The organism is Hyphomonas sp. UBA3195 (genome assembly GCF_002366485.1).
In the GTDB taxonomy this organism is placed as follows: Bacteria; Pseudomonadota; Alphaproteobacteria; order Caulobacterales; family Hyphomonadaceae; genus Hyphomonas.
Genome location: NZ_DEXB01000014.1, coordinates 41449 through 99119 on the forward strand (window position 1 = coordinate 41449; position 57671 = coordinate 99119).

At 58.0% G+C, this 57671-nt stretch carries 51 protein-coding genes (1 of these 51 running past the window's edge); 16 read left to right on the plus strand and 35 right to left on the minus strand.

Translation table 11 applies throughout. The annotated features are described in order from the left end of the window. Positions 1 to 216: MarR family winged helix-turn-helix transcriptional regulator (locus B2344_RS04145; RefSeq protein ID WP_414651727.1), on the plus strand; the 216-nt coding region annotated here is incomplete at its 5' end. Positions 217 to 219: 3 nt separating this feature from the next. Here B2344_RS04145 and B2344_RS04150 read toward each other — a convergent pair. From B2344_RS04150 to B2344_RS04160, 3 genes are all read right to left on the minus strand, one after another. Further along, entirely contained in the window at positions 220 to 2034 is a 1815-nt protein-coding gene (locus tag B2344_RS04150) for an SLC13 family permease (RefSeq protein WP_290484720.1), read from the minus strand. A 91-nt stretch (positions 2035 to 2125) separates the two neighbouring features. Further along, a complete protein-coding gene (locus B2344_RS04155; protein WP_290478681.1) occupies positions 2126 to 3106 on the minus strand; it encodes an alpha/beta fold hydrolase in 981 nt (326 codons plus the stop codon). Then, positions 3106 to 3846 (minus strand): DUF4197 domain-containing protein, encoded by a 741-nt coding sequence (locus B2344_RS04160; RefSeq protein WP_034815961.1) that lies wholly within the window; start codon positions 3844 to 3846, stop codon positions 3106 to 3108. Before B2344_RS04160 ends, B2344_RS04155 begins: the two co-directional genes overlap by 1 nt. 181 nt (positions 3847 to 4027) lie before the next feature. On the opposite strand from B2344_RS04160, the gene B2344_RS04165 reads away from it, so the two are divergent. The 5 genes from B2344_RS04165 (at position 4028) to B2344_RS04185 (ending at position 8402) form a co-directional block, all read left to right on the plus strand. Then, positions 4028 to 4390 (plus strand): BlaI/MecI/CopY family transcriptional regulator, encoded by a 363-nt coding sequence (locus B2344_RS04165; protein ID WP_034815959.1) that lies wholly within the window; start codon positions 4028 to 4030, stop codon positions 4388 to 4390. Beyond that, entirely contained in the window at positions 4387 to 6369 is a 1983-nt protein-coding gene (locus B2344_RS04170; protein WP_290484721.1) for a M56 family metallopeptidase, read from the plus strand. Before B2344_RS04165 ends, B2344_RS04170 begins: the two co-directional genes overlap by 4 nt. A gap of 156 nt (positions 6370 to 6525) precedes the next feature. Then, the gene (locus tag B2344_RS04175; protein ID WP_290484722.1) at positions 6526 to 6972 is read left to right on the plus strand and encodes a hypothetical protein; all 447 of its coding nucleotides are present in this window, start codon (positions 6526 to 6528) and stop codon (positions 6970 to 6972) included. A 10-nt stretch (positions 6973 to 6982) separates the two neighbouring features. Beyond that, on the plus strand, positions 6983 to 7792 hold the full coding sequence (kdsB, locus tag B2344_RS04180; RefSeq protein WP_290483109.1) for a 3-deoxy-manno-octulosonate cytidylyltransferase: 810 nt from the start codon (positions 6983 to 6985) through the stop codon (positions 7790 to 7792). Between the two features lie 7 nt (positions 7793 to 7799). Continuing rightward, positions 7800 to 8402: a histidine phosphatase family protein gene (locus B2344_RS04185; RefSeq protein ID WP_290484723.1), complete on the plus strand. Its 603-nt coding sequence runs from the start codon at positions 7800 to 7802 to the stop codon at positions 8400 to 8402. Here B2344_RS04185 and B2344_RS04190 read toward each other — a convergent pair. Together B2344_RS04190 and pepN are read right to left on the minus strand one after the other, a co-directional pair. Next, entirely contained in the window at positions 8399 to 10783 is a 2385-nt protein-coding gene (locus B2344_RS04190; protein ID WP_290484724.1) for an ATP-binding protein, read from the minus strand. The two genes, B2344_RS04185 and B2344_RS04190, sit on opposite strands and share 4 nt — an antisense overlap. A gap of 121 nt (positions 10784 to 10904) precedes the next feature. After that, on the minus strand, positions 10905 to 13481 hold the full coding sequence (pepN, locus tag B2344_RS04195) for an aminopeptidase N (RefSeq protein WP_290483527.1): 2577 nt from the start codon (positions 13479 to 13481) through the stop codon (positions 10905 to 10907). A gap of 109 nt (positions 13482 to 13590) precedes the next feature. On the opposite strand from pepN, the gene B2344_RS04200 reads away from it, so the two are divergent. After that, positions 13591 to 13983 (plus strand): VanZ family protein, encoded by a 393-nt coding sequence (locus tag B2344_RS04200; RefSeq protein WP_206992310.1) that lies wholly within the window; start codon positions 13591 to 13593, stop codon positions 13981 to 13983. Here the strand turns inward: B2344_RS04200 and B2344_RS04205 are convergent. Next, positions 13960 to 14553, minus strand: a complete 594-nt coding sequence (locus B2344_RS04205) for a hypothetical protein (RefSeq protein WP_206992309.1) — start codon at positions 14551 to 14553, stop codon at positions 13960 to 13962. The genes B2344_RS04200 and B2344_RS04205 overlap by 24 nt on opposite strands. A 218-nt stretch (positions 14554 to 14771) precedes the next feature. On the opposite strand from B2344_RS04205, the gene B2344_RS04210 reads away from it, so the two are divergent. Next, on the plus strand, positions 14772 to 15887 hold the full coding sequence (locus B2344_RS04210; protein ID WP_290484725.1) for an acyl-CoA dehydrogenase family protein: 1116 nt from the start codon (positions 14772 to 14774) through the stop codon (positions 15885 to 15887). A gap of 13 nt (positions 15888 to 15900) precedes the next feature. Beyond that, on the plus strand, positions 15901 to 17106 hold the full coding sequence (locus B2344_RS04215) for an acyl-CoA dehydrogenase family protein (protein ID WP_034815938.1): 1206 nt from the start codon (positions 15901 to 15903) through the stop codon (positions 17104 to 17106). 1 nt (position 17107) lies between these two features. Here the strand turns inward: B2344_RS04215 and B2344_RS04220 are convergent, their stop codons facing one another. Genes B2344_RS04220 through B2344_RS04235 form a run of 4 tightly spaced genes read right to left on the minus strand, consistent with a single transcriptional unit; the run spans position 17108 to position 20570 of the window. Continuing rightward, the gene (locus B2344_RS04220) at positions 17108 to 17704 is read right to left on the minus strand and encodes an ABC-type transport auxiliary lipoprotein family protein (protein WP_206992307.1); all 597 of its coding nucleotides are present in this window, start codon (positions 17702 to 17704) and stop codon (positions 17108 to 17110) included. Further along, on the minus strand, positions 17705 to 18664 hold the full coding sequence (locus B2344_RS04225) for an MlaD family protein (RefSeq protein WP_206992306.1): 960 nt from the start codon (positions 18662 to 18664) through the stop codon (positions 17705 to 17707). A gap of 17 nt (positions 18665 to 18681) precedes the next feature. Beyond that, complete coding sequence (locus B2344_RS04230; RefSeq protein WP_206992305.1) at positions 18682 to 19446, minus strand: ABC transporter ATP-binding protein; 765 nt, start codon at positions 19444 to 19446, stop codon at positions 18682 to 18684. Continuing rightward, positions 19443 to 20570, minus strand: a complete 1128-nt coding sequence (locus B2344_RS04235) for an ABC transporter permease (protein WP_206992304.1) — start codon at positions 20568 to 20570, stop codon at positions 19443 to 19445. Before B2344_RS04235 ends, B2344_RS04230 begins: the two co-directional genes overlap by 4 nt. A gap of 89 nt (positions 20571 to 20659) precedes the next feature. Between B2344_RS04235 and dgcA the strand changes: the two genes are divergently transcribed. Next, the gene (dgcA, locus tag B2344_RS04240; RefSeq protein ID WP_290501301.1) at positions 20660 to 21643 is read left to right on the plus strand and encodes an N-acetyl-D-Glu racemase DgcA; all 984 of its coding nucleotides are present in this window, start codon (positions 20660 to 20662) and stop codon (positions 21641 to 21643) included. Here the strand turns inward: dgcA and B2344_RS04245 are convergent. Then, on the minus strand, positions 21640 to 22752 hold the full coding sequence (locus B2344_RS04245; RefSeq protein WP_290484727.1) for a hypothetical protein: 1113 nt from the start codon (positions 22750 to 22752) through the stop codon (positions 21640 to 21642). The two genes, dgcA and B2344_RS04245, sit on opposite strands and share 4 nt — an antisense overlap. Positions 22753 to 22859: 107 nt before the next feature. Between B2344_RS04245 and B2344_RS04250 the strand changes: the two genes are divergently transcribed. Continuing rightward, positions 22860 to 23288, plus strand: a complete 429-nt coding sequence (locus tag B2344_RS04250) for a PaaI family thioesterase (protein ID WP_290483524.1) — start codon at positions 22860 to 22862, stop codon at positions 23286 to 23288. Then, the gene (locus B2344_RS04255) at positions 23285 to 23632 is read left to right on the plus strand and encodes a DUF423 domain-containing protein (RefSeq protein ID WP_290484728.1); all 348 of its coding nucleotides are present in this window, start codon (positions 23285 to 23287) and stop codon (positions 23630 to 23632) included. The genes B2344_RS04250 and B2344_RS04255 overlap by 4 nt, the downstream gene beginning before the upstream one ends. On the opposite strand, the gene B2344_RS04260 is transcribed toward B2344_RS04255, so the two are convergent. Beyond that, positions 23629 to 24246 (minus strand): hypothetical protein, encoded by a 618-nt coding sequence (locus tag B2344_RS04260; protein ID WP_206992300.1) that lies wholly within the window; start codon positions 24244 to 24246, stop codon positions 23629 to 23631. The two genes, B2344_RS04255 and B2344_RS04260, sit on opposite strands and share 4 nt — an antisense overlap. Before the next feature lie 113 nt (positions 24247 to 24359). Here B2344_RS04260 and pip point away from each other — a divergent pair, with 113 nt between their 5' ends. Then, positions 24360 to 25349, plus strand: coding sequence for a prolyl aminopeptidase (pip, locus tag B2344_RS04265; RefSeq protein ID WP_034815912.1), 990 nt, complete (start codon positions 24360 to 24362; stop codon positions 25347 to 25349). 314 nt (positions 25350 to 25663) lie between these two features. On the opposite strand, the gene B2344_RS04270 is transcribed toward pip, so the two are convergent. The 7 genes from B2344_RS04270 to B2344_RS04300 all read right to left on the minus strand — a co-directional run bounded on the left by B2344_RS04270 (position 25664) and on the right by B2344_RS04300 (position 34815). Next, entirely contained in the window at positions 25664 to 27049 is a 1386-nt protein-coding gene (locus B2344_RS04270) for a sodium-dependent transporter (protein WP_206992299.1), read from the minus strand. Between the two features lie 78 nt (positions 27050 to 27127). After that, positions 27128 to 28336, minus strand: coding sequence for a rod shape-determining protein RodA (gene rodA, locus B2344_RS04275; RefSeq protein WP_242517474.1), 1209 nt, complete (start codon positions 28334 to 28336; stop codon positions 27128 to 27130). After that, positions 28333 to 30273 carry a penicillin-binding protein 2 gene (mrdA, locus tag B2344_RS04280; protein WP_290484729.1) on the minus strand — a complete coding sequence of 647 codons (1941 nt, stop codon included), beginning with the start codon at positions 30271 to 30273 and terminating at the stop codon, positions 28333 to 28335. The genes rodA and mrdA overlap by 4 nt, the downstream gene beginning before the upstream one ends. Next, complete coding sequence (locus tag B2344_RS04285; RefSeq protein ID WP_290483523.1) at positions 30270 to 30818, minus strand: hypothetical protein; 549 nt, start codon at positions 30816 to 30818, stop codon at positions 30270 to 30272. The genes mrdA and B2344_RS04285 overlap by 4 nt, the downstream gene beginning before the upstream one ends. A 1-nt stretch (position 30819) precedes the next feature. Beyond that, positions 30820 to 31689 (minus strand): rod shape-determining protein MreC, encoded by an 870-nt coding sequence (gene mreC, locus B2344_RS04290; protein WP_290478668.1) that lies wholly within the window; start codon positions 31687 to 31689, stop codon positions 30820 to 30822. 43 nt (positions 31690 to 31732) lie between these two features. Next, positions 31733 to 32773: a rod shape-determining protein gene (locus B2344_RS04295; protein WP_206992296.1), complete on the minus strand. Its 1041-nt coding sequence runs from the start codon at positions 32771 to 32773 to the stop codon at positions 31733 to 31735. Between the two features lie 254 nt (positions 32774 to 33027). Next, positions 33028 to 34815 (minus strand): hypothetical protein, encoded by a 1788-nt coding sequence (locus tag B2344_RS04300; protein ID WP_290484730.1) that lies wholly within the window; start codon positions 34813 to 34815, stop codon positions 33028 to 33030. Between the two features lie 105 nt (positions 34816 to 34920). Between B2344_RS04300 and B2344_RS04305 the strand changes: the two genes are divergently transcribed. After that, positions 34921 to 35952 (plus strand): glycosyltransferase, encoded by a 1032-nt coding sequence (locus B2344_RS04305; protein ID WP_206992294.1) that lies wholly within the window; start codon positions 34921 to 34923, stop codon positions 35950 to 35952. Positions 35953 to 36111: 159 nt separating this feature from the next. Here the strand turns inward: B2344_RS04305 and B2344_RS04310 are convergent, their stop codons facing one another. Further along, entirely contained in the window at positions 36112 to 37827 is a 1716-nt protein-coding gene (locus B2344_RS04310; protein ID WP_290478665.1) for a sensor histidine kinase, read from the minus strand. A gap of 176 nt (positions 37828 to 38003) precedes the next feature. Here B2344_RS04310 and B2344_RS04315 point away from each other — a divergent pair, with 176 nt between their 5' ends. Continuing rightward, a complete protein-coding gene (locus tag B2344_RS04315) occupies positions 38004 to 39323 on the plus strand; it encodes an FAD-dependent oxidoreductase (RefSeq protein ID WP_290484731.1) in 1320 nt (439 codons plus the stop codon). Here the strand turns inward: B2344_RS04315 and B2344_RS04320 are convergent. The 4 genes from B2344_RS04320 to B2344_RS04335 all read right to left on the minus strand — a co-directional run bounded on the left by B2344_RS04320 (position 39320) and on the right by B2344_RS04335 (position 45883). Continuing rightward, complete coding sequence (locus B2344_RS04320; protein WP_206992291.1) at positions 39320 to 40819, minus strand: tryptophan halogenase family protein; 1500 nt, start codon at positions 40817 to 40819, stop codon at positions 39320 to 39322. The two genes, B2344_RS04315 and B2344_RS04320, sit on opposite strands and share 4 nt — an antisense overlap. 27 nt (positions 40820 to 40846) lie before the next feature. Further along, positions 40847 to 41884, minus strand: coding sequence for a cupin-like domain-containing protein (locus B2344_RS04325; protein WP_290484732.1), 1038 nt, complete (start codon positions 41882 to 41884; stop codon positions 40847 to 40849). A gap of 17 nt (positions 41885 to 41901) precedes the next feature. After that, the gene (locus tag B2344_RS04330) at positions 41902 to 42690 is read right to left on the minus strand and encodes a SapC family protein (protein WP_290484733.1); all 789 of its coding nucleotides are present in this window, start codon (positions 42688 to 42690) and stop codon (positions 41902 to 41904) included. A 100-nt stretch (positions 42691 to 42790) separates the two neighbouring features. Next, the gene (locus B2344_RS04335; RefSeq protein ID WP_290478660.1) at positions 42791 to 45883 is read right to left on the minus strand and encodes a TonB-dependent receptor; all 3093 of its coding nucleotides are present in this window, start codon (positions 45881 to 45883) and stop codon (positions 42791 to 42793) included. A gap of 543 nt (positions 45884 to 46426) precedes the next feature. Here B2344_RS04335 and B2344_RS04340 point away from each other — a divergent pair. Further along, a complete protein-coding gene (locus tag B2344_RS04340) occupies positions 46427 to 47824 on the plus strand; it encodes an amidohydrolase family protein (RefSeq protein ID WP_206992288.1) in 1398 nt (465 codons plus the stop codon). An 813-nt stretch (positions 47825 to 48637) separates the two neighbouring features. On the opposite strand, the gene B2344_RS04345 is transcribed toward B2344_RS04340, so the two are convergent. The 11 genes from B2344_RS04345 to B2344_RS04395 all read right to left on the minus strand — a co-directional run. After that, entirely contained in the window at positions 48638 to 49153 is a 516-nt protein-coding gene (locus tag B2344_RS04345) for a hypothetical protein (protein WP_290482626.1), read from the minus strand. A gap of 169 nt (positions 49154 to 49322) precedes the next feature. Continuing rightward, the gene (locus B2344_RS04350) at positions 49323 to 49616 is read right to left on the minus strand and encodes a hypothetical protein (protein ID WP_112073758.1); all 294 of its coding nucleotides are present in this window, start codon (positions 49614 to 49616) and stop codon (positions 49323 to 49325) included. A 103-nt stretch (positions 49617 to 49719) separates the two neighbouring features. Next, positions 49720 to 50574 (minus strand): alpha/beta fold hydrolase, encoded by an 855-nt coding sequence (locus B2344_RS04355; protein WP_290484734.1) that lies wholly within the window; start codon positions 50572 to 50574, stop codon positions 49720 to 49722. A gap of 66 nt (positions 50575 to 50640) precedes the next feature. Further along, positions 50641 to 51519 (minus strand): biphenyl-2,3-diol 1,2-dioxygenase, encoded by an 879-nt coding sequence (gene bphC / locus B2344_RS04360; RefSeq protein WP_112073756.1) that lies wholly within the window; start codon positions 51517 to 51519, stop codon positions 50641 to 50643. A gap of 52 nt (positions 51520 to 51571) precedes the next feature. Further along, complete coding sequence (locus tag B2344_RS04365) at positions 51572 to 52801, minus strand: NAD(P)/FAD-dependent oxidoreductase (RefSeq protein WP_290482628.1); 1230 nt, start codon at positions 52799 to 52801, stop codon at positions 51572 to 51574. Continuing rightward, on the minus strand, positions 52801 to 53127 hold the full coding sequence (locus B2344_RS04370) for a bifunctional 3-phenylpropionate/cinnamic acid dioxygenase ferredoxin subunit (protein WP_034738357.1): 327 nt from the start codon (positions 53125 to 53127) through the stop codon (positions 52801 to 52803). The genes B2344_RS04365 and B2344_RS04370 overlap by 1 nt, the downstream gene beginning before the upstream one ends. Before the next feature lie 8 nt (positions 53128 to 53135). Further along, complete coding sequence (locus B2344_RS04375) at positions 53136 to 53699, minus strand: aromatic-ring-hydroxylating dioxygenase subunit beta (protein ID WP_045699447.1); 564 nt, start codon at positions 53697 to 53699, stop codon at positions 53136 to 53138. Between the two features lie 114 nt (positions 53700 to 53813). Further along, positions 53814 to 55193 (minus strand): aromatic ring-hydroxylating dioxygenase subunit alpha, encoded by a 1380-nt coding sequence (locus B2344_RS04380; protein ID WP_084146479.1) that lies wholly within the window; start codon positions 55191 to 55193, stop codon positions 53814 to 53816. Positions 55194 to 55262: 69 nt separating this feature from the next. After that, complete coding sequence (locus B2344_RS04385) at positions 55263 to 56000, minus strand: GntR family transcriptional regulator (RefSeq protein ID WP_206741425.1); 738 nt, start codon at positions 55998 to 56000, stop codon at positions 55263 to 55265. 240 nt (positions 56001 to 56240) lie between these two features. Further along, positions 56241 to 57281, minus strand: coding sequence for an alpha/beta fold hydrolase (locus tag B2344_RS04390; protein ID WP_045699445.1), 1041 nt, complete (start codon positions 57279 to 57281; stop codon positions 56241 to 56243). Between the two features lie 134 nt (positions 57282 to 57415). Further along, on the minus strand, positions 57416 to 57671 hold the 3' portion of the coding sequence (locus B2344_RS04395) for an NADPH:quinone reductase (protein ID WP_034738356.1). The gene runs 728 nt beyond the window's last position; the window shows 256 of its 984 coding nt (coding positions 729-984); its start codon lies beyond the right edge, outside the window; the stop codon is at positions 57416 to 57418.

The window sequence follows — 57671 nt, forward strand, 5'->3', positions numbered from 1 at the left end:
GGCTATCTGGAGCGCAAGACGTCAGAGACCGATGGTCGGCGATCCCAGCTCTTCCTGACGCCGGCTGGCCGCGATGTGTACGAACTCATCGTACCGATGGCGCTCGGCGCGGAACAGGAATTGGCCAGCAGCCTGACGGAGGAGGAGCAGAAACAGCTCGAACGCCTAATGGGCAAACTCGCCGATGCCGCCTCCCCTGACCGCCCGCTCTGGTAATGCTCAGGCCAACGGCCAGAACATCGGGATGACGATCATGGACGCCGCGAACATGACGAGGTTCAGCGGCACACCGATCTTCAGGAAGTCGGAGAATTTGTACCCGCCCGCACTGTAGACCAGTGTATTGGTCTGGTAGCCGATGGGGGTGGCAAAGCTCGCGCTGGCGGCAAACATCACGGCGACAACGAATGGGCGTGGATCAATGCCCAGCTGACTTCCCAACCCAATGGCGATGGGCGTCAGCAGGATCGCGGCAGCATTATTGCTCATGATTTCGGTCAGGAAGGATGTGATGAGGTAGAGCACCGCCAACACGGCCAGCGGCCCCATCCCGCCCGTCAGTCCGGCAAGATGCCCGACCAGCAGGCTGGCCGCACCGGTTTTCTCCATTGCCGTGCCAAGTGCCAGCATGCCGAAGATCAGCATCAGGATGTCCCAGCGGATCGCGCGATAGGCTTCCTGATGGTCCAGGCATCCGAGCGCAACGACGGATGTTGCCGCAATCAGCGCGAGCGCCGAGATCGGCAGCACGCCCAGCGCAGCCAGCCCCATCACCGACACCAGCGCGACAATCGCGATGGGTGCCTTGCCCCGTCTCATGGCGCGCTCGGTCGTCTCGGTAAGATTGTTGAGAATGCCATCATCAAACAATTGGCGCATGCCCCGTGCCGGACCCTCCAACAGGACCGTGTCGCCCACGTCGAAGCGGATGTCGTCTGTATTGGTGACATTCTCCCCGCGCCGGTGGATCGCCAGCACGTAGACACCATAGAGGCGCGCCAGGCCGAGCCCATTCAGCGACCGGCCGGTCAACCGCGATTGCGGCCCGATCACGCCTTCCATGATGACGGTCTCGCTGGTCTGGATCGGCTCAAAGGCAGGCCGCGCATCGGAGGCAGATGCACCAATGGCGATGCTGCCCGCCTCCTTCAGTGTCAGGACTTCTGAGACCGGTGTACGCAAGACGATCCGGTCTCCGGCTTGGATCGACAGGTCGCGCAAATCAGCCCGCAGCGACAGCCCCTCCCGGAAGACGTCGATCACCTTGAATCCCTTCTCTGCAGAAAACCCGGTTTCGGAAACCGTCTTTCCGATCAGCGGCGACCCCAAAGGGATCAATATCTGCGCCAGAAATCGCCGGTCCTTCGCATTCGGCAACATGTCCACCAGCGATTCCCGCGTCGGCAACAGGAAGGGCGAAGTCAATGCGAGATAGGCAGCCCCGACCAGCGCGAGGATCACCCCGGCGCCTGTGATCTCGAACACGCCGAACGGGGCCAGCCCCGCCTCCTGCGCGACGCCATCCACAAGGATGTTGGTCGAGGTGCCGATCAGCGTCGTCGTACCGCCAAAGATCGCCGCGAAGGAAAGCGGAATCAGCAGTTTTGACGGCGCCACGCCGATCGTCCGCGCGAGTTGGATCACCACAGGGATCAGCACCACGACGATTGGCGTATTGTTCATGAGGGCGGACAGGATCATCACGCCCAGCATCATGGCCAGCATTGCCACTACTGGCGACGCCCGGCTGGCGAGTCGCGAGACCAGCCGTCCAGCCGCATCAATCACCCCGGTTCGCTCCAGCGCCGCCGACAACACGAACATGGCCGCAATCGTGATCGGCGCGGAATTCGAAAAGACCGAAAGTGCCTCAGGCACCGACAAAATACCCGCGAGCAACAATGCGCCCATCGCCAGCAGCGCGACGACATCCGCCGGCAGGACTTCCCTCACGAAACCGAAAAACACGATCCCCACCAGCAACAGCACGATGGCAATCTCTACCCCCGGCAGGGTCAGAATATCAGCGGGCATGGGGTCAGCTCCAATGGCAACCGCGCATCCTTACACGACCGCGAATTGTTCCACTACTGAGCTTTTCTAAATCCAGCCGATATGACCAGCCCTATCTGGACCCGCGCCGCCGCACTTTCAGCGACCGTTCCACAAAGGCATCTTCCTCAAGCGTGAACCGCTCGACGAGGCGCGCAAGGAAGGCCGACAGTTGGTCGCGCACTTCATAAGGCGCTTCCATCGGCAGGAAGTGGGTCGTGCCGCGCACCGCCTTCATCATCATGGCGGGATAGGACAGGATCAATCGCGCGCGCACCTTGTCGCTGATCACGGAATCCCGGGTCGGCCTCAGAATGGTCATCGGGATATGGTGTTTCTTTACGCGGCGCAGGGCACCCCAAGGCCGGTTGCGCTGGGCGGCAAAGGTCGCTGCTTCCCATTTCGGCTCACACAGCAGACGCCAGGTCTGCTCATCGCTATCAGCAGAATTGTGGTCGGTGCGTTCAATACCATCCAGCAGGTAATCTGCCAGAAAGGGCTCGCGCCATGATTTGAATGCGCCGCGACCTGTATAGGACTCAAGCGCCTCACGGAACGATCCGAACTCGGCGCGACGTTTCTTGGCCTGACGGGCCATGGCATTGCGCCGCAGAAGGAATGAAATAGGCGACAGCATATGCTGCCAGAAATAAACCGATTTCGACATGATTACCGGGTCGGCCAGTACGAGGCCTTTGACGAGATCGGGTCGCTTGCCTGCCACCAACAGGGCCACGCACCCGCCCATGGAGTGCCCGCCCAGGATCACGCCCTGTGGCGCTTCTTTCTCCAACCATTCGATCACATCGTCGCGGTGGCGTTTCCAGGATTTCATGCGGCCGGGTTTGGCCTGCAATGTGGAACGACCATGCCCCCGCATGTCGAGCGCCGCCACACGCTGGCGAAGCCCGAGGGGCGCCAGCAATGACTGATAGGTCATTCCATTGAATCCGGTCGCATGCAGCCATACCGCAGAGAAGGGCTTGATTGGGTCACCGAATTCAATGCCGGCCATCTCTCCGCCGGCTTTGGCCTCATACGTAAATCGACGCATCAGCCCCTCGATCCAAAGACGCGCCGCAACAGATCGGTCGTCCGAGCCACAGGATTCTCACGGATCTTCTTCTCCTCTGCAGCCACGTAGTGGAACATGCCATCCAGTCCCAGTGTGACCGCGTGATTGGTCAAGTCATTTTGCAGGCTGGAGGTGACTCCCCCGACGCCATAGCTATTGGCGACCTGCTCAAGTGACGTGAATGCACCCGCCTGTGCAAGCGACGTTTTGACATAGGGTGTGAATGACGCACGCAGCTGGCTCTCGGTCTTCTCGCGCAGGTAGTCTGTCGCCGCTGTGTCGCCGCCATTCAGGATGCGTACAGCATCCTCAATCGTGATCTGGCGGATCGCTCCTATGACCAGCGTCTTTGCCTCCGGCACAGCTGCCTCCGCCGCCCGGTTCATACGCAATTCCAGGTCATCCAGTGGACCGCTCGCCCCGACGCGCGACAGGCCGGATTGGATATCCCGATAGGTTTTCGGAAGCGGAATACGAATTTCCGAATCTCCGAAATAGCCATTGGTCTGGCCCAGTTGCGCTGCCACGATGTTGGTGCCCACTGTGAGCGCTTCGCGGAGACCGGCATCAATTTCGGCCTGGCTGAGCGCACCGCCCTGCCCTGTTTGCTGGCCAATCACCTCGCCCAGAACCCGCCCCAGATCACCAGAGCTGCCCGTGGTCGCGCAGCCCACCGGCACCGTCAGCAGCGCCATAGCTGCGATCATCATTGGTCTCATGGCCGTCTCCTCCAGTTTTCTCCAGATGACCGTACTCGACGCCGTGACTGAATAGAAGCCACACGAGGATGTATTGCTGCAGCGCCAGCTCACCTTACGAACGTGTCATGGAAAATTTGTTGACCACGTATGTAGTCATGTCATACGACTACGCTTGTAGTCCAGAGAGGGGTTCTACACTATGAAGATTTCCGATGCAGAACTCGACGTGATGAGCGTGCTTTGGGCGCGGCCGGGCCTTGCCGCCTCGGATGTCCACGACGCGCTGGGCACCGAAAAGGACTGGACCAGCCGCACCGTCAAGACCTTGCTGGCCCGCCTTGTGGAGAAGGGCGCGCTAAGCACTGAGGAAGATGGCCGACGTTATCTCTACTATCCCCTCGTCGAGGAAGGCACCTACAAGGCTGGGGCCGCTCGCCAGTTCGTCGACCAGGTCTTTTCCGGTCGCGCAGCCCCCCTCGTGGCGCACCTTGCTGATACGCGCGGTCTTACGGCCGATGACATCGCAGAACTTGAAAAGCTTCTAGGGGAGTTGAAGAAATGATTTTTGACCTGAACAGCCTCAACTTCACCTATGGCGTACAGACCGTGATTGCGGTGTCTGTCCTGATCGCGCTCATTCTGTTTGCGCGCAAGCATGTTGCCCGGCAGTTCGGCGCGGGTGTCGCCTATGCGCTCTGGGCAATTCCGCTGGCCCGGCTTGTCCTGCCTCCCCTTTCCATGCCCACGCCGCTGGCCGGGTTCTTTGAGATGTTCCAGTCTCAATCACCTGCGGCGGCTGGGACGGCAGATGCTGCACCTGCATTCGTTCGCTCACCTGAACCCGTAGGATCCGCAGCCAACGCCGTCTGGGCTCCGCCAGCAACCGGTCCTGAGGCTTCGAGCCCCCTGTTCGAAGTGGCTCATGGTCCTGCGGCCTTCCCGGAACTGTCCGAGCCTGTTTTGGGCGGACTCCTTCTTGGAACCGTGTTGGCCGTGTGGGCTGGCGGAGCCATCTACATGCTTGCCCGCAGTTCGTTTGCACACCACAGTTTCATGCAGACCCTGCGCCGCGAAGAGATGCCTGCCTCGCCCGAGCTCGCCAGCCTTGCCGACGATGTGGCCCGGCAGATCGGCCTGAAGCGCACTCCGCAGTTTTCCACCAGCTTCATTTCATCTGGCCCGCTGGTCTCCGGCCTCTTTCGCCCGACTGTTCTGCTACCGGCCTGGTTCGAGGAAGACTATACCGTGTCCCAGCAACGGGCAGCGTTGGCGCACGAGCTGACGCATATCAAGCGCGGCGACCTCTGGGCCTTGCAGATGTCGGAAATCTTCGTTTCTGCACTCTGGTTCAATCCGCTGGCCTATATTGCACGACGCGCCTTCCGCACCGACCAGGAAGCAGCCTGCGACAGCGATGTGCTGAAATCCGGAGCGTCCTCCCCTCACGCCTATGGTGAGACATTGTTGAAGGCCGTTCAGCTTGCCCTGCCGGAACGCCTGACCGCCGCGGCCAGCCTGCCCCTGACTCACGCCCTGAAGGAAAGAATGATCCGCATGACCACACCCAGCCCCTCCCGCTCGCGGCGTCTGCTCGGCGCAGGTGTTTCCGGACTTCTTGGCAGCGCGGCCCTCATGTCGTCAGCCTTCGTAGCCACCGCCTGTGCCTCTGCCGAAGCCGATGAAAAGGTCGATATGGCCGAACTCGCGGGCGGAGAACCCGACAACATCAACCCAGTTCCCCAGCATCGCAGTTTGCACTTCAAGGATGGCACATTGTTCATCGATGGCGACAAGGTCGAGGACCGGCAGGTCGTCATCATCGGCGATCCTTTCTCGGTCGATGCGATGACGCCGGAACTTGAGCGGGAAATTGAAATCCTGACATCAAAGATCGAAGCTGAAACGGCCGAAATCGAAACTCTGGTGGCCTCCATGCCGCACATCGAACTCGCCTTCGAAGGCTTTGACGAAGAGCTGAACCGGAAGATGGAGATGGCCTTCAGCTTCACCGACGAAACCATGCCGAAATCCGAAGCCGAGTGGGAAGCCTGGGCAGAGAAGGTCGAGGCACAGGCCGAGGAATGGGAAGCCCATGCCGAAGCGATTGCCGAGCGCGCCGAAGCTCATGCAGACGCCTGGGAAACCCGCTTTGAACCCCAGATGGACGCCCTTGAGGCTCGCATCGAAGCCCATGCCGATGCGCTCGAACGCAAGATCGAGATCGCCTATGGCGAGGAGTTTGAGGATGAAATGGAGCATACCCATATCGTACTGACCGATCTGGTCGAGCAATGCCGCGACGCCAATCTGGCAGAGGGCGAGACCCGGATCCTCGAAAAGAGCAGTAGCCAGGACAAGACCAGGGACGTGAAGATCGCCTGCATCAAGGGCGACAAGGACACGCTGAAAGCCAAGGCGACGATCAAATCCGTGATGAAGAGCGACAAGCTCGACGCCGCCGAAAAGAAGGCCTTCAAGAAGCAGGTCAACGGTTCGTCCAGCCACACGATCACGATTGAAACCGACACGACAGACGAATAACGGGTCCCGCTCGCGCATTGCACGGAATGCATAGGCGGAGTCCCCCGGCGCAGGTCCCATTGCGTCGGGGGCTTTTTTTGCGAATGAGTCCCGCGCTTTGCGGTAATGGGATCGGCGTCTAGGGTGGCCCCCTGAATCGCGCTCCGGAGGATTTCCATGATACGCCTGCTCGCCACAATGGCCATTGCCACCTGCCCGCTCGCTGCCTGTGTCACAGCGCCTGAGCCCTGCACGCAGGAATGGGTCGAATACAAGACCGACCGTATCCTCGGCGAGTTCGCTTCCGAAAATCGTGGTCTGATCAACGACCTGCGGCGCATTACTGATAGCGAGGGCGAACTCAACACATTCGCCACGATGCGGCTGATCTCGCGGACAGACGACCTTCAGAACTTTGCTGACAGCTTCCAGAATGTCGTCATCCCTGAACTGGAACTGGCGCTGGTGGAATGTGGGCAGAGCGATCAATTCGCCCCTGCACTGACGGGCTTCCTGCGCGATGAAGGTGTGGACGAAGAGGCCTTGCAGTGGGTCGCGCCGATCATCGGCCTCATGCAACAAATGCGCGAAGATGATGTAGGCAACCCGCCGCGAGCCATGTAAGAGCGCGGCCATGAAAACGCTGATCGTTGTCCCCGCCCGCTATGGATCCACCCGGTTCCCCGGCAAGCCGCTGGTCGAGATCGCCGGCCGCACCATGGTGAGCCGGGTGGCCGCGATGGCTTCGCGTGCCGCCGCTGAACTGGATGATGCTGCAAGTGTCGTGGCCACCGATGACGAGCGCATCGCCAGCCATTGCCGGGACCTCGGCATTGAGGTCGTCATGACCGATCCGAACGTCCCGTCCGGCACGGATCGTGCCCTCGCCGCCGTCGACGCGATGGGGGTCACGCCAAACGTTGTCGTCAACCTGCAGGGCGACTCGCCCTTTACCCCACCCGCACATGTTGTCGCCGTCGCCGAAGCCGCCGCCAGTTCCGGCGCCGATGCCGCCACGCCCTATGTCCGCCTGACCTGGCAGGCGCTCGACGACTTCCGCGCGCACAAGAAAACCACCCCCTTCTCCGGCACAACGCTGGCGCATGACGCCGCTGGGCGCGCGCTCTGGTTTTCCAAGAATTTGATCCCCGCCATCCGCAAGGAAGACGCGCTGCGCCAGCAAGGCGACATGTCTCCGGTCTGCCGCCATATTGGCCTCTATGCCTATCGCCTCCCCGCGCTGCGCAAATATGTCAGCCTGCCGGAAGGCCATTATGAAAAGCTCGAAGGTCTCGAACAGCTGCGCTTCCTCGAGAACGGCATGAGCGTGCAATGTGTCGAAGTCGAGCCGGACACAATCGCCATTCCCGGCATTGATGCACCGGAAGACGTGGCCCTCGCCGAGCGCCTGATCGCAACCCATGGCGACCCACTGAAGGACTGACCGGACCATGGCAAGACTGATCATCGTCCGGCACGGAAACACGTTCGACAAGGGCGACACGGTCACCCGTGTCGGCGGACGCACAGACCTTCCCTTGTCCGCATCCGGACTGGCACAGGCTGATGCGCTCGCTAATCATTTCGCGGACACTCGATTTGTTGCCGCTTTCTGCTCTCCGCTGATGCGTACACGGCAGACCGCACGGGCCATGATCGGCATGCGCACCGGCGCGCCTGCCCTTATCGTCCTGCCTTTCCTGACCGAAGTCGATTACGGCCCGGACGAAAACCAGCCGGAAGACAAGGTTGTGGCACGGATTGGCGAAGCAGCGCTCGAAGCCTGGGAGTGTGATGCCACGCCGCCCGAGGGCTGGCGCGTGGATGCGGACGCGCTCCGCGAGGGCTGGCGCAGCCTGCTGGAGCGCGCAGCCGGGCTCGGCGCAGAAGACACGGCACTGATCGTCACCTCAAACGGCATCGCACGCTTCCTGCCAGATGTCGTGGATGTTCAGCCAGACGATCTCGACCGCAAGCTGAAGACCGGGGCCTGGGGCGTTGTTGAAATAGACGGCGCCACGTCGTGCATCACCAGCTGGAACCTGCGTCCCTAGGCGACGTCCCGCGCATTGGTTTCATCGACGAGTTCGCGTGCGCCGGAGATCGGCAAGGTAAACGCCACCGTCGTGCCCTCCCCTTCGATGGAGGACAGGATCATCCGCCCCCCATGCATTTCCGCAAAGGATTTCGTCAGTGCAAGGCCAAGCCCTGTGCCTTCGTAATTGCGGTCCTTGGTGCCGGAGACTTGCTCGAACGGCGTCGCGAGGCGCGGCAGGTCTTCAGCCGGGATACCAATACCGGTATCGGTCACGCCGACATAGATTTCCGGTCCGCGCTGCTCGACCGCGACCGTGATCTTGCCGCCAGCATCGGTGAACTTGATCGCATTCGATACGAGGTTCAGCACCATTTGGCGGATCGCCCGATGGTCGGCATCAATCTCAGGCATGTTGGGCTGGGCATCCAGCACCATCTCGATTTCCTTGTCCTCTGCCTTGCGACGGATCATGCGCACAGCCGCGTCGACCGGGTCCACAGGATCAATGGGCTGCGGGTCGATTGTCATCTTGCCCGCCTCGATCTTCGCCATGTCGAGAATATCGTTGATCATGTCCAGCAAGTGTTGGCCCGAGGTCAGGATGTCCTGCGCATAGCCCTTGTAACGCTCGTCCCCCATCGGGCCGTAAAGTTCATTCGACAGGATTTCGGAAAAACCATTGATCGCATTCAACGGCGTGCGCAACTCATGGCTCATATTCGCCAGGAAGGCTGATTTGGTGTGCGCCGCATGTTCGGCCTTGGCCTTCTCCTCGGAATATTTCCGAGACAGTTCACGCTCGCGCCCTTCAGACCGTTCAAGGTCCAGGGCGGTCTTGTGCATCTTGGCTTTTTGCTTCCTCAGCTCTTCCTCATTGCGGACATTCTCTGTGACATCCACGCCAACCGAGATTAGGCCACCATCAAGCGTGGGGCGCTCCACCAGTTTGATCCAGCGCTCGGTGTTGAGCTCCAGCAAGGTCGTCTGCGGATCTTCCAAAGAGGGGTGCTCTGAACGCAAGGCCCCTGCCCGTGCAATGTTCACCGTGTGATGCGCCATGCCCGGCCGCAAGGTTTCCTCGAGCTGGAGGTCGGAGGCAAAGGCCCGGTTCCAATAGAGCAGACGCTTGCGATTGTCCCACAGGGCGAAAGGACCATTGAATCCTTCGATAGCCGTACGCAGTCGGCGTTCGGCCGCCTTGATCCGGTCCTCGGCCTGCTTGCGCTCGGTAATATCCAGCAACACGCCGCCATAGACATTCGCCCCGGTCTCGGCATGAGGCGTCACACTGCCACGCAATTCCATCCAGCGGGCCGGTTGGAAACTGGTCACGAAACTGGTCTGCACCCAGCCGTCCTTGTAGCCTTTGCGAAAGGCGTCCTGAACCCGCTTCTGATGCTCAGGGTGTACCTGCGGCAGCATTTCATCAATCGTGATCTCGCCATCGCCCAGCATGCCCATCAACTCGGATGCCGCATCGCTGAGATAAACCGCGCTGGAATCGTCTGACCACTCCCAATAGCCTGCACGCACACCCAGCATGACCGGGCTCATGAACCGGTCGGATTCGATCTCCTGCGCGCGTTCAACGAACGTGACTTCAGGCTCTCGCGAGAGCTGGTTCATCAGTCCGAGAATGACCAGCATGGGCGCTGCCAGCAGCAGACCAAAAATCAGGAGCCGTATAAAATCGTCCAGCGTGAACAGCGGCGTGGCCTGACTGGTGCACACCTGCAAAGCACTGCCGCCCACCGGCGCGCACCCTGTCGCGGCGCGGTCGAGCAAGCCGAGGGCGCGAAACTTCGTGGCAGGTAACATGCCCGCTGTGCCGGGAAGGATCGTCCCGGCACTGAGATGCTTGTCGGTGACGAAGATACCGGTACCTGCCCGGCTTGCCGGCAACCATGTGCCCGCCGGGGCAAGCGCCAAGATGATTTCGCCATCCGGGGCCGTGGTAGCCACGACAATGTCACCCTGCCCCGACAGACCGATCCGATGCCCTCCGGCCAGCATGGCTTCTGCAACCGGCACAGCCGCCAGCAGACGGCTGCCCTCTGGTGCCAGGCGGGCCTCCTGCAGAGAAACGACCACATCGACTCCTGGCGTAGCGGAGGCGACTGCCGAGCGGGACGCGCCTGCATCGGCAATCAGCCGCATCGCCATTTCAGCTGTGCCGGCATGACCGGATAGCCGCGCTGCGATGGTCGAAGAGTTGGCTTCAAGCGCACCCAGAAGCGTGGAGTCGGCCGTCTGGCGCTCTTCCCAGGCCTTCAGGCCAAGTGCGCCTGCCAGCAACAGGATAATCGCAATGATCGTCCATTTCAGCCGCCGGTCATCGCGACTGGGGACTCCCGCAGCGACAGTATCCGTTTGCGGAGGGATAACCGACTTGGACAAGGTGCTTCCTGTGCCGATTCCTTAGAAAAACAAGGGCTCAGCTTTGGTTTTCTATCGTAATCCTTGCCCAATTCTTAACAAAGGTACAGATTTCGTTAACCCAGAAAACGGGTTCCGCCGCCTAGCTCAGCGCGCGGGACACGATATCTGCAGAATTCTTTGACAAATCAGCAGCTTGCAGACGGCGGAGACAGGCTTCTGCCTCTGCCTTCGCCTTCGGCTCCAGAATGCGCCACTGTTCAAACGCAGTCAGCAGACGGGCACCGAGCGCAGGGTTCACCTTGTCGGCCTTAAGGATAATGCCTTCGATGACTTCATATCCAGAGCCGTCCGGCGCGTGAAACCCGGACAGATTCTGCATTGCAAAAGCCGCCGCGACCGAGCGGACGCGATTGGGGTTGCCCATGTCGAAATCCGGATGCGCCGCCAGTTTTGAAACGGTTGCGGCATCACCGGTACCCGCCTGTACGCCAAACCATTTGTCCATGACCAGCGGGTTAAATTTCCACGTCCTCTCGAAATCGGCCAGTGCAGTCTCCCGCGCCGCGCCTTCCAGCCCTGCCAGGCCGCGCAACGCAGCGAGCTTCTCGGTCATGTTGGTGGCGGCGTTATAGAGACCCAGAAGGCGCTCACCCGCTTCGTCGTGGCCTGATGCTGCCAACAGGTTGATCAATGCCGTGCGCAGGGCGCGTTCACCCGCCTGCTCTGCACCCGGATCATAGGGTTCCGGGGAAGACTTGGCGAGAATGTCATCCACAAAATCGGAGAGCTTGCTGTAGAGGGCTGCCTGCAGTTTCTTGCGCGCGGTGTTCAACGCCACAGGGTCAGCCGGCTGCCGTTCCTGGAACAGTTCACCCACATCCGGCAGGCGTGTCAGGAGCGACGCGAAGGCCGGGTCGTCCACCGCGCCGCGAATAGCCACAGCCATCGCTTCGACAAGCGCATCATCCGGCTCCGCCTGCGATCCTTCGGACAGGGCCAGAATTTCTTGCTTGGCGAGGTTCTGCACACTGTCCCATTGATTGAACGGGTCCGTTTCCAGTCGGATCATCGCGAGTTGGTCATCGCGGCTGAGCGCTCGCTTGATGCGTACCGGCGCGGTAAAGTCGCGATTGATCGACACCAGAGGGCGTTCAGATCCTTCCGGCAGGTCGAAGGTCATGGTCAGTTCTTCATCTTCCAGAAGCGTGATCCATTCAGCCATGTTGCCTTCATCGTCGATCAACGCCATTTCCATCGGGATCAGCATCGGCTTCTTGGCTGGTTGGCCGGGTGTTGCTGGCGTCTTCTGTTTCAGCGTGACAGCAATCTCGCGCGTTTCCGGATTCCAGCTTTCTTCCATCGTGATTTCTGGCGTTCCGGCTTGCGAATACCAAAGTCGGAACTGAGCGAAGTCCTGCTCGCTGACTTCTTCGAAACAGGCATAAAAATCCTCGATGGTGACAGCCTGTCCATCATGACGGTCGAAATAGAGGTCCATGCCTTTGCGATAGGTTTCCTCACCGAGCATCCGGCGCAGCATGCCAATTATCTCCGCGCCCTTTTCATAGACCGTGGCCGTGTAGAGATTATCGATGGCCCCATAGGTGGTCGGGCGCACCGGGTGCGCCAATGGGCCGGCATCCTCGGCAAACTGGCGTGCGCGCAAGCGGATGACGTCCTTTATCCGCTGCACTGGGCGCGAGCGCATGTCGGCAGAAAAATTCTGATCACGGAAAACCGTCAGGCCTTCCTTGAGGCACAACTGGAACCAGTCTCGACACGTGATCCGGTTGCCAGTCCAGTTGTGGAAATATTCATGGGCGACGATGCTTTCGATGGCCTCGAAATCTGCGTCGGTCGCGGTGTCTTCGTCAGCCAGCACATAGGCCGAGTTGAAGATGTTCAGACCTTTGTTCTCCATGGCGCCGAAATTGAAGTCGCGCACAGCCACGATATTGAACACGCCGAGATCATACTCCCGGCCATAAGTCTCCTCATCCCATTTCATTGAGCGTTTGAGGCTGTCCATGGCCCAGGCCGCACGATCCGCATCGCCCTTGTCGACATGAATTGCCAGATCGATGGTCTTGCCGCTCATGGTGGTGAACTGATCAGAGTAGACATCATAATCGCCAGCGCAGAGCGCAAAGAGATAGGCCGGCTTCTTGTGCGGATCATCCCATACCGCAAAGTGCCGACCATCATCCACATCGCCTGCCTCGCCCGGCGTACCGTTCGACAGCAGGATGGGATAGGTCGCCTTGTCGGCCGTCATGCGCACGGTGAAGCGGCTCATCACATCCGGACGGTCGGGATAAAACGTAATGCGACGGAATCCGATGGCTTCGCACTGGGTGCAGAAACGGCCGCCTGACATATAGAGACCCGACAGCGCAGTGTTCTTTGAGGGCGCGATCTCGACTTCGGTAACCAGCGTAAACGCGTCTGGCACCTCTGCCAGCGTCAGTCCGGTCTCCGTCAGCTGGTAGGCATCATCCGGCACTGCAACGCCATCAATTGCGATCGACTTCAACTCCAGCGCTTCGCCGTCAAGCTCCAGGGGCGCGTTCGCGTCACCTGTCCGGCGGACCTTCAGATCGGCGCGCACCCGAGTCGCATCCGGATGAAGGTCAAACCTCAGATCCACCTGCTCGATTTCGAAGGGATAGGACGAATAATCCGACAATTGAACGGCAATGGGGGCTTCAGTGCGCATGTTTTCTCCGGCAAACAGGATTTCAGTCTTTCAGTTAGGGAGTCTGGCTGGCAACGTCGAGGGCTAGCGCCCATGCGTCTGCAGATATCAACCCGAATGGCGAGGCCTGATGCGCGCACTTCTGTCTCATCCCCTCATCCGCAGTCTGGCGGGGCTTGCCGCAATCGGACTGGCGATCATTATCGCAGTCTATTCCCTTGTCCCGGTCAGTGAGGCCCCTGCTCCGCAATTGTCGGACAAGATCAAACACTTTGCAGCCTACGCCGCCCTAGCCGCGTCGCTCTCGGTGGCGTTCGGGGTGGGCCCACGCCCGGCTGCTTTGGCGTTCAGCATATCAGGCTTGTTCGGTATCGGGCTTGAGATTGCGCAAATGCTTGGCGAGGCCGGACGCGAGGGGTCCAGCCTTGACGTTGCGGCCAATCTGGGCGGCGCGCTGGTCGGAGTTCTTGTTGTCGGGGTACTTGGTCGACAGGGGCGGTTATTCAGCCGCGACCGTCGCTGAATCTGCCTCAGCCGCGTCATCCAGCTGATAGACAAAGCGCAGGATCGATGCGCAACGCTGGGCGACCTGCTTGAGTTCGGACGGGCAGTCATCCGGTTTTTCCTGACAGAAGTCCGCGATCTGACGTACGGTCTGCAACAAGTCCGGCGTGCAGGCGATCATGCGGGCCTGATGCTCGATACGTTGCGGGTCGCGATCATATTCGCCGCCCGTGACGCGCCAACCGCCCTGGTCATCTTCATCCGTCACAACCACGGGATAGGTCCCGACATCACTGATGCCGAGGCCACCAATACTGGCCCGCCATTTCGCGCGGCGGCGAGCGATATGCCAGTGCTCCAGCAGGGAATCGTCGTCATCCGGGCGCAGGACATGCGAATCCCTCGCCAAGCTCTCTTCAGCCGCCAGTTCATGAGACTGGAAACTGCGTCCCAATCCGCACTCATAGGTCACGCGGAGCGGTTCATCCACGTCCTTGACCCAATGCGGCACGACTTTTTCGATCAGCGCCCACGTTCCGACGGGCTTCACGAAGACGCGCTGCGATTTGTGAAATAACGCCTTGGCCATCAGTTGCTCCCGAATTCAGACGTGATTTTTGCCATCTGGGCCTTTCAACGCAGTGAAACCGATCGATGAAATTTGACCTACCGGCACGATTTCCCACCAAAAGTGGATTTTCGCGTTTCCGTTGGGTGACGGGTTTCCGCGCACGTAAACCGCGCTATTTTGCTCATCATTGAAGAAAAAGAGTGGCCCGACCGGCCGCAAAGGGGAGCGCAAGCGACATGAACTTCGACTTTTCCGAAGACCAGAAATTTCTCGGCAATGAGGCACGCAAATTCCTCGAAGCCGAATGCCCCATGACGGCCGTCCGTCTGGTGTTGAATGACGACGATGTCAGCCACAATGAAACTGTCTGGAACAAGGTGGTGGAAATGGGCTGGCTCGGCACGGCCATCCCGGAAGAGCATGGCGGCCTCGGCCTGGGCCTGCTCGAAGTGTGCGTGCTGGCAGAAGAAATGGGCCGCGTCCTGGCTCCGGTTCCGTGGGCCTCCACCGTCTACTTCTTCACCGAAGCGCTGAAGCTGGCTGGCTCGAATGAGCAACAGGCCGAAATCCTCCCGCGTATCGTCAGCGGTGATGTAGTGGGCTGCTACGCTGCCAGCGAAGGCCCTGGAAATCCAGCAGCGGATACGCTGAAAACGACCTTCGACGGCTCCACGCTTTCGGGCACCAAGGTCCCGGTCACCGATGGCGATATCGCAACGCACGCCGTTGTGCTGGCCAAGGAAGGCTCCGGCGCGAGCCTGGTCCTGGTCGACCTGACCGGCGAAGGCGTGACCCGCAAGACGCTCCAGACACTGGACCCAACGCGCAGCCATGCCGAAATCGTCTTCGACAAGGCTCCGGCCACGCGTCTTGGAAACGCGGGCGACGGCGAAATGCTGAATGACCAGGTCCTGGATCATGCGGCTGTCCTGTTCGCCTTCGAACAGCTGGGCGGCGCCTCCCGCGCCCTCGAAATGGCAACCGACTATGCCAAGGAACGCTACGCCTTTGGACGCCCCATTGGTGGCAATCAGGCGATCAAACACAAGCTCGCTGAAATGTATGTGAAGAACGAGGTTGCTCGCTCGAACTGCTTCTACGGCGCATGGGCCGTCTCGACGGGTGCCGCCGAACTGCCGGAAGCCGCCGCCGCGGCGCGCATTGCAGCATGCGAAGCCTTCTGGTTCGCGTCCAAGGAAAACATCCAGACCCATGGCGGCATGGGCTTTACATGGGAGGTGGACTGCCACCTCTTCTATCGCCGCGCCAAGCTGCTGGCCGTTCAGGCCGGAGCGCCGAAAGTGTGGAAAGAAAAACTCGTCCGCACCCTTGAAAACAAGAATGCCGCCTAAGGAGGAATGACTCATGGACTTCAATGACACCAAAGAAGAAGCCGAATTCCGCGCCGAAGCTCGCGCTTTCCTCGGCAAGCACCTCGAGCCCAAGGGCGACAAGCCGCTGCGTCAGCGCGTGGATGGCAGCGAATTCATGAAACTTGCCAAGCAATGGCAGAAGACAAAATCCGAAGGCGGTTATGCCCAGATCACCTGGCCGAAAGAGATCGGCGGGCGCGGCGGCACGCCGATGCAGCAGGTCATCTGGAACCAGGAAGAAGGCAAGTTCGACGCGCCGACCGGCCCCTTCACCATCGGCCTCGGGATGTGCATCCCGACCGTCATCGCGTTCGGCTCCGACGAGCACAAGAAGCGCTATGTCGGCAAAGCAATGAAGGGCGAGGAAATCTGGTGCCAGCTCTTTTCCGAACCGTCTGCCGGGTCTGATGTTGCGGGCCTGAAGACCCGCGCCGTCAAGGATGGCGACGAATGGGTCATCAACGGCCAGAAGGTCTGGACCTCCGGCGCGCATTATTCCGACTACGGCATCCTGCTGACCCGGACCGACCCGAGCGTGCCGAAGCACAAGGGCCTGACCATGTTCATCGTGGACATGAAACAGGCTGGCGTCGAAGTGCGCCCGATCCACCAGGCATCTGGTGGTCGCGAGTTCAACGAGGTCTACTTCACGGATGTCCGCATCAAGGATTCCGACCGTCTCGGCGAAGTCGGTCAGGGCTGGAAAGTGGCCATCGTCACACTGATGAACGAGCGCCTTGCCGTGGGCGGCTCCCCTGGCCCGGACTGGGCGGAGATCATGGCCTATGCCAAGGAAGCAGGCACCATGTCTGATCAGGCTTTCCGCGAGAAACTGGCCGACTGGTATGTTGCCGCGCAAGGCTACAAGCTGACCAAGTTCCGCACGCAGACGGCCCTATCACGCGGCCAGACACCGGGACCGGAAAATTCGATCGGCAAGATCATCACCGCCAACCACCTTCAGGACATTTGTAACTCGGCCATCGAGATGCAGGACCATTACGGCATCCTGACGGATTCAGATCGCATGCCAGCCGATGCCATCTTCCAGCAAAGCTTCATGTGGGCCCCGGGCCTGCGCATTGCAGGCGGCACGGATGAGATCCTGAAAAACATCATCGCCGAACGCGTTCTGGGCCTGCCCCAGGATGTCCGCGTGGACAAGGACATTGCGTTCGACCAGATGAAAAGCGGCTAGATCAAGCCTCAGGCGCGTCTGCGTGAACGTTGATGTACTGGCTGACGAAGGCCGCCACATCGTTCACGCAGGCCCGGCCTGCTTCGCCCAGCGCCTTGGCACGGTCTGCATTGGACCCGCCATTGGCACTGGCAGAATTCGAGACCACGATCTGGTCCAGCACATCTCGCGATCCACCGTCCATGAGCGTCGCGCGCACGCGGCACCGTCCGGTCGTGCCGGACAAGGTGAAATCCGTCACTTGCCAGGAAAGCTCATAGGGCGCTGAAGCTCCCGTCTCGGGCGCAATCGCCTTGCCTGCGCCCTGCCCCTGCAACGCGTCCAGCATCGCCATCTGCATCAGGCGTGTCGACGAATCCGTCCATTCCACGTTCGGCACCAAACGTAGCGCACCACTGGAGTCTTCCGCCGCAATCGCCCGACCGGCTACGAGGCGTGACGCATCCGGCTCACGAATGAGAACAGACGCATCCAAATCGTAGGTTGTTTCCATCGGTGCAAAGCGATAGAGGCCCTGTGGCACCTTTGGCTCTGGCAAGACAGACACACATGCTGCGAGGCTGCAGGCCGCAAGGCCAGTCATAAGAACACGGATCATCTAGCGGCTCTCCTCATATGGGGCCGGGTCACCGACCACGAAGCCCTGGGGGTTTTGTTCCAATTCACGCGCGACCCGGTCGAGGCGGTTGATCAACAGGCGCAAATCTCGGCTGGCAAGACGCGCGTCGACCAGCGCGCCTGTGGCCGGGCCTTCGATGGCGTCTGTCGCCGCAAGTACCGCGAGATTGCTCTGCTCCACCGTCTTGTTCGCACTGGCAGCCACTTCGCGGATTTCGGCGACCAGCGCATTGGCCTGCGAGCCGAACTCGGTCATCTGACTGTCTGCATTCGTCCCGAAGGATTCCAACGACGCAGAGGCCGCTTCAAAGCGCGCGCTCGCCGCCGACACATCTTTCAGCGTCTGGGTCGCTTGCGCCATCGTGCCATCGGAGGCGGCGAGTTGCCCGCTGAGTGTTTCGATGTTGCGGATCGTGGCTGACAGGGACTCAATGTTCTCATCCGTGAGGATCAGGTTCACCCGCTCAATGGTCCGGTTGGCCTTGCCGAGCACTTCGGCGCCACCGGCAAAAATTTCGTCGAGTTGTGTCCGCTCGGCCTTGATGACGGGCACGGGCTGACCCGGCCGCGCACGCAGGGGCGCTGCCTTGGGTGACCCTGCCGTGATCTGAACAAATGTGATGCCCGTAATGCCGGCCAGCTGGATAGAGGCCGTAGAATCCACTTTCACAGGGGTTTCCGCGTCCACACGTATCCGGGCCCGTACCTTGGACTGATCCCCCCGGTCGATCCGCACCCAGGAGACCTCACCCACCTTGATGCCGATATAGCGCACCGAAGCCCCCTGCTCCAACGAGACCGGTCCCTCGAAGACAATATCATAGGCTTCAAAATCCTGCCGGAACTGGGACTGGCCCAGCCACAGCGTGAATACCGCCACGGCCATCGTGGCGATCAGGACGAATGCTCCGATCAGGGCGTAATTCGCTCGCGTTTCCATCGTCTCCGGGTCCTCTTCTAGTGTCCCGTCGCGGCCCGCCCACGCGGACCTCCGAAATATTCCTGGACCCACGGATGATCGAAGGCCCGTAATTCATCAATTGTGCCGACTGCCAGCACGCGTTTCTCGCCCAACACGGCAATCCGGTCACAAGTTGCCTGCAGCGTATCCACATCATGCGTCACAAGGAAGACCGTCAGGCCCAATGCGCGTTGCAGCTGTCGGATCAGCGCATCGAAATTGGCTGCTGTGATCGGGTCGAGCCCGGCGGTAGGTTCATCCAGAAACAGGAGTTCCGGGTCGAGTGCCAAGGCCCGCGCAAGGGCCGCGCGCTTGCGCATGCCACCTGACAGATCGGACGGGAACTTTGGACCGGCATCCCCATGCAGGCCCGCCATCAGAATTTTCATGTCCGCCAGTTCGCGACATAGCTGCGGCGAGAGGTCGGTGTGCTCCTTCATGGGCACCATGACATTCTCGCGCACGGTGAGGTTCGAGAACAGTGCGCCGTCCTGGAACATGACGCCCCAGCTGCGCTCCACGGCGGCGCGCTCGTCCGGGTCGAGTGTCTCCAATCGCTTGCCGAACACTTCAATACTGCCCGCCGAAGGTTCCTTCAGGCCAGTGATCGCGCGCAAAAGCACAGACTTGCCACAGCCTGATGGGCCGATGACGCCGATGATCTCGCCGCGACGAATATCAAGATCAAGATGCTCATGTACGACATGAGACCCATAGGCGGTCTTCAGGTCACGCACGCGGATGATGATTTCGTCGGTCAAATGCCCATCTCCATATAGAAGATGGCGAACAGGGCATCGATCACGATGATCGAGAAGATGGCCTGCACAACCGATGTGGTTGTCTTGCTGCCAAGCGACTGGACGCTGCCACCCACATTCAGGCCCTGACGGCAGGCAATAAGCGCCACCACGAACCCAAACACCGGAGCCTTGGACATGCCAACCCAGAACTGGTCCAACGGCACGTTCGACTGAAGACGGTCAAGGAAGAGTGCCGGATTGATGTCCAGTGCCAGCCAGCCAACGATGACGCCGCCTGCAATGCCTGCAAGCGTGCCCACAAAGGCGAGTACCGGCGTGGCCACAACCATCGCAATGATACGCGGCGCGACCAGCACATCCATCGGCTTCAGGCCGAGTGTCTGCATGGCGTCGATTTCCTGGCGCATCTTCATCGTGCCGATTTGCGCCGTGAACGAGGAATTGGTCCGCCCCGCCAGAACGATGCCGGTCATGATGACCCCAAGCTCTCGCAGCATGGCAAAACCGATCAGTTCGACCACAAAGATTTCAGAGCCCAGGTCGCGCAGGGTTGTCGCGCCAATAAAGGCCACCACCATACCGACAAAGAAAGAGAGAAACGCGATGATTGGCATCGCATCGAGACCAGCCTCTTCAAGCACAGAGACAATAGAGGTCCAGCGCAACTTCCAGGGCGTCAGGACAAGTCGAAATGTCGTCACCAGCGTCTCACCGAGAAAGGCCAACGTGTCCTTGGCTTCGCCCAGCATGTTCATGAAACCGCGGCCGGTCCGCTCAAGCATATCGACCAGTCCGCCGTGTGGCGGCCGCTTGGGCTCTTCCACATCGGTCACGGCATGCACCTGGCCGATCAGGTTTTCGGCGTTGGAATGGTTGCCCTCGATTCGGGCAGGCGCTTCTGACAATTGTCGCAGCGTGCGGTCAATGACAAAGGCGCCGGCGGTGTCGAGCTTGCCGAGCGCCGCAGCGTCCAACACGAGCGCGCCCTCATGGGCCTCCAAATCGCGCAAACCGTCGTCCACGGCTTGAACCGTGCGCACGGTCCAGTCCCCCGAGACACGGAGGACGGTCTGTTCGCCGCTGGTTTCCAGCGCGAATTCGGGGATGCTAGGGTTCGCCATTCAATTGCTTTTCTACCTGACCACCCTATCCAAACATGCTTAAGACCTGAAAAGCATGATTGTTCAAATTTCACCTATTGGGACCATACATGGGCCAGCGAACACTTGAAATTACTGATGTTTCTTCACCCCTGAAGACGGCGTTTACCATTTCACGCGGCGCCAAGACCAGCGCGGATACAATTCAGGTCACCATCCGCGAGGGCGAGGCGGTCGGACGGGGTGAATGCGTGCCCTACCCGCGCTATGGCGAAACCCAGACCGGGGTACATGCAGCGATCGAAGCCCGTCGGGCTCAGATCGAAGGCGGTCTCAGCCGGGAGGCCTTGCAGACCGCCATGCCCGCTGGCGCTGCCCGGTGCGCCGTCGACTGCGCCTTGTGGGATCTGGAAGCCAAACTGACCGGCACACCTGTGTGGAAACTGGCGGGCCTTCCCGAACCCAAGCCGATCGAGACTGCGGTTACGGTCAGCCTCGACACGGCGAACGCAATGGCCGAGGCCGCGCGCTCAACGCCCAGCCGTTTGCTGAAGCTGAAACTGGGCGGACCGGAAGACCTTGAACGGATCGAAGCAGTTCATGCGGCCCGTCCCGATGCCCGCTTGATCGTGGATGGCAATGAAGGTCTGCTGCCAGAACAATTCCCTGCCATCGTAAAGCGTGCCGCAAACTTGGGCGTGGTCCTGATCGAACAACCCTTTCCGGCTGGCAAAGACGAGGCCTTGCTAAGGAGGCCCGGCGCAGTATCCGTATGCGCAGACGAAAGCGCCCATACGAGCGCCGAGATCCAGGAACTCGCCCGCCGCTACGATGCGGTCAACGTGAAGCTCGACAAGACCGGCGGGCTTACAGAAGCTATTCGCACGGTCCGCGCCGCACGCGAAAGCGGACTTGGTGTCCTGCTCGGATGCATGGTGGGCGGATCATTGTCGATGGCGCCCGCCGTTCTACTGGCCGGCCTCGCTGACGCGGCAGACCTGGACGGCCCGCTCTGGCTCGCCGAAGACATCGCGCATGGCCTGACCTATTCGGACGGCATGGTCAGCCCTCCAACATCAGCGCTCTGGGGCTAGGCCGCCCCGTCGAGAATATCCCTGAAACCGCTGGGGGCATGAGGCCCCATGAACAATTGTTCGAAGGCGCCGATACCTTCGGACGACAAGCCGTTCGGCCCTTCATGCCGCGCGCGGGCGATGGCCTGGATGTGGAGATTTTCAGGCTGTTGCCAAGACATTTTCTCAGGCTCGTAATCCTCGCGGAGAACCGACAACTGGTCACCATGATAGGAGCCATGCTTGCGCTCAGGATGGCCATAGCCGATGCCCTTCATCAGGAAGGTTCCGAACGGCTCGAAACTAACCGTATGCGGATTTCCCTGTCCGTCCTCGAGATGCAGCTTGGCCGACTTCATCCGCCGTGTGCCCGGCGTGTAATTGATGTCCATGTGCGGCTTGTCGAGATGGAGCAATTCGCCCTGCCCGGCGCCATCCATCGCCAGCACGGCGCGGGTGTTCCATGCCTCACCCGCCTCATCATGGTTCACATGATAGAACATTGAGAGGTTGGGGAAATTCGTCGGCGTCCAGATCCAGTAGAATTGCGGCGGCAATGGCGGGATCAGCGGCTGGGTATCCTGCGCGCCGATCGGGCGCACGCCCCAGCTGCGGTCACGCGTGCCCGTCCAGCTGTCTGGCGACACGGTGATTTCCTGTCCATCGAGGCGCAACTTGCCGGACCATCGCCCATTCTGAGTCATGCGGGTAACATCCATCAGCATGCGCGGCCCCTGCCGACGTGTGAAGCGAGGTTCTTCGATCGGAAAGGCCCTGCCCTCGAACTCCACATCCAGCGCGATGCCTTCGGTCTCTTCAACTTTCAATCGGATGCGCTTCAGCGGCTCAACCACTTCGACCGAGAAGCCCCCGACATATGTGTTCATCCGCTCCATATTGAGGGGACGGGAGAAGAAAACCGAATGCTGCTTGCCATCGCGCAGGATCGAGACCGCCGCGTCGATAATGTTCAGATGCGGATAAATGCCCATCGCCGCCGCGAAGAAGGTCTCGCCATCGGCGGAATAGCCATTGAAAAAGAACCGGTCATAGAAATTCCGGTCTGAGCCGGAAAAGGCGATGGGCTCTGGCGTCTGGTGAATCGGGTATTCGTCTCCGGCGGTCAGCATGTCATTTCCTTCCTTCGCGTTACCTCTTGGCGGGCAACGTCCCGCAAGTAGGGTGAACGACAGAGACACGCGGTTCAAGACGTGACGCCAAGGGAGGCTCCATTTAGATGACCAAGATGACGGCGGAAGAAGCCAACACATTTCTCAAAGGGGCATTCGAGACCCAGGACAATCGCAGCGAAGTGGTTTCGATGGAAGACGGTCGCGCTGTGATGCGACTTGTTGCCAACTCCTCACACCTTCGCCCTGGTGGCTATATTTCCGGACCCACTCAAATGGCTCTGGTCGACTCCGCAGCCTACATGGCGGTGATGACGAAGACAGGACATGAGCCGATGACGGTGACCAGCAATCTCAGCATCAATTTCCTGCGTCCCTGTATCGGAGACGTCGTGGTCGCCGATGCGCGCATCATGAAGATCGGACAGGCACTGGCGGTCATGGATGTCGATGTGCGGATCGAGGGCGCTGAAAAGCCCTCCAGCCATGCCGTCGTCACCTATGCCATCCCGCGCCAGCCGAGTGGCATGGCATGAACCGGTTGGGCATCTTCGCGGCCCTCACGGGCTTTCTTGCCGTCGCCTTGGGCGCATTTGGCGCCCATGCGCTGGACGGCCAGCTGACCCCTGAAGGGCTCGACTGGTGGCACACCGCCACGCTCTATGCCCTGCCCCACGCGGCCGCGGCGCTCGCCATCTCGCTCCATGCGAAGACGGGCCTTGTGCGCAAAGCCGGCTGGGCGTTCGTATTCGGGACGATTGTATTCGCCGGCTCGCTCTACGCGATGGCGCTCGGCGCGCCGCGCTGGTTCGGTGCGATCACCCCGATCGGCGGCATATCATATCTGGTGGGATGGGCGTGCTGCGCGTGGAAAGCCTAGCTCGTCGACCGGCTCAGCGAGGCGTACTTGTCGGCCAGACCATCAGCCGTCTCACGCGCATCATCAATCGTATCGGCGAAGGATTTGAGCTCACGGTCAACCGGCGCCACATCCATGTCCATGTCAGGGCGTGAAGTCACTTCACCCATGGCACCCTGGAAATTGCGATAGGCCATCTGCGCGCGAACAAGTGCCCGCTCATAGCTCATCACGTCAGCGCGGCTGGCGGTATCTTCCTTGCCGGACTGCAGCACATCGCGGGCTTCGCGGCTGACATCCGCCAGACCGGTGCGGGCGGCCTGTGCGTCCGACACGATGCGGGCCAGTACAAGCGAGGGGGCATCAGACTTCGCTCCGATGCGGGACGCATAGTCCCGGCTATCGTCACTATCGGATTTTCCGTTGATCAGCGTGGACGCAAATGCGGCAAGGCCGCCTGTCGCTTCGATCCAGCCATTCTTCACAGCGTCCGCACAATAGTCGGCTGATACTTTGCGCAAGGCAGATTGGGACTGCGTAAGGCTGGTTTCCACCGACGCCTCACCGGGTACCATCGAGACGGTTGCGCACCCCGCCAAAAGGCATAGGGATGCACCCAGAACTATACTACGCATTTGACAGCCACCTACACACCTGATTGGGACCACACCTGTAATAATGTTTACGGACGCAATTGGACCAAGTCCAGTAATGGCTGTGAATTTGACTGAAAATAGGTGAAGACTGCATGAACAGACGCCCAAACCGCCGCATTTTGTTCCCGAGACTGGAATCCAGACGCTCTGGACGGCTGCGAGTCAGTGAAATCCACGAGATTTACTGGGAAGAATCGGGGAATCCGAGCGGGATTCCCGTCATTGCCGTCCATGGAGGCCCCGGAGGCGGCTCTAGCCCAGAAATGAGGCGTTTCTTCGATCCGGGCAAATATCGCATCATTCTGTTCGACCAGCGCGGCTGTGGCCGCTCCACCCCGCACTCGGAATTGCGCGAAAACACGACCTGGGACCTGATCGACGACATGGAGTCGATTCGCGACATGCTCGGGATCGACAAATGGGTCGTCTTTGGCGGCTCGTGGGGGTCGACCCTTTCGCTGGCCTATGGCGTCACACATCCCGACCGCACGCTGGGCCTTGTCCTGCGCGGCATCTTCCTGGTCTCGAAGGCGGAGATCCAGTGGTTCTACCAATCCGGCGCCAGCCGTCTGTTCCCGGATGCTTATGACCGGTACATCAAGCCGATCCCGGAAGACGAGCGCGACGACCTGCTGATGGCCTTCCATCGCCGCCTGACAGGTGAAGACCGGCAGGTTCGCGTGGAAGCCGCGCGCGCATGGTCGCGCTGGGAGGGCGAGACCCTGTCCATCAAGGGTCCGACCACGACCCCTGCCCGCTTCAATGAAGATGATTTCGTCGACGCGTTCGCGCGCATCGAATGCCACTATTTCGTCAATCGTGGTTTCTTCGCGAATGATAGCTGGTTGCTGGACGAGGCCGAGACCAAGCTGAAGGACATTCCAGGCACTATCGTACATGGGCGATACGATGTGGTTACGCCACTGTCGACCGCATGGGCGCTGTCCAAGGCATGGCCGAAAGCTGATCTCCATATCATACCCGATGCCGGTCATTCCTCGATGGAGCCAGGTATTGTCGACAAGCTCATTCAGGCCACGGATGACTTAGCCGACATGTATGCAGGCCAACTGAAGTCCTAGCGCCAATGGCCGGACAGGCATCGCCTTCCGGGTTTTTCGATAAATGTAGCGGGCGGAAGATATTTCAGGCCACGCAGTCTTGGGTATTGGGGAAGTATCAGGGCGCGACCCTCATATCTTCCGCCGCTGGAGCGGCGGCCATGGGCGACCGCAACTCCCACCAACCGCGCTGAGCATCACGGCTGGAGACAGGGGCAGAATGCCATGCCCGCGCCGCCGCCGGATTGGTCCGGCAAGAACTGAATTGGTTGCATGAAAAAGGGGGCGGATAGCCGCCCCCTCAATCCGATGTCTTCGCATGCTTGGCGCGTCGTCTAGATCACGCCAAGCTTGGTCAGCGTGCCCAGCACCAGAATGAAGGCCAGCGCCGGCGGCACGATCCAGCGACACATGAAGCGCCAGAGGTTCATGATCGTGCCTTCGCCCAGCTCGGTCGTCAGCATCTCGCGACTGACAATCCAGCCCGCAAACACAGCCAACAGCAGCGCGCAGAGCGGCAGCATGATGTTGCCGGTGATAATGTCTGCAAAGTCGATAAAGTCGGTGGAATAGACATAGCCCATGCCGATCATGAACAGCATGAAACCGATGCCCATGGCCGCGCCCGGGCGCGTGACCCCTTCACGTTCTTCCAACCATGCCACGCCAACTTCCATCAAGGAGATGGATGACGTGAACGCCGCAAACAGAGCGAGCAGGAAGAAAGCGCCACCAACCCAGACGCCCAGTGCGCCCATCTGACTGAATGCAATCGGCATGGACACAAAGAACAGGCCGGGACCGCCCGCAGGGTCTGCGCCGAATGCGAAGACAATCGGGAAGATCGCGAAGCCCGCAATCAGTGCCACCATCGTATCCGCGCTGGCCACGATCGCCGAAGCACGCGGAATGTTTGTATCGCGGCTGAGATAGGCGCCATAAGTAATCATCAGACAGGAGCCGACTGACAGCGAGAAGAAGGCCTGGCCGACCGCTTCAAGGAACGTACCCATGGTCACTTCACTGAAGTCAGGGGTCAGCAGGAAATCGGCGGCTGCGCCCGCATCGCCTTCAACCAACGCAAAACCGACGATCCCGATCAGCAGGATGAAGAAGGCAGGCATCAGCACGGTTGCAGCTTTCTCGATGCCACCTTTCACGCCGCGCGCCACCACAAAAACATTTGTCAGCAGGAAGGAAGCAAGCAGGCCACCAATCACGTACTTGTTGCTGATCGTTTCACCGAAATTGCTAGCCGACACATCCGCAATTGAAACAGTAGTGCCAGTCTCCGCCGTCAGGCGGGCGGCCTCGGCGGCAAAGCCATTGAAGGTGCCCCCAAATGCCTGCGGGATGAAGGCAAGCACCCAGGCTGAAATAACGATGTAGAAGGTCAGGATAAAGAAGGCGCCGAGCGATCCAATCCAGCCAACGACCTGCCAATTCTCACTCTTGTTCTCGGCTCTCGCCAGAGAGTGGATGCCTTCGATGGCCGACATGCCCGACTTCCGTCCGAGCGCATATTCCGCCATCAGCACGGTCAGGCCGAGGAACAGGACGCAAAACAGATAGATGATGATGAAGGCGCCGCCACCATTCTCCCCCGCGGTGAATGGAAAACGCCAGAAATTGCCGAGGCCAACAGACGAGCCGACCGCCGCCATGATGAAACCGAAGCGCGAACCCCAATGGTCCGTCTTGCGGCCAATTTCTCCTGCCATACGCCCTCTCCCCGGGTACAAGTTTTGCGCGAACCTATCTTCGGCGAAACAAAAATCAACGACTGTTATGTTTTAGTGCTAAAATAGACCTCGGGCTGTCAGTTTCTCGTCACGGTGCATGTGCGCCGCGATGATGAGCCCGAAGCACGCCATGGTCGTCAGCATGGCTGTGCCGCCATAAGAGATCAATGGCAAGGGCATTCCAACCACCGGCAACAAGCCCAACACCATGCCCACATTGAACACGATGTAAAAGCCGACGGTTGCGACGGCTCCCGCAGATGCGAGACGGCCGAACCAACTGACCGAGCGCGCCGCACTATAGAGCGACCACCCCAGCAGCACCGCAAAGCCGACAAGCAGCGCGGTCGAACCAAGGAAGCCAAACTCTTCTGCGATCACAGTGAGAATGAAGTCGGTATGTTGTTCAGGCACATAGTCTTGTTGAGACTGGATGCCCTGCAGGAAGCCACGTCCGTTCAGGCCGCCAGCGCCGATGGCGATCTTGCCTTGTTCGATTTGATAGCTTTCGCCCAGTGCATTGGTCGCGCCGCCAAACAATTGTGCGAGGAACGTGTCGACGCGCTCGCGTTGATAGGGTGCCAGCACGAACTGATAGACCGGCCAGACCGAGGCGACACCGCCGATGATGGCAGTCCCAATCACGCGAACTGACAGGCCCGCCAGGAAGATAACCACGCCACCTGACGCGACCAGAGCCAACGTCGTGCCGAAATCGGGCTGTTTGAAAATCAGCGCCGCTGGCAGGAGGATGATCGCCAACGCGCCCAGATGCACCATGACGCGACCGGTCTGGGGCTGCAGCACCATCTGGTAATATCGTGCGAGCGCCATTGTGACGGCAAGTTTGGCAAATTCCGAAGGCTGTACGGCAACCGGCCCGATCTGCAGCCAACGTTGCGCACCGCCGCCCGTAACGCCCATGACCTCCACGAGGATGAGCAGAACAATCGTGCCGACATAGGCAGGAAAGGCCAACCGCATCCACCAGGACAGCGGCAACATGGCCAGCCCGATCATCATGAAGAAGCAGACAACGAAACGCACCAGTTGCAACTTCCAGAGATGCGCTTCGGCAGGATTGGTGTGCGCTGAAGAATACAGCATCGCGATGCCTGTCAGCGCCATCGCCGCAATCAGCAGGATAAAGCCCCAGGGCAGTCGCATCAGCTTGTTCAGCGGCCCCTGATTGTCGAAATTGAGAGAGGTTGCCGTGCGCGTCCGCGCTTCGCCGCGCGAGAAGCCGGTAAACCCTTCGCGGTTCATGTTGGCTCTCCCGCATCGGTCATGGAGGTCGGCAGCGACGCGCTTTGCGAATAGGACGGTTTGCGGCGGCTATCTGTCTTGAGCGCGAAATGTAGAATGTCGCGCGCAACGGGCGCAGCCGTACGCGAGCCCCCTTCCCCATGCTCGACGACAACCGAAATCGCGTATTTGGGATTGTCCGCCGGGGCATAGGCCACAAACAAGGCGTGGTCACGCAGCTCGCGGGCAATCTCGCTGCCCGAGCGCACGCCACTGAGGCGCTCTTCTCGGGTAATACGGCGCACCTGCGCCGTACCGGTCTTGCCAGCCAGGCGCGGGCCGCCAAGGCCAAGGTCACCGGATCGATAGGCCGTGCCTCCACCTTCGGAGGTCACGCCATACATGCCTGCCTTCATCAGCTTCATGACTTCCGGGTCGAGCGGCGCATCCAGCGTATGATCATCCTGCGACTGCGGGCCAATGCCAATCATTCGCGGCTTGAACGGTTTGCCCTCGGTCGCGATCCGCGCCGTCATCAGCGCAAGTTGCAATGGCGTGGTGCCAAGCTGCCCCTGACCGATACCAAAATTCAGCGTCTCGCCTTCATACCAGTTTTCCTTGCGGACGCGTTGCTTCCACTCGCGATCCGGAACAAGGCCGCCCCGGCCGCCCGTCATACCCAGCACCCAGTCCTGACCAAAGCCGAACTTGCGCGCGGTTTCGGCAATCTTGTCGACGCCTGTACGTCGGGCGATCTCGTAGAAATAGACATCGCACGAGCCCTTGATGCCCGTGTGCAAATTCACTGAGCCGTGCCCGCCCTTTTTCCAGCAATGCCAGGTCCGGTTGCCGAAATGGTAATAGCCATTGCAATGGACCCGGTCGGTCGGCTTGATCGCGCCAGCTTCCAGCGCGGCCGTCGCGACGACCATTTTGAACGTCGATCCCGGCGGGTAGACACCGCCATGCGCACGCGGATAGAGCGGTGAGCGTGTATCGTCGCGCAGTTCGGAATAATTGGCGGTCGAGATGCCATTGACGAAATCATTCGGGTCAAAGGCAGGCGTGGAGACCATGGCCAGCACGTCGCCGCTCTCGACATCCATGACAACGGCCGCACCGCTTTCGCCCTCGAAGCGTTCAATCGCGACACGTTGCAGGTCTGAGTCGATGGTGACGAACAGGTCCTTGCCGGGCGTTGGCGCAAGCCGCTCGTCCGGAATTTCCTCAATCACGCGGCCATGCGCATTGGTCACCAGCTTTCGATAACCAGGCTTGCCGCGCAGCCATTCTTCAGCAAAGCGCTCCATGCCCTGACGACCTGTCCGCATGTCCGGATGCCGGAACATGGTCTTCAGTGTCTCGGCTTCCTTGTCCGTCATGTCGTCAGTCAGCCGAACGAGATCATCCTGGCTGGCGCGTGCGACATAGCCCAGCACATGCGCGAAATCGCGTCCGCGCGGATAGGACCGCGTTAGCGCCATTTCGACATTCACACCGGGCATCTCCGCCGCATGCACGTTCATGCGCGCAAAGTCTTCATAGGTCAGCTCGTGCGCGACCGTGACGGGTACGAAACCGGCATTGCGGCGACGACTGAGGCGGATCTCGTTGGCTATGCGTTCGAGCCGCTCATCCGGCAGCTCAATCAGCGCGGCGATCTGCGCGAGCGCATGCTCTGGATTGTCAGTCTGTTCCGGTGTGATCGAGATGCGGCCCGCTCGGCGGTGCGAGGCCAGCGGCCGTCCAAACCGATCAAGGATACGCCCGCGCTGCGGCGGGGCGAGTTGCAGCTTGATATGGTTGGCCTCGGCCTGTGCCTGATAGCGTTCCTGATCGAGGATCTGCAGCTGGAACAGACGCGCAATCAGGCCGGCCCATACGAGGCCGCCTGCAGCCCCGGCAATTGCGGTACGGCGTGTAAACGCAAAATCGAGATCGGCAGTCTTCTTGCTCATCCGGCCTGCCCCGCAAGTTCACCCGGCCTGCGGCCAAGGTCGAACATTTTCTGGAGCACGGCATAGGCGAGCCCGGTTGTAAGCAAGGACGCAAACAGCGGCACCACGCGGACGGGATGGTCTTCCAGCGTCGACGCCATGAGCCACAGGATGAGAAAGGCCCCGGAGAACAGCAGGACGGGTGACATGATCGCGACAAGAGGTTCGTTCATGACATCGAACATATCAGCAATTGCGGTGCTGGCACCGTAGGCGAGCAGGTTGACGATGACAAAACATCCGAGCGGCGCGTGGAATGTTACATCCTGCACGAGGCCGAAAATAATCAGCAGGATCATCGGACGCAGCGCCAGGCCCACCCTGCCCCAGCCGACGGCACCCCACAATGCAGCATAGGGCCAGGCAATTGAGAAGCCGAAGATTTCGCGCGGTGTCAGGCCCAGCAATCCGATGGCCGCAATGGCAAACGCCCCGAACAGGAGACGGGGCGTCGGGCCGGTCTGCGACCACAGGCTTTTCTTGTTGCGGGGAGCAGAGCGCGACATCCTATTGGCGCGCCCCCTGTGCCGGGCTTGCAGCAATGGTGGGCTCTTCCACCTCAAGCTCCATTGGCTTGCGTATCTCTGGGGCCGGGATCATCTGGACATAGCCGCCGTCGCGCTCGGCCATCGAGAATTTGACCCGCCAGTCATCACCAACCTTGCGAACCTCACCCACGATCAGCCCCCGCGGGAAAGCGCCACCCTCGGCGGAGGTCAGGATACGTTCGCCTTCGACAAAATCATCGCGCTCCGGCAAATCCGTCAGACTGCCAAGGCCATCGCGGCCACCATAGAGAATGGCCCGCACGCCACTGACTTCGCCCATGACAGGGACACGGCTGTTGAAGTCGGTGATCAGGAGGATGCGAGAAGAGTACTCGCCGAGTTGAATGACGCGGCCGACCAGCCCCCCCTCGTTCAGGGCTACCGCGCCGGGCTCGACGCCCTGCGCACGGCCCGCATTGGCCAGAATGGTCTGCGCGAACGGTCCGTCATTCTCTGCGGTCACCCGCGCAGTCACGCCGCGTGCCGGTGGCTCGCCCATCAGGTTGAGGATTTCCTCATAGGCTTCGAGGCGCTCGGCCATTGAAATGGCGGCGGCCTTGTAGCGCGAGAGATTTCGCACTTCGGCTTCGAGTTCCTTGATTCGTCGCTCGCGCTTGGCCTGGCCGGTCACCCATGCCCAGGCATTGAAACCCTCATTGCCGCCTAGCTGGTCACCAACGGTCGTGCGAACGGGATTGAAAAGCGTGCGAATTTGCGGAGCGGACTGGGCCAGGACGAGCGCAATCGCGCCGAAAATGAACACACCGAGGATTAGACGCTTGGGAGAGCGTTTCTGACTCTTCGATCCTGATCGGCCGAGGCGCGCCATTGGCCAGTTCCCTTGCGAAATTACCCCTGTCAGCTCATCTCAATCAGACTTCGGGTGAAAGCACCGTACGCATCTTCGTGAAATTCTCGAGCACGTGCCCGCAGCCATTCACAACACATTTCAGCGGGTCGTCGGCGATCATGACCGGCAATTGAGCCTGCTCACGGATGACCGTGTCGAGATTGCGCAACAGGGCGCCGCCACCTGTCAGAACGATACCGCGATCAACAATATCCGCAGCCAGTTCCGGCGGCATGGCTTCGAGTGCAATCTTAACAGCATCAATGATGTCCGTCACGGGCTCACGCAGCGCTTCGGCGATCATCGCTTCGGTGATCTCGGTCTCCTTCGGAACGCCATCCAGCGTGCCGCGCCCCCGAACGGTCAGGGCCATGCCGGTACCATTCTCCGGCGGCTGGGCCGTGCCGATTTCCTTCTTGATCCGTTCAGCGGACATTTCGCCGATCAGGATCTTCTGCTCGCGGCGCAGGTAATTGACGATGGCCTGATCCATCTTGTCGCCGCCAACGCGGACTGAGCGCGAATACACAATGCCGCCCAGCGACAGGACCGCCACTTCAGACGTACCGCCGCCAATATCCACGACCATGGACCCGGCCGGATCATCAATCGGCAGGCCCGCGCCGATTGCGGCGGCCATTGGTTCTTCGATCAGCTGCACTTCGCGGGCACCTGCGGCGAGGGCCGACTGGTGGATAGCGCGGCGCTCAACGCTGGTGGCGGAGCTTGGCACGCAGATGATGATGAGGGGAGACACAAACGCCCGGCGGTTGTGAACCTTCCGGATGAAGTGCTTGATCATTTCTTCGGCGACTTCGAAATCAGCAATCACGCCATCTCGCATCGGGCGAATGGCTTCCATGTTTACCGGAGTCTTGCCGAGCATGTTCTTGGCTTGCTCGCCGACCGCATAGACAATCTTGCGACCGCCTTGCGTCATATAGGCAACGACAGAGGGTTCATCGAGCTTGACGCCCTGCCCCTTCACATAGACCAGCGTGTTCGCTGTCCCAAGGTCAATGGCCATGTCCGTAGACAGCATGCCGAGGAGGCTACCAATCATGTCGTACCCGAGCTCTTTCTTGAGCGGCCGAGCGGTTTTGCCCGGCACGCATGTGCAATTCTTTACACAGCCCCATACACCATCTGCCGTTAACGCCGCTTTAATGCAAGAGTCGCTCGGCACATAAGTGGTACGCAGCGTTCATGGTGAATATTTGCGCTGTTTTAAAAGGGATTTTTTCCGATCACAGACAACCGTCCGCATCGCCAACGGAACGCATCGTACGGCAATCGTTAATAAAGGCCAAAGATGCTTTAGGAAAGATCTTCATCTTTCTGGTCGACGGCTCCGTCCCCAAGCACCCGATAGAGACGCGCGGGCGTTTTCGCACCCGTGTCGAGCGGGATATTTTCGAGGAAATCCGGGATCTCCTGGCGCTTGAGACGTGCCGCAAATCCGTCCTGATCATGCGTGGTCATCAGTTTCGTCTCGGCATCCGCCGGGCAGGTCACGATATAGTCGATCCTGCTGCGGGATAGCTTCGCGCGCGTCTCCCCTGCATGGGACAGCAACAGCTCGATGGCCTGACTGATGCCGTCCTGATTGCGATGATAATTGCCCTGCAGGACATTGTGATCGGTGCGATTCAGGATGTTTGGGCCAAAATCAGCCGGCGCGAGGACCCGGCCCTTCGGAAGCGTCTCCAAAGTGGCAAACAGACCGTCCTGCAGGCAATCGGCCTTGTCGCCGGTCTTGTTTGTCTCAACTGCAGGCGACACCAGGAGGCCCGGCAATGCCCACAGGAAGGGTACGCTCAGGGCCAACGCGCCAATATAGGCAACGCTGGACGCGTTGCGCGCCTTGCCGGTGCGGTAGATATCTGCGATCCACAAGCCCAACGGAATGACCGCGAAAAGGTGGCCGAATACGTAGAAGCGGGTCTGGTAGAGGGTCATCGCCACTGCCGAGACGAGCAGCGCCACAAACAGGAAATTCGCGCGCATCCGCTGGCGGCGATACAGGCCGTAAAGGCAGAGCCCCAGCGCGAGAACCGTGATGCCAAGGCAAAATCCAAGCTTCGCGACAAGGTCTGATCGTTCTGCGAAGATCGGGCGCGCCTCATCCACACGGTCGAGCCAAAGGGTTTTTACATCCGGAGACAACTCATCCAGCGGATTGGACAAGCATTCCGGGCCAACCAGAACCAGTGCCCCTGCACAGGCGGCCCCCACCAGCGCCAGCGTACCCAGCCGCAGCCACCATATGCGACCTGACATGAGCAATGCGACGGCGGCCAGACCAAATCCACCCGCCATGCCAGCCAACAAGCTGACCGCAGAAAGCGCGTCGCACGCCACGACAGTGTATTGAGACGGCGCGACCGTCGCGAAGAAGGCAATTTCCAATCCGGCGGCAAGACCCGCCCCAAAACCGGCTGCGCTGCGCATGGCTGCGGCGCCGGACACGGCCCAATCCAGGGCCATGAATGCGCATATCGCGGCTGCGAATACATAGACTTCGCCGCCAATGGCAACGGACGCTGCCAGAGCGAGACCTGCGCCGACCGCTCTGCTGGCCCGACGCTGTGGATCAAGCGCAAGCCCCATCGCCACCGCCATAAGCGCCAATTGGAGATTGTGATGATCAATTGCTCCCGGTCGGAAACGATAATGAGCGGAGTAGACAAAAATACTGAGCACGAGACAGGCCAAGGCCCCTGCCCGGCCGCCGACTTGGCGCGCGCCCACATAGAGACCGCCGAGCACGATGAGTACACTGAGAGGTGGCCATGCCGAATAAGCCCAGACAAGCGCCGTTTCGGAGGGCAGGAACAGGTCAAACAGGCTGAAAAGCGCGAGGATGGGAAGATCGACCAGTCGCGACCAATGCATCGCCGTGCCGCCGTCTGGACCCATCCGGTATTGATGGAGATCGAACCAGTCCTGGCCGTTCAGCAGATCCTTGATCTGGACCAGCCGCATCACGTCGTCGCCATCAGGCCCGATCGATCCAAGCGTTCCCTGGAGGGCGGCAGATGCGACCAGCCAGACCGGCACGACCACAAACAACACAGCGATTTTGGCGTCGAACCGAGTTTGCACGACCTCCCTTTCCCACTCTGCAGGCAACCAAGCCTTCCACTCCCGAAAGGCAAACTTAACCAGTGGGGGTGTAGGAAACCCTAAAGAGGGAGGCGCTGAAAACCCATGACTGAAGAAGATGTTGCCCGATTGAATATCGCCGTCCTGTTGCCTTGCTACAATGAAGGCAAATCGATCGCGTCCGTGGTCATCGGGTTTCGCAAGGCCCTGCCAGCCGCCCGCATCTACGTCTATGACAACAATTCCAGCGACGACACGTCAGCCCAGGCCGCCTTTGCAGGCGCCACCGTCGTACCGTCGCGCCGACAGGGCAAAGGCAATGTCGTGCGCCAGATGTTCGCGGACATTGAAGCCGATGTTTATGTGATGGCCGATGGCGACGGGACGTATGATCCGACCGCCGCGCCGCGCATGATCGATACGCTGCTGGCAGACCGGGCAGACATGGTGGTGGGCACGCGCCGAAACGTAACCGAAGATGCAGGTCGCAATGGCCACGCTTTCGGCAACCGCCTGTTCAACATGATCTATCGCGCCCTGTTCGGCAGCGATTTCACCGATATTTTCTCCGGGTATCGCGCCTTTACGCGTCGCTTCGCCAAGAGCTTTCCCGCCTCGTCACCAGGATTTGAAATCGAAACCGAAATGTCGGTCCACGCGTCGACCCTGCGTCTGCCCGTGTCCGAGATCGAATTCGATTATGGCCGCCGCGTCGAAGGCTCCGAAAGCAAACTGTCCACATTTCGCGACGGATTCCGCATTCTGCGCATGATGGGCATGTTGGTGAAGGAAACCCGGCCATTCATGTTTTTCAGCTCAGTGTCCGCAGGCCTGTTTGGTCTCGCCGCGATCCTGAGCGTGCCGGTGCTGGCAGAATACTTCGAAACCGGTCTGGTCAGCCGCATGCCGACCTGGATGCTGGCCATGACCCTGTTGCTGGGCGCGATGATGTCTTTCACCGCAGGCGTGATCCTGGATTCCCTGTCACGGGCCCGCGTCGAACAAAAACGCATCCACTATCTGTCGATTGCGCCTGCACGCGGTGAAAAGCATTTCCGTGGCAGTGGATCTGTTTCAGACCGTCGTGAAGCGGATCAGGCAATATCCGCTCCTCAAATTCGCAAGACGAGCGCCTAGAACGATCTTCCATTTTGAAGGGGCATACCCCGCACTGCAGCCTTTGCAGCGCGCGATCCTCCTGCGTTTAACGCAATCGCATAGCGAGCTCGCCAACTAAGGCAAAGTGTTCTGGAATACTGGTTTTGAATGTCAGGTTGCCAAGAAGGATGACGCGCTTTAGCCGGTCTTCTTCTGCAACTCTGCAGGATCAATGACCGAAATTTCCGTTGCGGTGGCGCTGTCCTGAGGGGCCGAGCGACGCACAAGCGTCTCTGGAATGGTGACAAACGCCGTTGTTCCACGGCCGAGTTCGGAGCGCAGCTTGATGCGCAGACCCTGAGCATCGGCCAGACGACGCGCGACGCTGAGGCCGAGACCGACACCGGTCGAGTGGTCATACTTCTGGTGCGCCGGACGAGAATGGAAGAAGGGTTCGAAGGCCTTTTCAAGCACGTCTGAGGTCATACCCCTGCCCCGGTCACGGACCATGACCACGAGCCCAACGCCCGACACCATGCCCGCCTTGACCACGATAGGCGCCGACGAGCCGGATTCCAGCGCGTTCTTGATGATGTTGCGAATGATGATTTCGAAGCTGCTTTCATCCATGTCCGCAGCCAGATTGCTCGGCACGCTGACCTTGAGACGATCTGCAAACCGCGAGAATTCCCCTTCGGTCAGCTTGCGCACAACGTTCTGGATCACTTCAGACACTGGCACTTCTGATGATTGCGCCAGATAGTCTTCGCGTTCCATCCGCGTGAAATTGATGATGCCATCCAGTGTCGAAGACAGGATCATCGCCTGTTCGGCAATCTTGTCGGCATAGGTGCTGACTTCTTCTTCGCTGCATGGGATGTTTGACGATGAGCCGATAACGCCGGCGCACGCCGAGATGACATCAAGCGGCACTTTGAGTTCGGCGCTCATTGAGCCGAGGAAACGTGTCTTGGCTTCGTTGGCCGCTTCAGCATCGTTACGAGCATGCTCGATCTCAGACCGGGCTTCTTCCATGCGAGTCACGTCGGTGTAGACGACCACAGTGCCGACACCGCTGATGCATTCGACGGATTTTTGCCAAAAGACCCCATCACGACGGATCGGCTTGTCGATGGGCTCCAGCGTATCTTCGCTTGTTCCAAACACTTGTTGGTGCAGCTGGTTTTCTACGACGACATCCCCATCTTCGTTGAAGATTGCAAAGGCCTGGTGGCTGGCTTCGAGCGCACCAATCAAAAGGTCTCGGGATTCTTCCGCCTTCTGGGTCGCGTCGATGTCTGACTTGTAGACCATGTAACTGGAGCGTGCGCCCAGATAGAGCGCGAACATGAAGGACACCATCATCAGACAGATCGTGGCGCCCGTAACGGATTGCGCATAGGCGCTGTAGGCCGCACTCGCGAAAAAGGCTGAAAGTGCATAACGCAGGACAATGCGGGGCACGCGCGTCAACATACTGGCCATGCCAGCCGCCATGGGGGTGATCATGAGACCACCCATGATCATTGCGGCGTTTTCATCTGCTCCGACAAAGAAAGGCAGGGATCCCCATGCAAGGCCAAACAGGATGGCAAGGAATTCCGAACGGCGAAGGTACTTGCCGCTGACCGTTTTGGGCGCCGGGCGCCCCCGCTTCAACAGGAAATCAATGACGAGCAGTGTGGCCAGGCAGAGATTGATCGCAATCCAGGCTTCAATATTTGTTTCAGGCACCCAGCGGTGAACAAGGAAGCTCGCCCCGATGGTGTTGACCAGCATGATCGTCGCCATGACCAGCTTGTGGCTGGAAAAATCCATGTGCTGCTGCAGCAGGACCAATCGGTCAACCGCCGTCGCCCGAGGAATCGTGTTCCCGGTTACATAAGACAGAAATGATTTTTCCTGTTTCGCCATGACACCGCTATACACAGGCAAGGTGAACAATCCGGTCTACAGGCCCGAAGGGATTGGCAGACTGTGGAAACTTGTCGTTAACGCGGGTGTTAACCAAAGATAGATACTCTTAAACGGTTGCATATCCTGTCCCGGGTTCTGTAGCGTGCATTCCGATTGAGGAGAGTATAGTTCCGGTGTCCCGCCCCAAATCGCCTTTCAAAATAGCAGTCATCGGTGCCGGGCCTGCGGGACTGAGCACGGCACGCTTCATCAAGCAGGCCGGACACAAGGCGGTCTTGTTCGAGGCCGAAGACCGTCTGGGGGGCAAGTCTTTTTCCGTTGTCCGTGGCGACGCCATGAATGAGATGGGCACGTGTTACACCACCCGCTCCCACAAGCTTGTAAAGAAGTGGATGCGCCAGCACGGGATCACGCTGAGCCGCCTGGGTGAGGCGCGATATGATGGCCTGAAGGTTGTCGACTATGTCAGGACGGGTGACGGTCCGCCCATGGTGTTGCAGGCCCTGAAGTTTATCAGGGCTGCCGGACGGCTGCGCCGCGATATCCGAGACCGACCAGACGATCCGGACGTGCGCGCGGAAGCCGCCATGACGACAGCGGAATGGGTGAAGCGACTCAACCTGCCGAAAATCGACCTTGCGTCTCACCGAATTCAGACAACGCAGGGTTATGGATTCACCGACGAAGCCACGATTGGCCAGACCGTCCAGTGGTGCGATTTGAACTATCTCCTGTCAGGCGTCCTCAACGACATGCACATGCCTGATCAGGGCTGGAGCGAGTTCTGGAACCGGTTCGCTCAGGATCTCGACGTGCGGCTATCGAGCCCGGTGACCCATCTCGACCGGTCCGGACCAAAGCCCGTGATCACGACGGCTGGCAAGAGCGAAGAATTCGACGCTGTGGTCTCCACCGTGCCGATGCAGAATTTCGTCAAGTTCTGCGCCGCAACGCGCGACGAGATGTTCATCTGCAACGGCATTGAATGGCAAAACTATACCACTACGCTGCTGACCTCGCCGGACTGGTTCGAAGGTCACATGATCATCGGCTATTCAGAGGCCAGCATGGACAGTACGCGGAAAGGAGCAATCCTGGGCGGTCGCCGCGAAGGCGAAAGCGAGGAATTGGGCGGTCGTCTCTACGTGACGGGCCAGTTTTCGACCGGCCTGACAGCGCCGGAACTTCGTGAGATCCTGCTGGCCGATGCGGAAAAGCACGGCTTTACCATCGAAAGCGTGATCCAGCAGAAGGTCTGGCAATACTTCCCCCAATACAAGGTAGAGGCGGTGCGCGACGGTCTTTTTGGCGCACTGAAACGCGTACAAGGCCATCAACGTACCTGGTTTGGTGGAGCCAGCTTTTCACATGAACTGGTCTGCAGCGTTGTGGAACAGGCACAAGACATGGTGAAGGACATGCTCAACGAGCTCGTGCACGCCCCTGCTCCGCAGGCCTCATCGGAAACAGCAAAAGTGGCCGAGACGGTCTAGACAGTCTCGGATTCCGGCACCGCACAATATTGATCAATGAAATCTTGATGACTCGGCATCTGTGAGACCGCCTTTGAGATATTGGCCTCAAGGCCACCCAAGGCCGTCATCAATTGGTCATCTGTCATCAGATGGCCCATATGGTGATATCCCTTGGGCTTCAGCCGCTGACCGAGCATAACCTGCAGCCAGGAATCCACGCGGAACAAATCATCCGTCGCCTGATAGGCTAGGCCGTTCTCACGGAACAGGGAAATGCGCTGTGCCAAAGAATCTGGAACCGGCATATCGCGGCGCGCGCGCCAGAAGTCCGAGTCGTCGCGCTCAGTCAGCTTGTAGTGCAACACGATGAAATCGCGGATTTTCTCAAGCTCGCGTTCGGCCTGTTCATTATAGTGGTTCGCAATCGCCTCACTTATCCCGGCAAACGGGAACTGCTGGACCAGACGGGTCGCCCCGACCTGGATGAGATGGATGCTGGTGGATTCCAGTGGCTCAACGAAACCGCTCGACAGGCCAAGCGCCACGCAGTTCTTGTTCCACACCTTCTTGCGACGACCGGTCTTGTAACGGATCAGGCGAGGTTCGGTCAGTGGCTCCCCATCGACATGGCCAAGCAGATATTCCTTTGCCTCGTCCGGCTGCATATTCTCGCTGCAGAAGACAAGGCCGTTGCCGACCCGGTGCTGTAGCGGGATACGCCAGCGCCAGCCTGCATGATGCGCGATGGCGCGAGTATAGGGCTGAGCGGGGCCGACCGAGCGCGTCTGCACTGCCAGCGCACTGTCGGTCGGCAGCCAATGAGTCCAGTCTTCATAACCCGTCTTGAGGGTCTGCTCGATCAGCATACCCCGGAACCCGGTACAGTCGATGAAAAGGTCGCCCTCGATACGTTCGCCGGATTGCAGTTTGAGCGCCGTGATGAAACCGCTCTCGCCATCCTGCTCGACTTCTTCGATCAGGCCCTCAACACGCTTGACGCCCTTGGCCTCGCTGAAGGTCCGCAGGAATTTCGCGTAGAGACTGGCGTCGAGATGATAGGCATAGTTTATGTTGGCCTTGTCGGACGTGAAGAACCGTCCCGCCTCTGCAGCCTGTAATTCGAAACAGTAAGCGTCGAGTTCAGCGCCAATGCCACGCTCCTGCGCGTACATCCAGATATTGTAGAATTCGCCCATCCAGTTCGACTTGCCGACCTGGCCGAAGGAGTGAATGTAGCGATCACCAAGCCCGCCCCACTCCTCGAACGCAATGCCGAGTTTGAACGTGGCCTTGGTGGCGCGCATGAAGTCGCGCTCGTCGATTCCCATCAGATGGTGGAACGTACGGTGCGTCGGGATGGTTGCTTCGCCGACTCCGACTGTGCCGATGGCATCGGATTCCACCAGCGTTATGTCCAGCAAGGGGCCAAGCAGGCGTGAGAGCGAGGCCGCAGCGATCCAGCCAGCTGTGCCGCCGCCAGCAATGACTACTCTCCTGATATTCTGCGTTTCCAATGTGATCCCCGGTTCTTTTTATAGTCTTCAGCGATTGAGCTTGTTCAGCAAGAGTGCACGGAGCCGCCGTGCCTTCACCTCGTCGAGCGGCCCGAGAATGCCCTGAGCCGCTTCGGGCAAGTGCGCAGCCGGCTGCTCGGAGGGTCCGAAAATATAATAGTCGAACAAGGCCTTCCAGGCCCGCTTCTCCGGCTCCGGACGATCCCGCAAGCTGAGTATGGCGTGCAGCAAGGTGTTCTGGGGCGTATCCATGAAGGCTGGCGACGTGTTCCACCAATAATTAATCATGGCCGTGAAGTCGCCGATGCCCTCAACATTGTGCCACCAGAGTGCTGGATAGAACAGTACATCGCCCGGCTCCAGCTCAGCCACCTCCCCAGCGGCCATGGCCTCGGCAAAGCGCGGGTAGCGCGCAAGGTCTGGATCACGGAAGTCTACCATGCTCACGACCTGTCCGCCGGGCGTGGGCTCCAGAGGGCCGGGATAGAGATTGGCCACCTGCTCAGGCGGGAACAATGTGAAGCGTCGCTTGCCGACCATACAGCAGGCCAGATTGTTCGACATGTCGTAATGGGCTGAAGCAATCGTATGGTTCCCCATCCAGATGCTGACCATTGGCTTGTGCGCATCAAACATCGGGTCGTTCAGCACAAGGTCGTTCTCGTCGCGCATGCCCGGAAAGAAATTATCGAGATCGGTCGAACCAATATAGAAAGAGCGCCCGTCAGACGATCTTGCCGTTTCGCGTACCCGATCAAAGAAATCCGGCAACGGAACACGGTCGCGCTCAAAATTGAATCCGTCCACCGCCTCAGTATAAAAATACCGCCCGCCTTCTTCTGGCGCACTGCGATATTCCACGACCGGACGCCCGCCATAAAACGAGGCGATATGGTCCATGGCTGCGTCCAGTGACTGCAAGCCCTTCTGGACCAGAGGCCACTTACTCGCCACTCCTTTCAAGATGACGGGCTGTTGGTCGCGCATCAGCTGGTCATACGGTATGGCGTCCGGCGAAATGCCCGCCAGTTCCTTCGTTTTGCGCTGTATGTCCAGTGAGGACAAGGTTTCCTCCCAGAGGGTCAGCCGCCTGCTGCCCGTTTCGCGTTCTTCATATTGATCAGCCGGTTCACATTGCCCAACGAGGCCAGCACAAGATAGGCTGCGCGCAGAAATCCGCCACGATGGAGCTGTTGTAGCGCCTCCCCTTCCAGGGCGGCCAGCTTTTCTTCGTTCAGTGTAAAGAGGTCAGGCACCTTGTATTCAGTATGGTCATCAAGTTTGACGTCCAGTGATACAGGCTCGATCAAGCCAGCCTGCTCGAAAGCTGCAAACATGGGCGCGGTCATATCTGCGCCGACCGTAATCACGCGCAAGACCTGGCTGATATGCTGCAAGTATGGTGCATTGCCGCCATGCGCGAGAAAAAGCGGCTCGCCCTCCGTCTTGCTGACGCGCGGATTTTCTAGGTCCACATGGATCACCGGTTCTCGGCGGACCTCGCCATCGACTTCCTGGTTCTGGAAACCGATCATGAACGGGCCACGCTGATGGATCGCGGGCACATAACGGGCCTGCCAGCGCGCACCATCAAGGAAGAGGTTTTCGCCCTTGTCGAGACCGAGCAGGATCACGCAGTAAAAAGCCCCCTCCTCGTCCTTTCGGAAGAAGATCGGGTATTCGCGCTGAAGCTCGGAAAACTCTGTCGGATAGACCGCTGCCTGATTGACGCTGTCGCCATAGGCCGCGTCAAAGCGGGTGATCACCTTGAGATCCGGATGATCGATATTGTTCAGAAGTGCCATCTTGGCCATGAGGCGCCTTTCGGTGCTGCTTACGCTCGTTGTGCCGTGCGAGCGCGTTTCCGTCATGATGAAACAATCCTCCCATGCTTACAAGCGGGGGCAAAAAAGGCCGCTGCAAGCAGCGGCCTTTCCTGAATGTTCCAAGTCTCGTTCCAGTCGTCTCCGACTAGAACTTGTAGCGGACGCCAACCTGGTAGCGTGGTGCCAGCTCGTAGACATAGTATACCTGCTCCGGCACGCGGTGGTAGATGCGCTGGTCTTCACCAGTCAGATTGATGCCTTCGAAGGAAACGGCAATCTGCTCATTGATGTCATAGCTGACGTTCAGATCGTACTGACCGTAATCCTCAACATATGTACCAGACCGATCACCGCCTTGGTTCGTGTTGAGAAGGAACGTGTCACGCCAGTTATAAGCAAGACGTGCAGAGAAGCCGTACTTCTCGTAGATCGCAGTCAGGTTAGCCGTGTCGGACAGGCCGACAAGGGCAAACTGATTGTCGTTGATGCTAGCGGCAGGGTTCAGTTCCACATCGCCGTTCACCAGTGTGTAGTTCGCCTGGAAACCGAAGCCAGTCTCGCCGAAGAAGTGTTGCCAAGCAAACTCCATCCCGTCGATATTGCCTTCGCGATTGTTGACTGGTTGGTTGACACCAAACACGGCCAATGGATCGCTGCCATTGGACGCGACATCATACTGGCCAAGAATTTGGTCCACATAGCTCTGCGGCAATGCTCCGCCGACGAGTTGTGATTCAAACTCTGCACGGGCCGCAGCGGTATCTCCGCCATTTGCGTCAATCAGGGCTGTCAGCGTAAAGAGGTTCGCTTCAGACTGGTCAACGCCGAGCGCATTGATGATAGCCAGCGCATCACCGGAACGTGAGCCAGAAGCTCCTGAAGCCGGATCGCGAAGACCGAACAGATTGCGTTCGACAACACCGTTACCGATGAAGTTCTTCACCTTCTTGTCGAAGTAGCCAGCCGACACATAGCTCGTGTCGCCATAGTACCATTCAAGCGAAATATCGAAGTTTGTGGACTTGAGCGGCAAGAGACCAGGGTTCTGGGAATCACCGGTCAGCGATCCACCAAAGGCCGTCGGACGGTTTGGTGCATTCGCGGTCGTTGAAGCAAACAAGCTGCTGTAGCCAGCCCGGCCGATCGTCTTGCTGAACGAAGTCCGCGCAACCAGATTTTCCGTAAGGTCGATCTGGAAGTCGGCGTTCGGCAAGACTTCTTCATAGGCGCCTTTGCCCGACAGGTCCTGCTGGGCGCCAGACTGGACGATGAGGAAATCGTTGTCCGACTGCCACAAGATGCCCGATGGGATCGACTGAACGGTTGTCGACTTCACGTTGGTGTCTTCATAACGGACACCGATATTTGTGCGCGTCGGAAGCCCCATGAAGTCGCGCTCGATATTGAACTGAGCGTAGAAAGACAGAATTTCTTCCTGCACAGTATCATCGGACTCAGAGATGTTTACCCCGTTGCCAGCATACGCCGCTTCGAGGATCGGGTAGAGCTGAGTCGCGTCGACGCGGAACGCCGTGTCAGCCTGACCAACGGCCACATCGTCAAACAGGCAGGAAAGGCAGTAGGTCTGCATCACGCCTGGCGCGAACTGTTCGACATCACCCGGATTGGAAATCCCCCATGAACCGAGATCCTGCTGGGTGGTGCGGGTGGTACGATCCATCTGGCTGTCGCGGAAATTGCTGCCGACAGTCAAACTTGTGCGGTCATCGAAGTCCCACACGAAGCGAAGATCGAATTCGTCGATCTCGTGCTGCATGTTGGAAGAGTTCGAACGCTGCACCTGCGTACCAAGATCACCCGCATCCAGGACACCATTGCCGTTTCCACGAACGGAATCGTCAATCGTGTAGGACTGGATCGGCGTGCCACCTCGGAAATCAACTGAATGCTGGAGGATGACCGGCGCGCCCATGGTCACGAAAGTCGCCGTGTGGCCGAGCGGGTTGTTACCACCTGATTCAGACTTCGAACTATGCGCATCGAAGATCAGCGTTCCACGCTCAGAGAACTCCCAATCGGCATTAAAGCCGAAAGAGTTCAATTCATCCTTCGTGGCACGATTGGTTTGCTCGAAACCGATATCTTTCGAACCGTTATTGTTTTCCTGCATGAACACGGCGGTCGCAACAGGGCCATCATTGTCGAAAATGATCTGGTCCAACGGCGTGGCAAACCAGTTGGTTTGCTCATAGCGCAGTTCGTCCGACTCGTTCATCGCGTAGGTGTAGTCACCTGTCAGAGTGAGGTTATCGATTGGACGGAACTGAAGAACCAATTGGCCGTTCAAACGCTCGCGAGAAATATCCGAGAAGTCGTAGCGACTGTCCTGCGGGATAGCATAAAGCTGGCCAGCAGCTGGTGGATTGGTGATTTGGGTAGAACCATCACCACGCGTATAGCTGCCATCAATTGTGCCGTCTGCGGATTCACGGACGATCCAGTCATTGACTTGCTGTGATGGCGCGCCGGAATCGCGCTTTGAATAGGATCCGAAAATGCCGATGCCGAAACGATCCGATGGGTCGGTCCAGCTTGCAAGACCAGACAATTCTGGCGTGAAGTCATCGCCGGCTTCCACGCTCGTGTCATTGATCGCCTTGGCTGAGAATGACGCATTCAGGCCTGGATCGTCGAAAGGTGTCCGTGTTTTGAGGTTGACCGTCGCACCAATACCGCCCGATGGCAGGATAGCCTGGCCGGTCTTGTAGACTTCAAGACCGCTGACACCTTCAGAAGCAAGGTTTGAGAAGTCGAACGCGCGATCTCCGCCAGCGCCGTAATTGCCGCGCGTACCGATGGCACGAATTTTGGCGGTTGGCATGGTCCGGCCATTCAGCGTGACCAGGTTGAACCCTGGACCAAAGCCACGAACGGTGATTTCGGAGCCTTCGCCGTTGACCCGGTTGATGGACACACCCGTGATGCGCTGAAGCGATTCCGCGAGGTTTGTGTCCGGGAACTTGCCGATGTCTTCGGCCGAAATGGCGTCAACAACACCATTGGAGCTGCGCTTGATGTCCATGGCGCGCTCGAGCGATCCGCGGATGCCCTGTACGACCACAGTTTCCTGCGTCAGTGTCTCTTCATTCGCGTCTTGCGCCTGCGCTGCCAATGGCAGGGCTGACAGCAGCGACACCGCGGACGCACTGCACAGCAGCGTTCCCCATTTTACTTTCCGTGCGGAATCCGCACGGACCTTGTCCGTGGAAACAGTCATTACAATCCTCCCTGAGACAGGCCACTCACGACGGTGGTGCCGGTCTTCAATGCTTGTCTCGGTCAGGCGGACTGCCCCTGCAATCCACCTACCCGACAATCAATGCATCACCAAATGTTTGCGCTATCAAGCCTTTCATGACGAAAATTTTGGATTGGTGTCACTCAGCACGTACCCGATGAAACCGATTTCACCGCTCTTGCAACAATTTTCTCCCCGTAGCTATTGGGACTTTCGCAATCCCGCGCAGGATTGAGCAATCGCGGTAGAAAATTTTTCAAAGACCGATTTTTCCGGATTTATGACAAGGTTGGCAAAAAGGCCACACTCTCGAACCCCAAACCCTGCGGGAATGAGGAATCGTAAACCTGCTGAGCAACTCCCCTCCTCTACGCGCTCCATCTCCAAAATTTATTGTGCGGACTCGATCAAGACGCCTCATTCACTGTGGCTCCACATTCGGTCGAGCCTTCCGGATCAAGTTGCACGCCTCATTCGGCACCGTCTTCGAGCGCCGAGAACTTCAGATGGATCAAGACACGTATGACCCACCCTGCCCCTGTTGACTTGCTCATCCGAAATGCATGGATCGTCACGATGGATGCGACGCGGCGAATTTATCGAAATGGCGCAATCGCGATCGTCGGAAACCGCATTCACAGCGTCGGTCAGGACAGCGAAATATCCGGCTCGGTCAGCGCTCGTGAGACGCTGGACGGCAATGGATTCGTCATCACGCCTGGATTCGTGAATTGCCACGTCCACATCACCGGCGAACCGCTGACCCGGGGAATCGTGCCAGACAATACGGACTGGGCTGAAAACGTCTTCGGATGGCTAATTCCGATGTACATGACCCAGACTCCTGCCGACGAACGCCTGTCGGCTCAGTTTGCGGCCCTTGAAATGCTCCGCACCGGCACCACGACTTTCATCGAGGCCGGCACGATCCTGAACCTCGAAGCTGTTGCGGATGGCCTTGCCGAAATCGGCATCCGCGGACGGATTGGTCAATGGCTACAGGACCGCGCCTTTGCACCCGACGACGATCAGACGGCGCTGACTGATTCCGCGCTGTCGCGCATGGACGACCAGTCCAACGCCTACCCGCAAACAGAGGATTCACTGATTTCGGCTTGGCCGCTCCTGGTGGGCCACAACACGGCAACCGACGAATTATGGCGCGGCGCATCGGATCTTGCCCGCACGAAAGGCTTGGGTGTGAGCGCCCATATGAGCGCCGATCCGGCAGATCCAGAGTATTATCTCGAGACAGCCGGAAAGCGCGCAATCGCCCATCTGGCAGACCTCGACGCGCTCGGCCCGCACCTGTCCCTGACCCACGCGGTGCATCTGGACCAGAACGAAGTCGACCTGCTGGCATCGAGCGGCACGCATGTCACGCACTGCCCGATGACCGCCATGAAAGGCGGGTACGGGGCAAGCTCTGCCGGCCTGTTCCCCGAAATGGCCGCCGCCGGCGTGAACATCCAGCTTGGCACGGATGGCAACAATAATGGCAATACCAGCGATATCATGCGCGCCATGTTTGCCATGGCAGGCCTGTTCAAGGATGCGCGCCGCGACGCAAGCCTGTTCTCGGCCTATAGCGTGCTGGAAGCGGCCACGATCAATGGCGCAAAAGGCGCGCAGATGGCCGACCAGATCGGGTCACTGGAACCTGGCAAGAAGGCCGACTTCGTACTGCATGATCGCAACCGGCCGGAATGGGTGCCGCTTTTCAACCCGGTCAACCAGCTTATCTATTCCGCCGATGGCCGGGGCGTTCACAGTGTCTGGGTAGATGGGCGGCGCGTGGTCGAGAACTACCGCTCCACACTGATCGACGAAGACCGGTTGCTTGCCGAGGTTCAGGCCGCCGGAATGGCGCTGGTCTCACGTGAAGGCCGCAGTGTGCCGTCAGAATGGCCGGTCCTCTGAGGAAGGCCCGAGACGACACAATCTGGAAATTCGGAGAAAGTGGTGGGCGGTAACGGGCTCGAACCGCTGACCCTCTCGGTGTAAACGACGCACTTTTTCTTATTTTACATGGAGTTCTCTGTAAACCGCATCAGGTTTTCCGTATTAAAAACAAGGCTCGTTGGCACCACGTGTAAACCGCAAATGTCATCACTCTGGCATCGGAACTAGGCGCTTGTCGTCATGTCTTCCTCGCTTGCCCAATCGGACTGGTCCACCCGTAAAGTTAGAGTTGGCGGTTTCTGAAATGCCTGGCTCTGGTGGCCCAGTCGTGGTGCTAAAATACAGCAGCGATGAAGTGCTTGGCTCTGGTAGTCCGGCCTTGGTGTTAAAATCCAGCAGCGATTTTGGCCTTGCCAGCATGGCACAGGCCGACGTTGCGGGCAAACTCGGCAGGAGATTGCCCATTGTGAGCCGTATGAGGTCTCCTCTCACTGTAGTCCATTCTCGACGTCTCAAGTAGCTGTATTGCTACGGTCAAGGAAACGAACCCGTTGGCGTTCATCCCGGAGCGATCCATTAAAGGAATTCATGTGCACGCCATCTACCGAGGTACTGGGCCACGAGAAATCCATTTTGATTTGTTTAGATACGTACAAGAGCCCAAGATTTGATCGGTAAGCGCGTCACCATTGTAAGATAGCTAAAGCACTTGCCGGATCACTTTCGTCAGATCCCGTCAATGGTTGAGCTTTATCAACGTCTCTTTTCTATCGATTGAATTCAAACAATAGAGGTTGCTCCAGCCCCTTCTTTATCCGCATACTGATTCTGTCAAGCAACACCTTTACTGAATGCGCGGATGAGTTGGCTGAGCGCTCCCTCGGCTTCAGCGAAGCACGAGCCCGGTTCGCCCCGCTCATGATATTCGCTAATGACTGCCAGGCAGATAGCTGCTAGCTCTCTGGCTAATCCATTCGCGCCTGCGGATGCTTCGAGGCTTTTGCGAAAATCATTTGTCAATCGATTAGCAGCCGCGCCGACCTTGCGGGATTCGACGTTCGGACGCGCGAGCAACAATTCGCGCCTCCGAAGATGCCAGCCTTTCTGAACGAGAGACAAGGATGGCTTACCAAGTTCGGCGGCAACAAACCCGTCGATCAGATTGGCAAGCAAAGTGCATACGGCCAAGTTTGCTACGTCATTGCGGAAACCATTCTCAAGCATCCTTGTTTGCGCAGTATAAAGGCCCAAAAGAATATCGACGGCGGCAGATGAGAGCCTCCCCACAGGCACGTCAGCTTTGTCATCGCCTACCGCATTTCTCGCCAATGCCGCGACAACAGTCACTCGCCCGGACCCGATTGAAGTTTTCTGCACAAGAACAATAGCCTACATTTCCCCCAAGAGAGCCGGCCTCAAAGCGGCAAGACCAATCGAGTGCGCAATAACTCATACTTCGGACCGCTTGATCAGAAGCAGAGCCAGCCAAGGCGAGGACTCTTATACTGGAGCCTATTTAGGGAGCACATACCGCCACGATGTTCTGAGACGTTTCGGACAGTCCATCGATGCGCGCTTGCCGGTCCGGTATTTCTGCCGACTCAACAAGCTCGTCAATGGACTCTTGTCCTTGTTCTTCAGCGCCTGTTGTTAAGCACTCACAAAAATCCTGACTTTCCTCCTCACTCAAACCGTCTGCAACAGAAACCGTTACGCAGACGCGCTGTAAATCATCTCGGCTCTCTGCTTGCGCGCTCGCATAAGACAGGGCCGCAAAACCAAAGGCAATCAAAGCAAACCGTTTCAACATTTTACTACTCCCCTTTTATTAGACTTGGTTCGAATAGAATTCCTGAGCCAATTGCAGCATATACATTTTGGTATTGTCGTTTCGCATTAACGATACACCGCACTCACTTTTTATCCGGCTCCTGAATGAAATTCATGACGAGTTTTTCAAATCTTGCCGCATGTTCAATTTGCGCCCAGTGCCCGCACTCTCCAAAGACATGCAACTGAGACCTCTTGATCAACTGCGACAGCCGCAGGCCATTTTCCAGCGGCACAACCACGTCTTCACGCCCATGAATAATCAGAACCTCATGAGGAATTTTCTGGATATCGCGTTCATCACTTGCCAAGTGCTCTAGCCATCTCCCCCGAGGCGCAGGAAACATCGCTGAGAATGACTCCTGAAAACCCGGACGAATGCTTGCTTTGTACCGTAGTTCAGCAAGCTCATCCGTTACCAAACTTCGATCATATGCAAAGATATCCAGCAAACGGCGCATATTTTCAATGGATGGAGAATACCCCCAAACCTGGTCAAGTCCCTCACTCAGCCCCAACGCCAAACCCGCGCTTCCCATCAGAACAATGCGCCGAACTCTATCCGGGTGTCGAATGGCCATCGCAAGAGAAATCGCACCCCCGAAGGAATTGCCTACGAGATCGGTCCGTTCAATATCAAGAGCATCCATCAACCCAACAACCTGATCGAGCCAACTTTCCATATTATAGTACTCTTTACCCGGACGTTCCGAATATCCGAAGCCGAGCATATCAGGAGCAATTACTCTGGCCACCTCACTAAAATTTGGCATTGCCAATCGCCAGTTTGCCCACGCCGAAACCCCCGGCCCTGATCCGTGAATCAGAAAGAGCGGTTTCCCAGAGCCGAGATCATGATAGTTCGTCTTTACACCGTGAACTTCAATGTTACGTGCGATCTCTGGGTTGGTATCTTCAGATACGCTCTGAATGGCCATGCTAGAATCTCCTAAATGCAGCGTCGGGGGTCGGACGAATTTGGATCAGTTTTGCGGACGCGCCGCTCAAGCTCCTGTGCCCATAAACTTATGTCCCCACATGCTGATGCTGTCATATCGGACGACAGACCAATCTGACTCGATGGGTCGAGCGCCCCATCCATACTCGACAGCAAAGCCGGAAGGCGTGACGCCGTAGAACGAATACATGTGATCATTTGTGTGCCGACCGAGCGTCATCACGATCTCATTCTTCTCTGACACGCGATCATATGCGCGCCCGACATCATCGAACGACCCCACTTCCAGCATAAAGTGATGTAACTTCTTGGAAGCGGGCGCTTGGATTAATGCCAGGCTATGATGGCGCCTGTTGCAATGGAGAAAGTTCACCTGAAGCTTCACGTCCGGATTGACCTGCCAGTCGATGATGTCGGATAGCTCCATCCCCAGTCCACGGATGTAGAAATCCAACGAACGTTCAATATCTTCAACACTCAGGACATAGTGCCCAAGTCCCTGATCCTGAGTTAGAAATCCAGATACACCCGTAGGTGAAATAAACGGCTCTTCGTAGAGCTCGCTGGCACCATAATAGACCTCAATCTTGATCCCTGACGGATCAAGGCAGGATACCAAATCAATCACTCCCCGTTGCGCCAACAGCTTGGAATCGGCCTGCTCGACGGAAATGCCCATTTCCTCTAGTCTTTCAGCGATCTCAAGCATCTCGGCTCGATTCGAAACTTCGAACCCCGCATACAAGAGATCATCTGCCGCGCCCGGATGGACTGCAACCCGCCAATTTCGGGAATCCATTCTCAGAAAGAGAGTGTCATTTCTCGTCCCAGCATCCATTAGCCCTAACGTTCCGGTTGCGTAATCCCGCCAAGCATCAATGTCTGATGCAGAAAAACCCAAATATCCCAACTTCTTTACGCTCATTGTCTTCTCCCTGTCTTTCTGATTTTAGTATGTATCCGCACTATTTTGTGCTTCACGCGACCGTCTTTGCCGCCAATTTGAAAATGTCTTTCATGCGAATGAGCGGATCACGAATCGATTCAGCATCTACCAGCATCCTCCGCTCAATGATTTTTGATGCGAAAGAAAAGTCTGCCGACTGGTCTATTGAAACAGCAGATTGAAGCTCCCCACCATTCAATCGACACACCGTCATTCCGGTCCCTCCGGGATCAACCCGAGTGACGACATCGCCAGGACCAGTGACTTCGCCCATCATCTGTATCCGATGCCCCGCTATCTCCGTCCAAGAAATCGGAACTTGCGGTGCTGGCTCACCCTTTCCGAGCATTGCTCCCGCAGCCACAGCCGCCTGGTTTTGAGAATTCAGATAAGTCTCCAGACTGCGGCGCCCTCCGCTCCTGAGAGGCCAACTTGCGACATCGCCCGCTGCGTACACCGTGTCGCTTGAAGCCATACCAACTGAATTTACAATGATGCCCCTCGCGCACGCCAATCCAGCATGCTCTGCTAAAGCGGTGACCGGCTCCGCACCAACGCTGACGATTGCCAGATCACCAGAAAATCTTCTTCCGTCGCCGCATCGTACTTCCCGGAACGAGGGGTCTAGATCTACATGAGTAATTGAGACGCCCGTGTGGACTTCAACCCCTATGGCCTCCAATTCCTCTCGACACCACGAGCCTATTGTCTTGCCCAGAACACGCAACAAGAGCTCATTGGCAGTCTCAAGGATAATCGCCTTTGCACCCATCTTCTGAATTGTAGTGGCAAGCTCACATCCAATGAGGCCTCCCCCGATGATGATGACTTGTGCCCCAGGGGAGATTGCTCCCTGTAGAGCCACGCAATCGTCAAGTGTCCGCAGTGAGTAAAGTCCCGGCGTCTCGCTATGCGCATCTAGACGCAGAGACCGCGCCCGAGACCCAGTGGCAAAAAGGAGCTTGTCAAACTTGAGGTCCGAGCCAGAGCTCACCTCAATACGCATCGAGGGCAAGTCTATTGTTTCAACGCGAACTCCCAGACATTTCTCGACCCTGAATTCTTCGCTCCAATTACAACCCATTAACAAAGGGGGGGCAGATTTGGTCGCTAAAGCAGACTTGGACAAAGAGGGTCGATCATATGGCTCATACGGCTCGTCGCCAAAGAGGAAAATCTTTCCCTCAAACCCCTGGTCTCTGAGCGACCGACACGCTGTCGCCCCCGCCAGACCCGCACCTATGATCGCGAAACTCTGCATCAATCGTTGACCTTACCAGATTCGAAATCCACGTAGACGTCGTTGCCCTCCACCTTCACGGGATAAACAGTTAAGGCCGCGCAAGCGGGTGGAGCCTTCACTTTTCCCGTCCGCACACAGAATTTTCCCCAGTGAAGCGTACACTCAATGACGCCATTTTCGAGAAAGCCATCCGCTAACGACCAGTCGCCATGTGTGCAGCGGTCCTGAGTCGCGAGGATCTCTCCGTCTAAGTTGAATAGCGCGATAGGTTCGTCGAACAACTCCACCCGCAACGCGTCACCTTCAGGAACTTCGTCTAGGCTGCAAACTTTCTTAAAAGCCATCACGATACCTAGAAAAAGATGCTGAGATTATTAGAGAGAATCGTACTTTGATCGATGTGTATGGTTCTCTTAGCGATCATGAAGCCGAGCTTGTTGTCACTGCGGCGCAGTACATCCATTCGCTCTCCTGCAAAAATATCGACCTGCCGTTCCAGACGATTTCGGTAAAGAATAAATGACGACGTCACATGAACTTCCTGATCATCACTTGCATCGTTAATGATGACGTTCGCTATGATGTGGCGCGTTCGCGAAGCCGGGCTTTCAGACCATCCGACATCCGACATTAATTTCCGCTGCCGCCCACGCATCATCACTAGATCATCATCAAAATGCGCGTACTCACCGTCCTTAGAGTATTCGAGCTTTTGATCGCGCCGCGTGCGATTCGTTCTCAACGGCATAAAGTACCTGATGTCCTTGTCCAGAAGGTCAAACCAATCGTTGAACTCGTGCCGATCAAGCAGAAGAGACTCCTTATAATAGAATTGCTCAACTTCATGCTGCAGCAGCAGAGCGGCAGTGCTTATCTGCGACGCTGATGACTCTGGTCCCACTTTTTCTTTCAGCATAATTATCTCCAATTTGCGCGATTTATGCGCCCGTTATTCGCGAGGGTTAATAGAACTATCGGTTGAGCGCACTTCGCTCTGCCTACGAAACGGGTGATCCGCTCACAGACCTCCCTACTTTGGCCCGAGTGTGTCCCAATCAGGTTCAGTCATCATACGGATCCACTGATGATAGAGTCCGCGAGCGGCTTCTTCATTGTACACATACCCAATACTGCCCGGGTAATGCGGATTATCGGCAGCAGAACGACCTTTTCCCATTTGAATGTTGAGCCGGCGCTTCCTAGCCTGATGCCCTCGCAACACAGCCTGGATTTCGACCCAGTTTTCACCATCGTCTTGCTCGAATACGCCTCCGGCAGAAAACGTTCTTAATGTCTGACGGCGGTACTCTTCCTTGATCTCGTCAGGAGCATCAGCATCTACAACTGTAAATGCCCATATCTCTGTCTCGTTCGGGCCTCTCGGCTGCCAGGTTCGAACGGTGTTGATACCGGGAAGGAATGAGCAGGTTGGGAAAACAGTCATGTGCTGGACCATCAATTGACGCGCACGCTCTGCGCTTCCCAAGCGCCTCTCCGCCCTGGCGGCCGCTTCACCTTCCGTCCAATATTTAGCAATCTTGGGCCCCATGATAGCCACTAGCATACCTGGCTCTCCGACATAGAAACCCGTTCCATGCCCGCCCCACTTCGCCCTGAACTGGTATCCCACCGTCGGAATCTTCGCATCCGAAAGCTCCATACCTTCGGGCAGGCCCGCCTCGATACCGGACAGATGGGATACGGTTCCGGCATGATACATGTCACTACAAAACTGCTCAGCGGCAAACTTCCAGTTGCATGGGATAACCCATTTCTGCATGCCGCTGATAACTTCAGTACCCGCCTCGGTTCGATCGAGCATGTGGTCCATGTAGAATGTCGCGTCGCCAAGATACTCGCGCAGATTTGGCGCGTTTTTATCCCAGTTCGCGAAGATCAAGCCCTTGTAGGTCTCAACCCTTGCCTGGCCCGGCCCCCACTCGGCCTTGTTGAAGTCCTCACAGAATGCCTCAGACTCATATGGTACGTTCACCAAGTTTCCGCCGATGTCGTACGCCCAACCATGATAGCTGCATGTAAACGATTTTGCGTTGCCGCCATCGGTTCGACAGATTCTCATCCCCCTATGCGGGCACTGGTTTAGAAAAACCTTCAAGCTTCTATCTTTTTGACGCACAAGAATGACGGGATCCTCGCCCATATAGGCCGTCAAAAAGTCACCGGCTTTGGGAACATGTGTCTCGTGCCCGAGCATAATCCATGATCGTCCGAAAACGCGTTCCTGTTCCAACTCATACAGATCCTGATCTGAATAAATTCTTGGATCAAGCGTGCCATTCTCTTCGTCAAGCAGAGCCGTTATCTCCTCGACATTCCAAACATTTTTCTTCTCGAACGCCTTTGGTTCGTGCCCGATGTTCAGGCGCGTCTTTGTTTTAGCCGTCGTCATATTTGTAACCTTCCTTGATATCATGAGCCGCCCATGCCTCCATTTTTAATATGAGGCCTGCCGGCAGAATTAGCCTTCCTTGTCCGGACTTTCCAAAATCAGACCACGCCCCTTCAAGAATTCTACGGCTGACCAAATATGAAAAGATAGCGCCTCAACCGCCGCATCGGCGTCACGCGCAATGGCCAACTCGAAAATCTTCTCGTGTTCAGAATGAGCCAACACGCCAGGGCTTACTCGACTGGCTGTAGACAACCGCCGGTAGCGTTCCGCTTGCTTGTAGAGAATAACTCGGAACTTCTGCACCCAGCGAGAGGAAGAAGCCGATACGAGCGCATCATGAAATTCCTGATTGCGCTGCTCCCATATCTCGAATCCTGCGATTGGATTAGCTTCGAGCCTTTTCTCCGCAAGGGACAGTTGGTGATATGCTTGGACAACCCGACCTTCCCAGTCATCTTTCCCGGATACGATACTATCCCGCAACGCTGATGCTTCCAGCAGGACCCGCGCCTTGGTCAAATCCTCGAAATCAACAAGCGACATCGGCGCCACTCGAAAACCTTTTTGGGATTGAGTAAGGACGAGCCCATCCGACACGAGGAGAGATAACGACTCCCTCACAGTGCCAACACTCACTCCATAATTTTCACTTAGTGGCTGAAGTCGCAGCTTGTCACCCGGCCCATACTTGCCGTGTACAATATCGAGACTCAACTGCTCGTAAGTCGACTCAATCAGGCTCCGAGGCCCGTCTGATTCGGACTCAGTTTCCGTCCGACGCTGGAACATTTCACCCGTGGACATGATTGATAGCCTCTTCCTCACCTTGGATTATTCTTTTTTATCAAATAAAATTATTTTTTTTCTTATGTCAACAAAATTCAGGATGCATTCCCCAATTTCTCAGCATTCCGTCTGGGCCATAGAGTCCCACGCACGCCCGAAAATTCGTGTTCATTATCCTTTGCCCAAGCGCCTGATAAAATGTTCACTCGGGAGATAATACAGACGCACGTTAGCGTGCGCACTTCCGCGTAGCGCGCCTCAAACAAGCTCTCTCATGAATCCCAAAACCAATTCATTTACTTCCTCAGGCCGTTCTTGTTGGATCCAATGACCGCATCCGGACAGAATGTGTGACCCGACATAATTCGGAACGAACTCGCCTACACGATCAATTGCCTCTAGTCCCCATCCTGTCGTGACATCGCACTCTCCTCCAATAAACATCGCAGGTGGGCGAAGCTGAGTGCCGTCATGTGACTCAAGCTGCTCCCAACTGTTTTGAATACTTCGATAATAGGAAAAAGGCCCTATCATTCCTGACCGCTCGAACTCCTGCGTATAGAACTCCAAATCATCCGTTCTCAACCAGACCGGAAGATCGGCGGGCGCATGCATTTTGTCCCGCATTCGAGCACCAAACGGTATACTAAGGGCGCTCGCACGTATGATGTCCACTTGCGGTAAGTCCAAAAGGCCAGAAAAACCCGCAGCCTTCATACTCTCGCCTGAAAAGGCCCACAGAACGTCACGTATCCAACCACCCGAATCTTCTTCGAATTCCCGTATGGCCGGTGCCAGCGAACCAAAATAGTCCTGATAGAATTGTTGGTCTGGTCCAGCCAATTCTTTATGAATATCTTCTGGAGAGCGTTCACCGAAAGGAGAGCCAGGCAGAGCAATTAGCCCGCGCCCAGAGAAAGGAATTGCAAGCCCCACAACGCCACGGAAGATTTCAGGATGCAACCAGGCCGCTGTCCAGGCAATCATTGCCCCCCAGTCATGCCCAACGACAACGGCACTTGAGGCACCTAACGCCCTGACCACACCCACGATGTCCTCGACAACAGACTTGATCAGATAATATTCGGAGTCCAAGAATTTGGATGATCGCCCATAGCCTCTTAGATCAATGGCAACGGCCTGGTAACCGGCCTCGGCTAAAGCTGAAAGCTGGTGGCGCCACGAATACCAGGACTCCGGAAAGCCGTGAACGAGTATGACTAGTGGGCCTTCGCCTTCGCACACGGCGTGAATTCGGGCAGAGCCGACAGTCAAGAATTGTGAGCTTCTTTGTTGCATGATTTTTTCCGAAATCAGAAATCAAAATTGTCTCTGTGCGTCCGTGAAGGCCGGTTCCAAAAAGCAAGTCCGGAAAGCCCCTCGGGAGGTATCCTGCTGCTCCAAATAACTTGACAGCATAGCTCTCCGCCGAACTATTCAATTCTCAAAACGACGTTGCCCGGCAACGCTCCGCTCTCAACCAGTTCATGGGCTTCCACGAGATTTGCAAAGCTCACCTTTTTTGCAATATTATGCAGGACGTTCTTGTCCTTAAGCATGTCTTGGAGCACCAACAGGGCTCTTTGCCTATCTGACCTGGATAATTTGTACACGATGAAAAAGCGATAACAGATATTGCGTCCGATTGACGGCGAGAAAGGTAAAGCGATTTCTTTTTGACTGCTGCCA

Coding starts and splice junctions, on each gene's coding strand:
- B2344_RS04150 (WP_290484720.1), bottom strand. CDS start 2,034: ATGCCCGCTGATATTCTGACCCTGCCGGGGGTAGAGATTGCCATCGTG.
- B2344_RS04155 (WP_290478681.1), bottom strand. CDS start 3,106: ATGCGTCGATTTACGTATGAGGCCAAAGCCGGCGGAGAGATGGCCGGC.
- B2344_RS04160 (WP_034815961.1), bottom strand. CDS start 3,846: ATGAGACCAATGATGATCGCAGCTATGGCGCTGCTGACGGTGCCGGTG.
- B2344_RS04165 (WP_034815959.1), top strand. CDS start 4,028: ATGAAGATTTCCGATGCAGAACTCGACGTGATGAGCGTGCTTTGGGCG.
- B2344_RS04170 (WP_290484721.1), top strand. CDS start 4,387: ATGATTTTTGACCTGAACAGCCTCAACTTCACCTATGGCGTACAGACC.
- B2344_RS04175 (WP_290484722.1), top strand. CDS start 6,526: ATGATACGCCTGCTCGCCACAATGGCCATTGCCACCTGCCCGCTCGCT.
- kdsB (WP_290483109.1), top strand. CDS start 6,983: ATGAAAACGCTGATCGTTGTCCCCGCCCGCTATGGATCCACCCGGTTC.
- B2344_RS04185 (WP_290484723.1), top strand. CDS start 7,800: ATGGCAAGACTGATCATCGTCCGGCACGGAAACACGTTCGACAAGGGC.
- pepN (WP_290483527.1), bottom strand. CDS start 13,481: ATGCGCACTGAAGCCCCCATTGCCGTTCAATTGTCGGATTATTCGTCC.
- B2344_RS04200 (WP_206992310.1), top strand. CDS start 13,591: ATGCGCGCACTTCTGTCTCATCCCCTCATCCGCAGTCTGGCGGGGCTT.
- B2344_RS04205 (WP_206992309.1), bottom strand. CDS start 14,553: ATGGCCAAGGCGTTATTTCACAAATCGCAGCGCGTCTTCGTGAAGCCC.
- B2344_RS04210 (WP_290484725.1), top strand. CDS start 14,772: ATGAACTTCGACTTTTCCGAAGACCAGAAATTTCTCGGCAATGAGGCA.
- B2344_RS04215 (WP_034815938.1), top strand. CDS start 15,901: ATGGACTTCAATGACACCAAAGAAGAAGCCGAATTCCGCGCCGAAGCT.
- B2344_RS04220 (WP_206992307.1), bottom strand. CDS start 17,704: ATGATCCGTGTTCTTATGACTGGCCTTGCGGCCTGCAGCCTCGCAGCA.
- B2344_RS04225 (WP_206992306.1), bottom strand. CDS start 18,664: ATGGAAACGCGAGCGAATTACGCCCTGATCGGAGCATTCGTCCTGATC.
- B2344_RS04235 (WP_206992304.1), bottom strand. CDS start 20,570: ATGGCGAACCCTAGCATCCCCGAATTCGCGCTGGAAACCAGCGGCGAA.
- dgcA (WP_290501301.1), top strand. CDS start 20,660: ATGGGCCAGCGAACACTTGAAATTACTGATGTTTCTTCACCCCTGAAG.
- B2344_RS04245 (WP_290484727.1), bottom strand. CDS start 22,752: ATGCTGACCGCCGGAGACGAATACCCGATTCACCAGACGCCAGAGCCC.
- B2344_RS04250 (WP_290483524.1), top strand. CDS start 22,860: ATGACCAAGATGACGGCGGAAGAAGCCAACACATTTCTCAAAGGGGCA.
- B2344_RS04255 (WP_290484728.1), top strand. CDS start 23,285: ATGAACCGGTTGGGCATCTTCGCGGCCCTCACGGGCTTTCTTGCCGTC.
- B2344_RS04260 (WP_206992300.1), bottom strand. CDS start 24,246: ATGCGTAGTATAGTTCTGGGTGCATCCCTATGCCTTTTGGCGGGGTGC.
- pip (WP_034815912.1), top strand. CDS start 24,360: ATGAACAGACGCCCAAACCGCCGCATTTTGTTCCCGAGACTGGAATCC.
- B2344_RS04270 (WP_206992299.1), bottom strand. CDS start 27,049: ATGGCAGGAGAAATTGGCCGCAAGACGGACCATTGGGGTTCGCGCTTC.
- rodA (WP_242517474.1), bottom strand. CDS start 28,336: ATGAACCGCGAAGGGTTTACCGGCTTCTCGCGCGGCGAAGCGCGGACG.
- mrdA (WP_290484729.1), bottom strand. CDS start 30,273: ATGAGCAAGAAGACTGCCGATCTCGATTTTGCGTTTACACGCCGTACC.
- B2344_RS04285 (WP_290483523.1), bottom strand. CDS start 30,818: ATGTCGCGCTCTGCTCCCCGCAACAAGAAAAGCCTGTGGTCGCAGACC.
- mreC (WP_290478668.1), bottom strand. CDS start 31,689: ATGGCGCGCCTCGGCCGATCAGGATCGAAGAGTCAGAAACGCTCTCCC.
- B2344_RS04295 (WP_206992296.1), bottom strand. CDS start 32,773: ATGATTGGTAGCCTCCTCGGCATGCTGTCTACGGACATGGCCATTGAC.
- B2344_RS04305 (WP_206992294.1), top strand. CDS start 34,921: ATGACTGAAGAAGATGTTGCCCGATTGAATATCGCCGTCCTGTTGCCT.
- B2344_RS04310 (WP_290478665.1), bottom strand. CDS start 37,827: ATGGCGAAACAGGAAAAATCATTTCTGTCTTATGTAACCGGGAACACG.
- B2344_RS04330 (WP_290484733.1), bottom strand. CDS start 42,690: ATGACGGAAACGCGCTCGCACGGCACAACGAGCGTAAGCAGCACCGAA.
- B2344_RS04335 (WP_290478660.1), bottom strand. CDS start 45,883: ATGACTGTTTCCACGGACAAGGTCCGTGCGGATTCCGCACGGAAAGTA.
- B2344_RS04340 (WP_206992288.1), top strand. CDS start 46,427: ATGACCCACCCTGCCCCTGTTGACTTGCTCATCCGAAATGCATGGATC.
- B2344_RS04350 (WP_112073758.1), bottom strand. CDS start 49,616: ATGTTGAAACGGTTTGCTTTGATTGCCTTTGGTTTTGCGGCCCTGTCT.
- B2344_RS04355 (WP_290484734.1), bottom strand. CDS start 50,574: ATGGCCATTCAGAGCGTATCTGAAGATACCAACCCAGAGATCGCACGT.
- bphC (WP_112073756.1), bottom strand. CDS start 51,519: ATGAGCGTAAAGAAGTTGGGATATTTGGGTTTTTCTGCATCAGACATT.
- B2344_RS04365 (WP_290482628.1), bottom strand. CDS start 52,801: ATGCAGAGTTTCGCGATCATAGGTGCGGGTCTGGCGGGGGCGACAGCG.
- B2344_RS04370 (WP_034738357.1), bottom strand. CDS start 53,127: ATGGCTTTTAAGAAAGTTTGCAGCCTAGACGAAGTTCCTGAAGGTGAC.
- B2344_RS04375 (WP_045699447.1), bottom strand. CDS start 53,699: ATGCTGAAAGAAAAAGTGGGACCAGAGTCATCAGCGTCGCAGATAAGC.
- B2344_RS04380 (WP_084146479.1), bottom strand. CDS start 55,193: ATGACGACGGCTAAAACAAAGACGCGCCTGAACATCGGGCACGAACCA.
- B2344_RS04385 (WP_206741425.1), bottom strand. CDS start 56,000: ATGTCCACGGGTGAAATGTTCCAGCGTCGGACGGAAACTGAGTCCGAA.
- B2344_RS04390 (WP_045699445.1), bottom strand. CDS start 57,281: ATGCAACAAAGAAGCTCACAATTCTTGACTGTCGGCTCTGCCCGAATT.